Genomic DNA, 55,191 nt, shown 5'->3' with positions numbered 1-55,191 from the left:
GCAGAACGGTCGGCAGGCAGGTGGGCACGACCACCCAGTCGTTGAGCACAGAAGTACACCGGTTTCAGTGAGAAGTCCGCAGCAAAAAGGAGCGCGGCGCACAGGCGCGACGCGCGACGATTCAGCACTCGGGAGGACTCACACGGTGTACAACGGCACGTCCTTTCCTGGACGACTCGGTTCGGCAGCACCGTAGGCGCGCACAGCGACACCCCACCACTGATTTTTTGGCGCCCTTTCAGATGCCGCCCCACGACTGCCGCGGCACCTGATCGGACTATCAGCCCGTGCCGTCCAGGCAGCGGCGTTCAAGAGTGGTCGCATGACCGAGCGCTCACGACGCACCCAGGCCGCCCCCCGCCGGTCGGCGCAGCGCGCCGACGAGCACGGCGTCCCGGACCTGCGGGAACTGGTCGGCGAGGCATGCCGGACGCTGACCGAACTCATCGGTCACCGCGCTGAAGGCGTGTCGGCCGTCTGCCCGACCGAGAGCGACGGCTGGCGGGTCAGCGTGGATGTCCTGGAGGTGGCTCGCATTCCCGACACCACCAGTCTCCTGGCCACCTACGAGGTGGATCTGGACGCGCACGGACGCCTGACGCAGTACCGCAGAGTCCGCCGCTACCGACGCGGCTGGGCGGACAGCTGAGGCGCACCTTCTGCGCCGTCGAGAGGAGCAGGCCCTTTCATGACCACCACCTACAGCGAGGACGTCGTCCCCTGCGCGCCCCGTGCGGGCACGCTTTACGACGTCCTGGAACTCATACTCGACCGCGGCATGGTCATCGACGTCTTCGTGCGGGTCTCGCTGGTCGGCATCGAGATCCTGAAGATCGACGCGAGGATCGTCATCGCGTCCGTCGACACCTACCTCCGCTTCGCCGAGGCATGCAATCGCCTCGACCTCGAACACGACTCCCGCAGCAAGACGGTCCCGGAGCTCTTCGGCGGCGGCGCGGCCACGGCCGTGGGCAAGGCCGGTGCCAGGAAGGCCGCCCGGTCCGTCGGCGACAAGGTCAAGGACACCCTGGGCCTGGACTCGGGCTCCGACGACGACGATGACGACGAAGAGGAGCGGGGGACCAGCCGCCCGCGCCGCAGCGCACCCTCGCGCTCCTCCTCCCGTTCCCGCTCCACATCCCGCGCCGGCCAGCGCCCCCGCGCACGGCGCCGCGACGAAGACGAAGAGGACTGACCGTGCCGACTCCCCCCGGCCCGCCCGGCTTGTACGTGTACGCCATCACCGCACCCGAGCACGCCGCACACGCACGGAGCTGCCGTGCCGTCGGCGACGAGAACGCCGCCGTGTCGGTGCTGAGCCGGGACGGCCTCGCCGCCGTCGTGAGCCGGGTGGCGGGGCGTCCCCGCGCGCGCCGGCGTGACCTCAGCGCCCATCAGGACGTACTCGCCGAACTCGCCCGGCAGGGTCCTGTCCTGCCCATGCGCTTCGGAGTGATCGCCCCCGACGAGGAGACCGTCCTTGCCGGTCTCGACGCCGCCCGTGAGGCCCATCTCGCCGCGCTGACACGGCTGGAGGGCAAGGCGGAGTGGAACCTCAAGGGCGAGTCGGTGCCCGAGTCGCTGCCCGACGTGCTGCGCGAGGACGCCGGCCTGCGCGCGCTGCGCGAGTCGACACGGCGGCGCCCGGGGTACGAGGCGAACGTGCGCCTGGGAGAAGCCGTCGCCGGCGCGCTGCAACGCCGGGCGGAGCAGGCCGCCGCCGACGTGATGGCCGAGCTGCGCCCGCTGGCAGCGGAGACGCGTGAGGGACGCGAGAGCGCCGGAGGGGCCATGAACGCCTCCTTCCTGGTGCCGCGGAGCGCCGAGACCGCCTTCCGCAAGGCGGTTGATCTGCTCGCCACCCGTTGCCGGGGGCGGATCACGCTGACGCTCACGGGGCCCTTGCCCTGTTACAGCTTCGTGAGCGCCGAAGCCGTACCCGCAGGCGCGTGACATGGGACTGATCAGCGGCATCCTGCTGCTCCCGCTGGCACCGATCCGTGGTGTGGGCTGGGTGGCGGACCGGCTGATCGAGGCGGCGGAAGCCGAACTGTATTCACCGGACTCGGTCAGAGCGCGGCTCGCCGCCCTCAACGAAGCCCTGGACCAGGGCGACATCGATCTCGACCAGTTCGAACGCGAAGAAGAGCACTTGCTCGACCTGTTGGAACGTCGTCCTTACCGCCCGGCCTCCTGACTTGGTGCGCGGCGGCGTCGGCCTCGACTCACGGGAAGTTCCTGATGAATGAATGCAACCGAATCGCTCTTGGCGCAGCAGTAGCCGGGGGATACCTCCTGGGCCGCACCAAGAAGGCCAAACTTGCCTTTGCCGTGGGCTCCTATCTCGCGGGTCGCAAGTTCGGCCTCTCGCCACAGGAACTGCTCCGGCAGGGCGCCCAACGCTTGCGCGAGACACCGCAGTTCGCCGACCTCAGTGAACAGGTGCGGGGCGAATTGCTGGACGCGGGGCGGGCCGCGATGTCCGCCGCGGCCGGCCGTCAGATGTCGTCCTTCACGGACAGACTCGCCGAGCGCACACAGGCTCTGAGGTCGTCACGGGAGCAGGACGCGGACGACGGGCAGGATGACGAGCAGGACGACGACTGGGATGACCGGGACGCGCGGTACGACGACGAGGCCGACGAGGCCGATGACGTAGAAGACGACGACGAAGAAGACGTGGACGATGACGAGGAAGGCGGCGACGAGGAAGACGACGACGAGCCGTCGTCGCCTTCTCGTGGCCGGACCTCACGTCGACACCGCAGCGCCGCAGGCCGTGACGAACACGGTCACGACCACGACCGCCGACGCCCGAGCCGGGACACGGATCGCCGGTCGACGCCGCGGCGGAGAGCGAGTCGGGAACGCTCCGTCCCCAGGTCGGGAGCGAAGAAGTCCCAGGGCAAGAAGTCCGCGATAGCGCGTACTGAACGCGAAGGGTCCAGGGGCGGCAAGGACGGTGCGGAACCACCGGCGGCGAAGAAGGCCTCCTCCGGCAAGAGGGCCGCGGCAAAGAAGGCCCCGGCAAAGAAGGCCCCGGCGAAGAAGGCTTCCCCCGCCAAGAAGTCCGCCGCGAAGAAGGCCACTCCGGCGAAGAAGGCCACCCCTGCGAAGAAGACCGCCGCGAAGAAGTCGGCCTCCGCCAAGAAGACGGCGACGAAGAAGACAGCGGCGAAGAAAACGGCGAAGTCCACCCCCGCGAAGAAGACGGCAGCGAAGAAGTCGACGCCGAGGAAGTCGACGGCGAAGAAGACAGCGGCGAAGAAAACAACAGCCAAGAAAACAACAGCGAAGAAGACAACGGCAAAGAAGACAACGGCAAAGAAGTCCGCGGCGAAGAAGACGACAGCGAAGAAGACCGGTGCCGCCAAGAGGTCGAGCGGCAGAGCGACGACGTCGCGTTCGAGGCAGAGGAGCTGACCGGCCATGGCCGAACGGAAGAAGAGCGCCGGCAGCGGCGAGGAGTCGGGCATGGACCGGCTGCGTGATGGGTTCACCGACTTTCTCGATGCGCAGGCGCAGAACCTGACGGACAAGTTGGGTGACGCGCTGGGTGGTCTCACCGACAAACTGCAGGACGTGGCGGACAACGGCGGGTCCCTCCCCAAGATGGGCGCCCGGATGCTGCAGGGCGACTCGCCCGCGAAGGCCGTCGTGGCGGAGAAGGCCAAAAACCTCAAGGACAGCGTCGTCGGCAAGGCGAAGGACCTGTTCTCCTCCGGTGGTGGCGGGGGAGGATCAGGCGACACGAAGGTCACCAACATCGTCGAGGTGATCGACGTGGGTGTCCCGCTGCGGACGGTCTACGACCAGTGGACCCAGTACGAGGAGTTCAGCGGTTTCACCAAGGGTGTCCGCAGTGTCTCGATGTCCGACGACGACGTGAGCTCGGACTGGAAGCTGAAGGTCGGTCCGTCCAGCAGGAGTTGGAAGGCGACGGTCCAGGAACAGGTGCCCGACGACCGGATCGTCTGGTCCTCGGAGGGGAGCAAGGGCAGCACTCGCGGGGCCGTCAGTTTCCACGAGCTCGCCCCGACGCTCACCCGTGTCGTCGTGATCGTCGAGTACTACCCCGCCGGCTTCTTCGAGAAGACCGGAAACCTGTGGCGTGCTCAGGGACGCCGCCTGCGGCTCGACCTCAAGCACTTCGCCCGCTACGTGACGCTCAACGCGGACGACGAGGTGGAGGGCTGGCGCGGTGAGATCCGGGACGGCGAGGTCGTCCGCACCCACGAGGAGGGCCTGGAGGACGACGACTACGACGACGAGGGCCGTGACAGCGACTCCGAGTCCGAGTACGACGACGAGGACCAGGACCAGGACGCCGACGAGGAGTACGACGACCAAGGCGCCGAGGAGTACGACGACCAGGACGCCGACGAGGACGAACCAGAGGAGCGGGACGAGGACGCCGAGGAGGATGAGGAAGACGAGGAGGATGAGGAGGACGGTGAAGGCGAGGAAGACGGGGGCGCCCGACGGCCCCGCCGCGCCCGATCCGCCCGCAGGCGGTGAACGGCTCCATGGACGAACTCGACACCTGGCGCTCGTCACCGCAGGGATCGGACCTCGGCCGCCCCGCTGACGGGAGCCTCGCCGACATCCTCGAACGGGTGCTGGACAAGGGCATCGTCATCGCCGGCGACATCAAGATCGACCTGCTCGACATCGAGTTGCTCACCATCCGGCTCAGGCTGTTCATCGCCTCCGTGGACACCGCGCGCAAGGCCGGCATCGACTGGTGGGAGACCGATCCGGCCCTGTCGTCGAGCGCCGCCCGTGACGATCTCCGCGAGGAGAACCGGCGGTTGCGCGCCCAGTTGGAAGAGCTCACTCCCGCCGACGACGGACCGAGGCGACCGGAACGCATGAAGGAGAAGCCCCACTGATGGCAACAGCGCAAGAGCCCGCGCACGCCGTGTGTGTGTTCGCCGTCCGACGAGGCCGAGGACCGGAGTTGCCCCCGGATCTGGCGGGCCACGAAGGCGGTGGCCCCCTGCGTCTGGTCCCGGCCGGTGCTTTGTGGGCCGTGGTCCAGGACGTTCCGGCCGACGACTACTCCGAAGAGGCACTGCGCGAGCGGCTTTCCGAACCCGCGACGCTGGAACGCTGTGTACGGGACCACCACACGGTGGTGACCGCGTTCGCCGCGCGGGGCGGGGCGATCCCGCTCCCGTTGGCCACGCTGTATCACTCCGAGGAGCGGTGTCGGGCCGCCTTGGTGGCGGATGTGCCGCGCTTCGAGCGCACTCTGGAACGGATCACGGGCCGGAACGAGTGGGCGGTCAAGGTCAACCTGCTCTCCGGCCGGAAGCTCGATCCGCGGCCCCCGCAGGAATCCCCGGCGCGCGACGAGGCGCCCGCACCCAGCGGACGTGCCTATCTGGCCCGGTTGCGCGAGCGAGGACAGGAACGCGATGACCGCCGCCAACGCGCAGTGGATGCGGCCGAGTTGCTCGACCGTGCCGTCCTTTCGATCGCGGACGCGACCGTGCGCCGCCGACTGCACGGCGCCGAGATCGTCGGCCGTGACCGTACGCAGATCTTGAACGCCGCCTATCTGGTTCCCGAGCGGAGTGCACCGGAGTTCAACGCACTGCTCGACCGGCTGCGGGCCGCGCCCGAGTTCGAGGGCTGCGAGGTGGAGGTCACCGGGCCCTGGGTGCCCTACTCGTTCGTGGACGCGGCTTCCCTCACGGAAACACACGACCGACCGAACCACGGCCCACACGACGCACCGCACCGCAGCCCACACGACACACCGCATGACGCGCCGCAGTCGAAGAGCCGCCTCGCCGGCCGACCCGGCCCCGGCGCCGTAGGGAGCCGCACATGAGCCCGCACACGGCCCCCCAACCGGTTGCCTGGCAGGGACCGGACAGCGGCGCGCCCATCGGAGTTCCCCTCGTCGACCTCCTCGACCGGGTGCTGGCCACCGGAGTCGTCGTCAGCGGCGACCTCGTCATCGCCATCGCGGAGGTGCCCCTCGTACGGATCTCGCTGCACGCGCTGCTGGCGTCCGTGAGCGAGCGGGTCCCGGCGCCGTGGGCCGACGGAGGGCCACTGTGAGCGCGACTTCCCGAGTGGACCTGGACCCCGACGCGGTCGGCCGTGACCTGGCCTCCCTCGTCCTGACCGTCGTCGAACTGCTCCGCCAGCTGATGGAGCGCCAAGCCGTGCGCCGGTTCGACGCCGGGGACCTCACCGACGAACAAGAGGAACGAGTCGGAACCGCGCTCATGCTTCTCGACGAACGCATGACCGACCTCTGCGAGCGGCACGGACTGCGTCGCGAAGACCTCAATCTCGACCTGGGTCCGCTCGGCTCCCTGCTGCCGCATGACTGACGTCGTGCGCGGTGGTGGCCGCCTTGCGCCGAAGGAGCACCGAAGCCATGCATTATTCGGGCTTTCTCAGGTACCCGAGGTGATCACCGGCCCACGGCTTCCTACGCCGGGACGGACAACAGCGTGACCAGCCCGGCAGAGGGGCCCACGGAAAGAAGCAGCACGCCAGCGACTTGAGGAGGCGCTTGAGAATGCGCGCACTGACATGGCACGGCAAGCGCGACGTACGCGTCGAGGAGGTACCCGACCCCCGTATCGAGAAGCCCGACGACATCATCGTCCAGGTGACCTCGACGGGGATCTGCGGTTCGGACCTCCATCTCTACGAGGTCCTCGGACCGTTCCTCGAACCGGGTGACATCCTCGGGCACGAGACCATGGGCGTGGTCGCCGAGACCGGACCCGACGTCACCGGTGTGGCGGTCGGGGACCGCGTGGTGATCCCCTTCAACGTCTCCTGCGGCACCTGTTGGATGTGCGACCGGGGCCTGCACTCGCAGTGCGAGACGACCCAGGTCACGTCCATGGGCAGCGGTGCCTCCCTCTTCGGATACACCAAACTCTACGGTCAAGTCCCCGGCGGCCAGGCCGAGTTGCTGCGGGTGCCTTTCGGCAACAAGCTGCCCATCAAGGTGCCCGACGGGCCGCCCGACGACCGGTTCGTCTACCTCTCCGACGTGCTGCCCACCGCGTGGCAGGCCGTCGAGTACGCCGACATCCCCGCCGGCGGCAGCGTCACCGTCCTCGGCCTTGGGCCCATCGGAGACATGGCCGCCCGCATCGCGCGACTGCGTGGCGCGGAACTCGTCATCGGCGTGGACCTGGTCGACGCCCGCCTCGAACGGGCCCGGCGGCACGGCGTGACCATCCTGGACCTGCGCGAGCACGAGAAGGACCTGGGCGACGCCGTCCGCGACCTCACCCAGGGCCGGGGCACCGACGCCGTGATCGACGCGGTCGGCCTCGAAGCGCATGGCGCGCCCGTCGCGCAGGCCGCGCAGTGGGCCACCGGCATCCTGCCCGACAAGCTGGCCCGCCCGATGATGCAGAAGGCGGGCATCGACCGCATGAGCGCCCTGTTCGCGGGCATCGACATCGTCCGTCGCGGTGGCACGCTCTCCATCAGCGGCGTCTACGGCGGCGCGGCGAGCCCCATGCCGCTCCTGAAGATGTTCGACAAACAACTGCAGGTGCGTATGGGGCAGGCCAACGTATGGCGCTGGATCGACGACATCCGCCCCCACCTCACCGACGACGACCCGCTGGACGTCGACAGCTTCGCAACGCACCACCTGCCACTGCGGGACGCGCCGACGGCGTACGCGACCTTCCAGGCCAAGGAAGACGGCATGATCAAGACGCTCCTCAAGCCTTGACCCGACGCCGATTCGAGCTGCACCGTGGGCGAAGTGACGGCTGTGACGGGCGGCATGACGGACAGCCGGTGACGCAACGACCCTGCTCGGGCCGCGGCGCCGCGGTGGTCACTGTTCCACGTTGCGTGCCAGGATTCCGAGGGTCGCGCGGAGGCCTGCCTCGGGGATGACCGGGAAGATGTTCGCGTCCCGGTACCGTTCCTCGATCTCGCTCCAGTCGTAGTACGAGGTCACCAGTGTGCCGCCGTCGTGGGCCTCAAGGCGGTAGCCGTACAGGTGGCGGATCGGTGGCTGTATCTGGCCGGAGATGGTCCATTCGATCAGAGCGTCCTGCTCGAACCGCGTGATGATCACCGTGACGTCGTACTTGCCCAGGGGGTAGTCGTTCAACGCCTCACGGTCCATGTGGACGACGAACTCGTCACCGGCCTCGCGGACGGGTTTTCCCTCGGCGGACTGCAGCATGCCTGAACTGTCGATCGCCACGTGTCCCGTGGGCTCGCACAGCAACGCGAAGATCTTCTCCGGGGAGGCGGCCACCTGACGCTGTACTTCGAATCGCTCTGTCGTCATGCGGGTCACCCTCGCACGATCATGTGACCCAGGACCAGCAGAAGCCGGTGGTCCGGATTCAACGAGCGACTGATTCGACATCACCCATGGCGACCACCGGCTTCATGTCGGGGTCGAGCCATTTCAGGAGCTCGGTCATCTTCTTGCGCGGCAGCGCCACGCATGCCTGGGTCGGACCGCCGTGATCCATGTGGATGAAGATGCCGCCGCCGCGTTCGGGCCCCAGGGGCCGTACGAGGTCCCTGGGCGGGGTGCCGGGCTGTCGGTTGTAGTTGATGGCCACCACGTGGTCGAAGGCCCCTCTGAGAGACTGACCCAGGAAGCCGACACCGTCCTCGTCGTACACGGGGGACTGGTCGTAAGGCAGCTTGGAACCCGGGTCGGGCAGCAGCCCGCCGGCGTCACTCAGCCCGAACACCCCTACCGGAGTGCTCCGGTCGCTCGCGGTGTGGTGCTCGGTCCAGCCGCGTTGGCCGTTGCGGGCCGGCCACGGCTCGAAGACCCTGCGCCATCCGCCCTTGGCGTCGCGCTCGAACAGGTGAACCGTCGCGTAACTGGAGTCGGGTGCGTCCCCCGACACGAGGACCACCTGTCTGGCACCCCGGCGGTCCACGGCCTTCTGCATGCCCGGTCCGAGTTGCGGGATCGACGTGGCCCGATCCGGCGGCGGGATTTTGCCGTAAGCGTTGTGCGGCGGCGCGTGATTGCCCGACCGGCCGTCGGCCGGAGCTCTTTCGTCGCTGCATCCGCTGAGAGAAACCGTGCAGATGAGCAAGGGGAGAATCAGTCGGGGCAGCGTGGTTTTGAGCACTCTCGCATTATCAGCCCATTCCATTATTTCGCTCGGAAGCTCGGCGCGTGTCGGGCCGGCCGTCACACGACCGATGGTCGGCCATACCGCTGCCGACCCCCTGCCCCGGCGCACATCGAGTTGCGCTCTTCCCGGGACGGGAAGCTGTCGGTACGGTGCCGCGCGTGACCAACTCCTATGACGCTCTCGCGCCGCACTACGACCTCATCATGACCTCGGGCTATTACGACTACGACGCCTACGCACGGGGTCTGCGGGAACTCATCGGCGACCGCAGGGATGTCCTGGAACTCGGCGTGGGCACAGGGCTGATGTGCGATCAGTTGCTCGCGATGGGGCCCGCCGACATGCGGATCACCGGCATTGACCACACCGAGAAGATGCTCACCCAGGCCCGGAACAGACTCGGGGACCGAGTGACGCTCGTCGAGCTGGACATTCTCCACGCCGTTCCGGAATCGAAATTCGACGTCGCCTTCTCCGTCGGAGGAATCTGGTACTGCCTCCGTGAAGGCGACGAAATCACGCTGGGCAGTCACCTGGTGGAGGAGGGCGACAACATCAAGGGTCTGAAGAATCTCGCAACAGTGCTGCGCCCGGGGGGACTTCTGATCCTGTCGGTTCAGGATGCGCATCACCCCTATAGGCGGGCGTTACCCGGAGGGCTTGCCTACGTCCAGGAGTCCCGGGCGGCGGGAGGGGGCCGGTTCACCAAGGACTACTACGTGATGCGCGGGAGCACGGTGGTGGCGCATCAGCGCTCGGGATATCGCGTCTTCGGTGCAGCCGACGCCGACCGGCTTCTGGAGCAGTGCGGTTTCCGTCGGCAGGTCGGTGCCGACGAGCGGTTCTGTCAGTACGTGAGGGTGTAGTGAAGCGGCGAGTCAGACCCGGGGAAGCGAAGGGTCGGGTTGCCAGGGTGGCGGTGCGGTGATGGACCAGCGTTCGTGGTCGCGCCAGGCGCCGTCGATATAGAGATAGTCGGGGGAGAAGCCCTCGTAACGAAAGCCCAGGCGCTGGACCAAGGCCAAGGACGCATGGTTGGCCGGTTGGATGTTGGCCTCAAGACGGTGGAGGCGCAGGTCGTTGAAGGCGTGCCGCAGGGCGACGGTGAGCCCTTCGGTCATGTAACCCTGCCCCGCGGACGGGGCGAAGGCCGCGTAGCCGAGTGACGCGCCTTGGTAGCGGCCCCGGACGATCGAGTTGAAGTTCACCATCCCGGCCGCCGCGCCGGTCTTCTGAACGCGGATCAGAAAGCCTTTGGTGGTGCCGTCACTGAAGCGGCGCATCCAGTCCTGGAACTCCTGTGCTGCTGTGGGCAGTTGCATCCACGGCGAATGGAGCTCGGTGCTGGCCCGCACCAGCGTGCAGAATTCGTCCTGGTCGGCGAGGGTGAGCGGGCACAGCTCGACTCGTGACGGCTTGTTGGGCATGGGCCAATGCTAGGACCTCTTCTCAAGAAGTGGATCACTTTGGTGGTCCGCTTCTCTGTAAGGCATCTCAGCCGAAGCGTTGCGTGCGCGGAGCGAAGGTGTTCTCGGGCCCGGCGGCGCGGCCGACCGACCACACCGTCGATGTACCCGGCACCGGCGCGAGTTGCAGCGTCCGGGAGTCGCCCTCTCCGGCCACCGCCGGTTCGCTGTACTCCGCGAACGACTGGCCGTCCCAGGACAGGAAATCCGGCCCGGGGACCAGTGGCGGGTAGCTGCCGGGCGGACCAGACTTCTGCGAGTTGGCCACCGAGACCCAGCCCAGCTCGCCGTTCGCGGCGGGAGCGAACGAACTGATCGAACCGAAGCCGGTGGGCACGGCCACCCGGTTCCAGGTGTTCCCGTCCCAGCGCATCAGCAGGGGCGGAATCGGCTTGCCCACCGGGCCACCGACGAACCCGGCCGTGCCGCCCGCCCATACCTCCGTCGGCGAGACCGCGAGCACACTGCCCACGGCCGACCTCGGGAACCCGTCCACGATCGTCTGCTGCCACTCCTGCCCGTTCCAATGCGAGACCGCCGCCCCCGAGTTGCCGGCGCCCGCGGCCCAGATGTCGTCCGCCGCCAGGATGTGCATGCCGTAGACGGCTCCCGGTGGCACCGGCATGTCCTGCCAGCCGCTCCCGTCCCGCCGCAGCAAGACCTGCGCTCCGTCCCGCGAACCGATCAGCCAGGTCTCACCGCCGCCGGTGACGACCTTGGTCAGCAGGACACCGCGGGGCGGCCGGCTCTCGCGCCAGGTGGTGCCGTCGTAGCGCAGCAGGCGGGCGCCGCCCGCCGAGTCGCGGCCGACCGCCCAGATCGCGGTCGGTGAGGTCGCGGCGATGGACAGCAGGTCTCCCTGCCAGCTGATCTTGGGAAGACTCTGGCGCTGCCACGCGGTTCCGTCCCAGCGCAACATCAGCGGAAAGCCAGGGGCCTCGCGGCCGACGGCGTCGGAGCCGACAGCCCATGCCCGGTCAGGACCGAACGCCACGGCCTCGTTCAGCCCGGCCTGCGGGCGTATCTGGGCCGGCACCGGGACGTGTCGCCAGGCAGTGGGCTCCGCCGCGGCCGAGCTCATGACGGTGATGGCGGTCATCGCGACGGCGAGGACCGCGACGAGAAGTCGGCGCACCATGGTCAGCCTCCCAGCCGCTCGCTCATCAGGTTCGGTTTCGAGCCGTAGATCTCGACGGTCCCGAAGGACAGCAGCGCTGACCCGGCCCTCGTCAGCGCTCGCGGTTTCACGTCGATGGCGTTCGTGCGCTCAAGACCGTAGGAGAAGGTGGTGCGGGAGCCGTTGACCCGCGCGTACTTCGACTGGAACGCGCGGTCGCTGCGCACGGGCAGCCACAACGCGCCGTCCGGACCGCGCACCATGGCCTCGGTGTAGGTGTCGCCCAGGGGCGGGTAGGTGGTGCGCCAGGTGTGGCCGTTCCAGGTCATGAGGTAGGTGCGCGGCGCGCCGTCGGTGTACTGGCTGCCGCCGACAGTGACGCGGCCGGAGGGTTCGAGCAGCATCGTGTGGACGTTGCTGTTCGGCGGCAGCGGCACCTTCGCGTCCCGCCAGGCGGTGCCGTCCCAGCGCAGGACGGTGGTCCCGCTGGTGGTGTCCGCCCAGGCCCAGGCGTCGGTGGCCGTGCGCGCGGTGATCCCCATCACGTACAGCACGCCCTCGGGGGTGGACTGTGTGGTCCAGCCGGAGCCGTCGTAGTGCAGGACCTTCAGCCCGGTGTCGTCCTCACCGACCACCCACGCGGCACCGGGCACGGCGGCGAAGTCCTGGTAGGTCCACAAGGTCTGCGGCAGGGGGATGGTGCTCCACCCTTCCGCCCCTCCCGCGGACCGGCGCAGGATCTCGCCCGTTCCCTCGCGGTTGTGCAAGATCCATGTTTCCTTGCCGACGAACTGCACCTTGCCGAGCCAGCCCGACTTCTCGGCGCCGGGGAAGCTGCTGTCCCGGCTCCATGCCGAGCCGTCCCACCGGTACAGCATCGGCCGCACCCAGTCGGTGGTGTGCTCGTACCCGGTCGCCCAGGCCTCGCCCGGGCCGCGGGCGGCAAGATCGGACACGGTCACGGGGGGTGCGGCCGCGGGCACCGGCAGCGCCGACCAGCTCGGCGTCACGCGCGGCGCGTCGGCTTCGGCGGACGGCACAGCCGCGGCAGGAGATACGAGCGTGACGGGTGTGACGACCGCGGTGCACGCGATGACAAGGCAGATGACGACCGCACGGAGACCGTTCATGAGACCCCCCAGAACGCGAAGGTCGCTCACCTTATGGGCATGCACCCGTCCGTGAATAGACGGGTGCATGCCAATTCGCGGTGCGTCCAGGGAGCGATTCTCCGGGCCCGTGCCCGGGGGGTGCGGGCAGCCCTGAGCCCCGGACGCAGCGCGTGCCGGGGCTCAGGGCGATCCAGACCGGGTTTCCCTAGTAGGGACCGTTCACGTTGTCGATCGAGCCGTACCGGTCGGCCGCGTAGTTGCAGGCGGCGGTGATGTTGGCGACCGGGTCGTAGCTGTCCAGCGAGGTGCCGGTCACGTGGTAGGCGTCGAAGGTGGGGCCGATGACCTGCAGGAGCCCCTTGGACGGGGTTCCCGCGGCGGCGTTGACGTCCCAGTTGTTGATGGCCAGCGGGTTGCCGGAGGACTCGCGCATGACGTTGCGGTGGATGCCCTCGTACGTGCCGGGGATGCCGTGCTGGGCCATGACGTCGAGCGACTCCCTGATCCAGCCGTCGAGGTTGTTGGCGTACGTCTTCTTCGCCGGGGCGACGGCGGGCTTGGCGGCATTCGAGCGCTCGGAGCGGTCCGCCCGCTCGTCGGACGCCTTGGAGGCGGCCGCGTCGTCCGCCGGAGCCTTCTGGCCGACGGTGATCTTGAGGCCGGGGTGAATCAGCTTCGGGTCGGCGCCCAGAATGCTGCGGTTGTCCTCGTACAGCTTCTTCCAGCCGCCGCTGACGGAGTGCTCGCGGGCGATCTTGGCGAGAGAGTCTCCCGCGGCGACGACGTACGTCTTGGGGGCGGCGGCGGGCTTGGCGGCCGCCGCGGGCTGCGCCGCGGCGGCGGCGGTCGCGCCGATCACCGGGAGGACGAGCACGGCGCCGCCCGTGCCTGCCGCGGCGATGCCCCGGCTGAGCGAGCTGGACTTGGGACGGCGGTGCTTACCCTTTGCAGGCATGACGAATTCCTCTCCGTCGCCTACGAGGTGAGCTGTCGGGTTCGGACGGGAGATGTCCGGTCGCACTGTGAATGCGACTTCACCCCGAGCCGTTCCGGAATCCGGATCGGCGGCTTACCTGGGTCCCCCGCTCCTGCCGTGCGTAAGTGAGTGAGTACGGGAAGGGTTTCCGGACAGCGGCAGGATTCGGCGTTCCATCCGGATTGACGGTGAGGTTAGGCGAGAATGCCCGGACGGAACAAGGGCGGAATTTTCTCCGGGAATGCGCGAGGCCCATTCCCGGAGTTCGCGGCTCGTGGGCTCATTGATCAATTAGCCTCAACTTTGTTTGGGTGAAACGAAAATGCGCCGAGCGGCCCTTTGGAGCTCGTTCCGCGGGTGTGACTCATTCCACTGCGTCGCGATGCCAAGTGGGTGTAGAAGTGTCCTTATTCGCAAAACCGGACATACTGCGATGCCCATTTTTCGTGTCAAAACGGGCACTGCCTTTTGGTGTGTGCCCAGCGGTGGGCGTCTTATGGCGGCGCTCGATAAAGGCCTCAGTTCGTCGCCGGGGAGCGGATCGGAGTCGGGCGGTGGGTGGCAATTCCCCAACCGCCATGTCTGCGGCGCCCAGTTGGCAAGCGGAAAAGGCTAGTTCGCGTCAGGAGCCGGGCAATTTAGCGGTGTTGACTCCCGGGTCCTGGATTCTGCCCGTCAGGCAGAGCTGAGCGGATGGGCTGCCGTGGCCGAACGCGGGGGCCAGGCGCGCGGGGCGAGGATGCCGAGGACGTACGCCCGGGCGACCAGGGCGGGGCGGGTCGTGGCGCCCAGGAGTTGCCGCAGGCGGCTCAGGTGGTAGTCCACCGTCTGCCGGGACAGCCGCAGCGAGGCGGCGATGTCACTGTTGCTGCTGCCCTCCGCCAGGAGGGAGAGGATGCGGATCTGTGCGGCCGTGAGCGAGGGGTGGGCCTCGTGAGCGAGGCTCTGATGCGTGACGACGGCCCAGACGTGACGGGCGTGCGCAGCGGAATGGCCGACCGTCGTCAGGTGCAGCTGCGCGCGGCGTTGCCGCCCCCGGGCGTCGACGAGCACGGCGGATGTCTCCACCCGTCTGGTGCGGCGGGCTATCAGACCGTTCCATCTGCGGTGCAGCTGATCGAGGTCGGAGGCAGGGGCGGGAGCGAGCAGCGTGTGCGCGCGACGGCCGACCAGATCGGGCAGGCCGACGTGGAAGAGATCGGCGGCCGCCGAACTCGCCTCGATCACCCGCCCGTTGGCCGAAAGGAGCGCGCAGGGCAGACCGCTGTGGTCCCGCAGCGCCTGCAGGTTCTCCTCCGCCTCCTGGCGTTGGACCAGGGCGCGCAGGTGGTCCGTGATGTCCACATAGATTCCGGCGACGCAAGCCTCCGTGTTCTCCCGCACGGGGAAGCGGTGCCCGGCTGCCTGGCCGACGCTGCCGTCCGGTCGGCGATAGCCGAGGGTGTGCCGCACCGGAGTGCCCCGGGTGAGGATCTCCTGGTCCAGGGCGCGGAACTGGACGGCCTCGGCAGGGGCGTCGAAGTCTTCGATGTATCTGCCGGTGAGTTCCTTGGGCGTGGTGCCGTAGAGGTGTGCGTAGGCGTGGTTGGCCCACAGATAGCGTCCTGCGCGGTCCCGGATGAACGCGGCGGCCGGGGCGAGATCGACGAGGTCCGCGAAGGTGGTGTACCGGTGCGGGGCGTGCGCGTCGACCTCCACCGCGAGACCACGCGTACGACGGTGGGCGCGGGTCTCGTCCAGAGGCCAGCTCACGTCGAAGGTGCGCCCGTCGAACTGCGCCTGCCAGCTGACCTCCTCCGGCGGATGCCCCGGGTCCGAGAGTTCCTCGTGCATGCGCTCCAGGAAGCGCTGCGCGGTCCCGGTGTCGGCGAAGGCGCCGCCTCCCCTCTCCAGGACCTGCCACGGCTGGTCCACCTCCCACCAGAACGCAGGCAGGTGTTCGAGCAGTGCCTTGAGATTGGAGTCGTTCACAGTCGTTTCTCCGTCCGTATTCAACTGGTTGACGCACAGTCACCAGGCGATGCGTATCCCGCGTCGATCTCGCGCATGCTCGGTTCTCGGCCGAAGTGGCGGCCGTCCGGCGCCGTCTGTGCCTGCGGCACTCAGGCATTTGCCTGAATGTCAGACGTCCCCGTTGGCGCTGCGGGCGCCCGCCGCCTGGTCCCCTTGAGTGTGCGGGTGAACACGCCCTGCAACGTACGCCCCGGTGACCCCGCATGTTCTACGCGCGTCACCGATGCGGACGACGACATGCCTCAACCGGACGAATGGAGAGGGAACTTCAGTGAGCAAGGTGCTGTTAGTGCATGCCAAGGGTGGTCCGCCGCTCGGTCACGTCCTCGCACGGGCGGCCGCAAGGGCGGAAGTGCACCTGCTGGCACTCAGCGCACTTCCTCCCACTGTGGCGGACACGGCCGAGCGGCTGTGCGCCTCCGTCGTGACGCCCGCCGACGCGCGCCGCGCCGACCTGGTGTCCCTGATCGTCTCGCGGGCCGAAGCCGTCGGCGCGGCCTCGGTGCTCACCTTCTCCGAGTACGCGGTCGTGGCCGTCGCAGAGGCCTGCGAGGTGCTTGGCCTGGCGGGGGCGGGCAGCGCCGCCGCGCTGGCACGCGACAAGCGGCTGATGCGTCGTACCTGGCACGAACACGGCCTTCCGCAACCGGAGTTCCGCCCGGTGGCCACCGAGGCGGACCTGCGCAAGGCGGCCCGGGACCTTCCCTTCCCGCTCCTCCTCAAGGCGGCCTGGAGTGCGGGGTCCACCGCACACCAGATCATCCGCGCCCCGCACGAGGCGTCCGCCGCGTGGCGTCGATCGCGCGAAGTGATGTCCGAATCGGCCCAGCTGGGGTACGCGGAACTCCATGTGGCCGAGGCCGACGCGGACTTCGTGGTCGAGCAGATCGTGAGCGGCACCGCCTCGGACTGGTTCGACGAGCCCGGCTGGGGCGACTACGTCAGCGTCGAGGGCGTCGTGGCGGACGGTGTGTTCCGCCCCATCTGCCTCAGCGGCCGGATGCCCACCGTCGAGCCGTTCACCGAGCGCGCGAGCATCACGCCCGCCCTGTTGTCCCAGGACACCCAGGACCGGATCGTGGCACTCGCCCGAGCGTCCGTCGATGCTCTCGGACTGCGTGACTGCGGTACCCACACCGAGATCAAGCTCGGTGCGGACGGCCGCATGTGGCTGATCGAGACGGCCGCCCGATTCGGCGGCGCGATGACGGTGCCGCAGATCGAGGAGGTCTTCGGGCTCGACCTCGTGGGCATGCTCGTCGACCACCTCCTCGGCCGTCAGGTCGAGTGGCCCCGGCATGCGCTGACGCCGGCGCAGGCGAACGGCGCGGCGGGCTCCCTCGTCGTCCTCGCGGTGGATTCCAGGGGCGAGGCCTGGCGGGACCGCAAGGTCTGGGACTTCCCCGCCGTCGCGGCGGACGTGCCGCTCAGCCACGGCAGCGAACTGTCGGTGGTCGCGGAGAGTTCGCTCACCGACGGCGCCCTCGTACCGGTGTATGACCCGGCCGCGGGCGCCAACACCATGGCCGCCCTGTGCCTGCTGTCCGCCACCGACCCGCGGAGGGTCCTGCGGGACTTCGAGACCCTGGTGGACGCCCTGCCCCGGGTCCTGCCCGCCGCGCAGCCCGAGGAGGTCGCCCGATGACCGCCCAGTTGTTCACCGGCCCCGCCGAGCCGGCCACGGACCGCACGGTCATCGGCGAGAACCTCTCCCTGCCCCTGTTCCGTACGCTCTCGGGCGTCCTGGCCGGCCACCCGTACCTCAAGGTCGTCGTCGACCGGGCCGAGAACACCTGGCACCTGCTCGACACGACCGCACACCCCTTCCACGTCAACTACATCGCCACCCGCGTTCTGGGCAAGACACTCGAAGCGCTGGACGCCGAGTTGGACGCGTTCAACGCCTCCGTCTACATGGACCCCGAGCGCCGTTTCCTGCTCGGCGTGCTGTCCCTGCACACCGAGCAGGAAACGGAAGGCCGCGAACGCACCTTCCTCGTCCTGGAGACGACCGAGGCCGACACCATGCACGGCGAACTCCTCGCCCACTTCTACGAGTTCGTGCGCGAACGCGTCGACGGCAGACTCCCGGTACTCCTCAAGCCCGCCAACCACGGGCAGGAGGAGGAACTGGCGGCGATCAGCGAACTGCGCGTGCCCCGCATCCTGAGCCACGAGCTCTTCGGCTCCCGCACCCGCACACCGCTGAACCCCGGCGAGGCCACCGGGCGACTGCGGTACTTCCGCACGCACGAGGAGTACGCGGCGGCGGAGGCAGATCTCGGCTGGGCGGACATCGTGGCCATGCCCTGCCTGCCGGACGACGTGCCCCGGGTGGCGGGGTTCCTCAACACCGCCCCGATCACGCCGCTTTCGCACACCAACGTCCTCGCCTCCGGCTGGGGCATACCCAACGCCATCGTGCGCGACCTGCACCAGCTCGTCGACCGGGACCAACTGGACGGCGCGTGGATCCGCTACCGCGTGCGCGAGGACGAGATCCTGCTGCAGCGGCTGGATGACGAGCCGGCCCTGCGGGCTCCGGCCTGGCACCAGCAGCGCATACGCCTCCAGCCGCCCCTGCTCGAAGACGCCCCCGTGCTGGCCCTGCACCGGCTCCGCAGCGCGGACCGCGACCGGTACGGCACCAAAGCGGCCAACCTCGGCGAACTGCACCACGTACTCGACAGCCGCACGGCCGACCTGATCGCCTTCTACGGCCGGCCCCGCCCGCCGCGCGAAAGCCTCTACACGCACCTCGGCACACGGCTCGGCCTCAAGGCGCCTTCCACGGCCGAACTACGCGCCGCAGCAGCCGACTTCGTGGCCACCACGGTCGACGCCCCGGAAGGAGTCGCGCTCCCCTTCGCGCTCCAGCAGCATTTCCTGGCCTCATCGCCCGCCCTCCAACAGGGCATCGGCAAGCTCAAGATGGCCCTCGAACTCGACGCCACCGACGTCCTGGACTCGCTCTGCCTGCAAATCCAGCACCTGATCCGCAACACGCCCGTCCCCGAGTCCGTCACCCGGCAGATCGACCAGGCCCTCCCCGCCGGCGCGGCCGCACGCCGACGCCTGGTGGTGCGCTCCTCGTCCAACGCCGAGGACCTGCCGGGCTTCTCCGCGGCAGGCGTCTACGACTCGGTCACCACCGTCCACTCCACCAGCGAACTCCTGGACGCCGTACGTCAGGTGTGGGCCTCGCTGGTGTCGCCCCGCAGCGTGCGACTGCGCCACCAGGTCGGCATCTCCCTGGACGACACCTACATGGGCGTGATCATCCAGGAGTACGAGCCCGCCTCCCTCGGCGGCGTCCTGGTGACCTGCGACCCGACCCGCCGTGAGGACTTCCGCAACGTCTACCTCAACTGCTCGCCCGGCTCCCCGGACCAGGTGGTCGACGGCTCCGTCCTGCCGCAGCAATACCTCTACAACACGGTGGAGGGAGGCGGCCGCACCGTCGCCCTGGGCTCCTGGGGCGACCCTCTGCCCGCGGCCACCCGCGCCCGCCTGGCCGACCTGTCACTGACCGGACGGCTCCTCCAGTCCCACTTCAGCGGCTCGCCGTTCGGCGGCTCCGACGTGGACAAGCCGCTGGACATCGAGTGGCTGATGACCGAGCGGGGCGATTTCCGGCTGGTCCAGATCCGCCCCTACGCGCTGTGAAGGCGCCCTCCAGCAGGACGGGCAGCACCGGTCTGACGGACACCGCCCGCCGCATCATCCGGCTCAACTACGGCTTCCAGCTGCTGTTCAACCTGCTGTGGTGGATGCCCGTCTTCTACGCCTACCAGAAGGCCGCCGGTCTGACGGACGCGCAGATCTTCGGCATCCAGAGCATCTACTACGTGGCCTTCTGCCTGTTCGAGATCCCGACCGGCCTCATCGCCGACCGGATCGGCACCCGCAACTGCCTGCGGGCCGGGGCCGTGGTGATGACGGCGGCGAACCTTGCTCCGGTCCTCAGCGCCACGTACACGGGTTTCCTCGTCCACTTCCTCGCCATCGCCGCGGGCCGCTCGCTCACCTCGGGAGCGGCAAGCGCCTATCTGTACGACGGGCTGCGCGCCGAAGGCTGCGACGAGCACTACCTGAAGGCGGAGGGCACCGCGCGGGCTTTGGGTCTCGCGGCCAAGGTCGGGTGCTGGCCGCTGGTCGGACCGTTGATGTCCGTCGCCCACGCGGCGCCGTACGTGCTCAGTGCCGCCAGCGCGGCGGGCTCCCTCGCCTGTGCGATCGCCCTGCCTCGCCTGGCGGGAGCGGGGGAGGGGGAGGGCAGGGAGAAGCCGGCCGACCGATCTCGCGGAGGGCGCAGGGGCGGGGCGTTCCTGCGGGACGCGGGCTCCGCGCTGCGCTGCGTCGCCTCCTCGCGGTGGCTGGCCCTGGTGATGGTGCAGGGCGTGGCGGTGTTCACGCTGTCCCGTATCTGCCAGGTCAATCTGTTCCAGCCGATCCTGCTCGACCACGGCATCGCGGAGGCCTCACACGGGGGAGTGCTTGCGGCGATGACGGTCGCCGAAGCGGTGGCCTCGGCCCGACCCCAGTGGCTGAGCCGACGCCTCACACCGGTCGCCTGGGTCTCCGTCCTCAGCCTCGTGCTCGCGGGCACCCTGGCGGCCATGACGCTCGGCGGGCCGTGGGCGGTGGTCGCGCTGCTCTGCCTGTTCGCCGCCGCGACCGGCTTCGCGTACCCGGTGCAGCGCAAGCTGGTGAACGACGCGGTGCCCGCGCACGCCCCGCGCGCCACGCTGCTGTCGGTCGAGAGCATCGTGGACCGCGCGGTGTGCGCCCTGGCGGCGGTCGCCGCGGGCGCCTACCTCTCGGCGGGGCACCTGGACGCCCTGCTGTGGCACAGCGCACTGGCGACGGCGGTGTTGCTCGGAGCCTTCCAACTCCTGTTGCGCAGCGGGGTGGTGAAGCGGTCAGGGCCCCCGGACACGGCGGTGGCGAACAGGGGCGACCCATCGGCCCGCACTGCCCCCGGCGCGTCCGGAGGCGTACGCCGGGGGCGGCGGGGCGACGAGTAGCACGCAGCCCGCGATCAGCGGGGCCGGTGGCCGAGGAGTTCGATCAGCCCGACGGGGAGGTACGCGGGCCGGTGAGGACGGCCGACCTGGTACGGCACGTAACCGAGCGAGGCAGCGACATCGACCTCCTCGGCCGTCTCGGCCTGATAGACGACCCGGCAGTGGCCCGATGAGGTCTTCGCGCGCTGCCAGAGCACGGGAGCCGGCTTGCGTTCCGCCTCCGTGCGGGGAGTGAGGACGCGGTCGCCGAAGTCCTCCCAGGCGAAGGGCGCGGAGCCCCGCCACGTGGCGTCGACCTCCTTCTTCAGCCTGGCGGCGCGCTCGGCGTCGGTCGTGCCCCAGGAGGGCGGAACGTTGGTGATCAGGCCGATCCTGATGTGGCGTTCGCGCAGTGCCCGCAGATAGGAGGCCGCCCCGGGCTGATAGCTGGTGCTGCCGTCGTCGGCGGTGTGCACGAGGGTCTCGCCCAAGTCGAAGTACACGACGGGGCAGGGGCGTTGTGGTGCCACGCGGGCGGCGGAGGGCGTCGCCGGACTGCCGCTCGCGTCCCGGGGCGCGGCCGTGCTCGCCGTCGCGCACAGCACGGTCGACGTCAGCGCCGCGCAGAGCGCGAGGCCCGCCCGGAGGGAGCCCTGTAAGGCGGATGTGTTCATGGTGGCGTCGACGCCCTTCTTCTGGCACACCACGAGGGTGTGCGATTGTCCGTTACATGACATGCCGCCGCTGGTGCTGCCCCCAGCGGCGCCAAGGTGACCGGCCGCTTGCGTGTCGTTTCGCCGATCTATCGCGCTCTACCCCCGAACACCGCGCGCCACTCGGGCCCCGCCGGCCGCAGCGTGATCAGGCCGCGGCCGCCAGGGCAGGCGTGCTTCAATGCGGCTCTGTTGCGGACCCTGTTCGCTTGGCGGGCCCGCGCTCGTGACGGAGGATGACCCACGATGAAGCTTCCTGCGCCCGTGCACGTGCTCAACGAGGGGCTGGCCTTCCTCCTGGAAGTCGTGGCGCTGGTCGTCCTGGCCTGGTGGGGGTGGCAGAGCGTGGAAGCCCTGGCCCTGCGGATCCTCCTCGCGGTCGCTCTACCTGCGGCGGCCGCCACGCTGTGGGGTCTGTTCGCCGCGCCGAAGGCCCGGATACCGGTGCCGTTGGCGGGCGTTCTGGCGGTGAAAACGCTGGTGTTCGGAGCCGCGGCCGTCGCGTGGTACGCCATGGGCCGACACGGGTGGGCCACCGCCTTCGCCGTCGTGGTCGCCGTGAACACCACCCTGGCGACGCTGGACCGGCGGGCATTGATGCATCAGCAGACCTGACGACCCGTTGGCGCATTCTCATACGCCCCTCTATAGGCACTGCCTATAGGGGGCATGACCTGGCCACGTCGATGGAACCGATCGGCACGACGTTCATCACGGCCATGAAGATGCTGATCGGGCCGATCGTGTTCCTGACCATCATCGGCGGCATCGCCGGGGTGACGGACCTGAAGAAGGTGGGCCGCACCGGCGTCACGAACATCACCACGCGCATGCTCTCGATGCTACGAGCGGGTGCATATCGTCGGCGTATCGAAAACCGCATACGTACCGGCAACACCCTGCTGCCTTGACTGGCGGCATGACTCGCATCCCACCATCAGCACGGACAATGCCCCGACGGATGTGCCGACGCCTTGCCGTCGGCCTGATCTGCCTGCTGGGCCTGACAGTTGTCATAGCCGGGATCACCGCAGCCCTCGGCGGGCGATTACTCGAGCGCTCGTCCTCCTCGGCCGCATCACCCCTGAATTCGCTCGGCAGCGATCACCGTGATGCGCTCGGCGAGGAGGACGGCGTGGTCACCGAGGGCGTGACCGTCTTCGATGACGCGACTCCGGCCCTGTCCGGTCTCGATCCGGAGCTGCTCAAGGCTCTGCGCCGGGCCGCGACGGATGCGGCGGACGACGGAGTCGAGATCTACGTCAACAGCGGCTGGCGTTCGGCGGATTACCAGAATCAGCTTCTTCGCGAGGCGGTAGCCGAATACGGGTCGAAGGACGAGGCCGCCCGATGGGTGGCCACCGCGGCGACATCCCCCCACGTGTCAGGGGACGCGGCCGACCTCGGCCACTCCGACGCCACAAAGTGGCTTGCCGGACACGGCGCCGAGTACGGGCTGTGCCGGATCTACGAGAACGAACCATGGCACTACGAACTACGCCCCGAAGCAGCCGACCAAGGCTGCCCGCGTACGTATGCCGACCCCACCGAGGACCCGAGGATGCAGCGGTGAGCGTGAGCGAGCGAGAAGAGATCATGGTGCGTGCCGACACGGCGGAGGAGACCGGTCAGGGCACTCAGGAAGTACGGAGCGGGCGGGGCGGACAGGGCGGCGCCGACGGCCGGGGCGTCCCCTCCGGTACCTGGCGCGCCCGCATCCGCCGGACGGCCCGCGCCGCCTCCCGGCCGGAGCCCTGGAAGCGCGGCCCGGTGCTGACTGCCCTTGCCTTGCTGCTGGGCCTGTTCCTGCTGCTGCACGCACAGATCACGGACTACGGGGGCCTCGGCAGCCTGGTGGAGACCTTCCTGCCATGGTTCGGCCTGCCTGTGCCGGTGCTGCTGACCGGGGCGCTGTGGCGTCGCTCCGCCTCCGCGGTGGTCGCGCTGCTGATGCCGGTCACGGTGTGGCTGAACCTCTTCGGCGGGCTGCTCACCGACAAGTCCCACTCCGGCAGCGACCTCACCGTGGCCAGCCACAACGTCGGCGCCGACAACTCCGATCCGGTCGGGACCGCCCGCGCCCTCGCCGCCTCCGAGGCGGACGTCCTGGCCCTGGAGGAGATCAGCGCCCAGGCGAAGCCGCTGTACGAGACAGGCCTGGCGAAGACATATCCGTACCACACGGTGAAGGGCACGGTCGGGTTGTGGAGCAAGCTGCCGCTGTCAGACACCCGGCCTGTCGACACGGAGATGGACTACGGGCCGCTGGCGGACACCAAGCCGGCCGACGTCAAGATGGCCTACAACCGGGCGCTGCGCACCACGGTGGCCACGGAGCGGGGCCCGCTGGCGGTGTACGTGGCCCACCTGGGCTCCGTACGCGTGGTGGCCGGCGAAGGCTTCATGACGGACCACCGGGATCGCGGCGCGAAGGCGCTCGCGGAGGCCGTCGCCAGCGAGCGGAACAAGCGGGTGGTGCTGCTCGGCGACCTGAACGGCACCACCGACGAGCGCGCGCTGGCCGGCATCACCTCGCAGCTGCGCTCGGCGCAGGACGAAGCCGGTGACGGCCTCGGCTTCAGCTGGCCTGCGTCCTTCCCGGTGGCGCGGATCGATCAGATCCTGGTCCGGGGTGTGGAGCCGGCGAGTGCGTGGGTGTTGCCGGAAACGGGCAGCGACCACTTGCCGGTGGCGGCCGGGATCAGGTGGTGAACCTGGTGACTCGGTGACCGACGCGAGCGCGGTTGCGCGCGTCGTGGTGGAAGGGGAGACCCTTCGACCTCCCCAGGCGTAACAGCCCTCCCCTTCCAACCTTCGCCGGGTGCCCAACCGCGCCGGATCCATGCGCGCCAATTCCATGCGCGCATGGATCTGTGCGCGCCGTGATCAACGGCTGCCGCTCCCCGACCCTGTTTGTCAGAGGCGTCCGCTAGCTTGCGAGCCATGGGAAACTCAGGCGGATCTTTGGCGACCCGGTGTTCCACGGGTGAACTGCACCAGCTGATGCGGGCTGCTGGTTTTACCGGCATCGAGGACACGCAGGTGCTGGCGGAGGGCTGGGGCGTCACGGAATTCGCCGACGCGGGGCAGCGTAGCCTGACGACCCTTGTACGGAGGACGGGGACACCGGCGGTCATGGTGTCCTTCGTGGACAGCGACCTGGGGTTCGTCGAAGCCGTCACGCCGGAAGGCAGCAGTTGGGAGGGCCTGCTCAACCGCGAGCTGGCGGAGAGCTACGAGATACCTCTTGAGCAATTCCCCGTGGAACCCGCGGTGGCCGGCGCACTTGCCTGGTCGACCGCTGCCGGACTGACCGCCGATGAGATAGCCGTCCGACACACGCTCGCCGGGTCGGCTCTCTTCGCGGAGGAACTTTCCGCAGCCCTCCTGGCCGCTCTGGGGCTGCCCGGTGCGACCCGGCCAAGGTGCGACGCCGGCATCGCAGAATGAACGTGTGCCGCTTCCGCGGCTGCCGTGGTGCGACCGGTGGACCACCCCTCCGTTCCATCTAGGGGCTTCGATAGCCTCGCCCTTCGTCGTAACGGCTCGGCGTACGTACACCACAACTCGGGGGACCTTTCGATGAGCGGCAACTCGCAGAACCCACCGGCACGATCCGCCATCGAAGCGCGCGTCCTGCGGGACTGGGGGCTCGAACTGCCTGAGTCCATCTTCCGGTTCTGGCGGTTCCTCGAGTCACTCGGCCCGGCCGAAGAGCGTGCGCTGGCGGACATGGGGGTCAGCCCGTTCGGCGTCATGGATCTGTTCGCCGACCCTGACCGGATGCCGGCTGAGGGCATCGACGTACGCGTGCTCGGCCGCTACTACCGGGACCCGCCCGAGTTCCTGACCTTCATGCACGGGGGTACGGACGGTCTGCACTACGGGCTGTGGTTCGACGACGGCCGTACCTGCAGCACGGTTGCCTCCTACTACAACAACGACGGCGGCGGAATCGACACCACCGCGAGCACACCGCTGGAGGCGGTACGCGCTGTCCTCGAACGAGTCTGGCGTGACCTCGAGGACGACGTACGGGACGAAGAGGCGCACGTGAGGCTCGATCACCTAACCCTGCTGCGCGATGCGTTGACCGCCGTGGAGACCGGGGACCGGCCCGAAGCGGGACTCGCCTACTCCACGAAGTACGACAGGTCCGCCGGACCCGTGGACCCGGACCGGGTCACCACGCTGGACGGTGCGGGCGGGCTCGCTTCAGGCGCCTCCACCCTCGACCGTCCCGGGCACCGAGGCGCCGATGAGTACAAGTTCGCGACCTACATGTACGCCCTGTTCGACGATGCCGCCGCCTTGCGGGCCAACGTGGAGGACGCCCGCCGCCGCTGCGCGCAGGGCGATCCCACGGAGGCGCTGCTCCTGGGCCGCGACCTGCACTGGGCGTCGGCGGGCGACCCGGACCGCGAGGCCCTCGCGAACGAACTCCTCGTGCTCGCCTATCGCGCGCTGGACCGCCCCGCGCTGGAGGCCATCGCAGAGGCACACCACCGCCACCGCTCCCTCCCGAAAGTGCACGTACTGGAAGGGTGATCCGGAGGGCTGGGCAGAGGGGCACATGTCCCGTCAGACAGCGACCCGCAGCGGCCGTGCGTCCGCACGGCCGTAGGCGAGAACCCTCGCAAGGACCTCGCGGAACTGTGCGATGTCTTCGGCGGGGGTCTCGATGACTGCTTCGATCTCGCAGTCACTCAGCTTCAACGCCGGCAGCGAGTCCGGGTCCAGAGACACACGAAGAACGTCGTCGGTCAGCTCAACCGCACGCACACATCCGTATGCCGTGCCTTGGTCCGCCGTGACCAGACAGTGCGTGTCCATGCCCAGGGACACATCCTGCTCATCGGGCTCCTCGCCGCCGCACTGGAACAGCATGACGAAACCATCGCGGTCCGAGATGCCGGCCTCGATGAAGTAGCCGTCCGGGTCTATCTCTGCGCCGGCTTCACGCGCGACGAAACGGTAGGTCATGACGCTGTTTCTAGCAGCCCCTCCGCAGAACGCCGTGCGCGCGGCGTTCGCCACCGGTGGTGCCGGGTGGCAGGGCGTCATCCCTTGGGGCTTGGCCGAGGGCCAAAGATGACGCCCCGCGCCGCTCACCAGGTCTTGCCGGCCTGCTCCCGGGTCGTGCGGTTGATTCGGTTGAAGAAATTGGTCAGCGCGATCTCCATGGTGATCGCGCCCAGTTGCTCCTGGCTGAAGTGTTCGGCGGCGGCGTCCCAGATCTCGTCGGAGACGCCGGGCGCGCCGTCCTGGAGGCGGGTGGCGGCCTCGGTCAGCTCGAGTGCCGCCCGCTCCTGATCGGTGTAGAAGGGAGTCTCGCGCCACGCGACCACGTGGTGCAGCCGATCATCCGTCTCACCGGCCTTCTTCGCTCCGGTGACGCTGGCGTAGACGCACGGCGCGCAGCCGTTGATCTGGCTGGCGCGCAGGTGGACCAGCGTCAGCAGGTGCTGGTCGACGCCTCCCGCGGCAATCACCTTGTGGAGGTGCTGGATCGCGGTGATCAGGTCAGGACTTACCGCGCTCTTCAAGCGTGCTTCCATCGGTCTGCTCCTTCATCGGTTACCTACGCCCGTTCGGGCCCGTCATCACCTACGACGGAGCAGCTCTCAGGAAGGTAACAACATGCGGCAGACCAGCCCGACGGACCCGATGGCCGCGGCGTTCGAATCCCAGCGGGACCGGCTGCGCGCGGTCGCCCACCGCATGCTCGGATCGCACGCCGACGCCGAGGACGCCGTCCAGGAGGCATGGCTGCGGCTCTCCCGCCAGGATGCGATGGCCATCGACAACCTCGCCGGATGGCTGACGACGGTGGTCGGCCGGATCAGCCTGGACGTCCTGCGATCGCGCCGGTCCCGCCCCGAGGCGCCCTACGGCGACCAGATCCCCGAACTCGTGGTGACGCTCGACGACGGTGTGGTCCCCGAGGAGGACGCGGTGCTCGCGGACTCGGTCGGGCTCGCGCTCCTCGTCGTACTCGAGTCGCTCCGGCCGAACGAACGGTTGGCATTCGTGCTGCACGACCTGTTCGCGGTCCCCTTCGACGAGATCGGCCAGATCCTCGGCAAGTCGACCGACGCCACGAAGATGCTCGCCAGCCGCGCCCGCAGAAAGGTGCGGTCGACCGAGCGGCCGACAGGCATTGAGCCAGGGCAACGTGAGGCGGTCCGGGCGTTCTTGGCAGCGGCTCGGCTCGGTGAGTTCGAGGAGCTGCTGAGACTGCTCGACCCCGACGTGCGACTGACCGTCGACACACCGGACGGCGCCGCCGTCGTCCTCGGCGCCTCCAAGGTCGCCGCGGGCGCGAAACTGGCCGCGGGCGCGGCGACAGCGGGGCACGCGGCGATCGTCAACGGTTTGCCCGGGGTCATCTCCTGGCACGAGGACGGCACGCCGCTGTCGGTCCTCGCGTTCACCGTCGTCGACGGCCGGATCACCGAGATGACGGCGGTGGTCGACCCGGCCAAGCTCGCGCTGATGGACCTTCCGGCTCCGGTGTGAGTGTGGGCCTGACCGGCGGGAGGTCCGACTCCCGCCGACCTGCCCCGACCTTCTCCGTCCGCCTCCGACCTGCCCCGACCTCCCCCGTCCGCCTCCGACCCTCTCCGGTCGGCGTGACCGCGGCGTCCACGCGCCAAGAACGTAAGCTGGCATGCATGCGGATGCGACCCACGTTGACCTGGGAGCCCACCGGCGGTCTGCTCCCGGCCTCGCGCGACCTCACCGCTGTCGTCGAGGCGGTGCGCGCGGGCAAGGTCGTGGTACTGAGCGGTGCGGGGCTGTCCACGGAGTCGGGCATCCCGGACTACCGCGGCGAGAACGGTTCCCTGCGCCGGCACACGCCCATGACGTATCAGGAGTTCATCGGCGCCGAGCAGGCGCGACGGCGGTACTGGGCACGCAGTCAGCTGGGATGGCGGGCGATGACGCGGGCCCGCCCCAACGCCGGTCATCGGGCCGTGACCGCGCTGGCCGAGGCGGGCTTCGTCACCGGTGTGATCACACAGAACGTCGACGGGCTGCAGCAGGCGGCCGGGGCCCGGAACGTCATCGAGCTCCACGGAAGCCTGAGCCGGGTGGTCTGCCTGACCTGCGGGCGAGGCAGCACCCGAGTGGAGCTCGACCAGCGGCTGAGGGAGGCGAATCCGGGGTTCGAGGCCGCCGCCGAGCGCTATCGTGCCGCGCGGGTCAACCCGGACGGCGACGTGGAACTGCCGGATGAGGCGGTGCGTGAATTCCGGGTGGTGGCGTGTGCGGCCTGCGGCGACGGGGTGCTGAAGCCGGACGTCGTCTTCTTCGGTGAGAACGTCCCCCCGGATCGGGTCGCGGCCTGTCGCCGCCTGGTCGATGAGGCTGCCGCCCTGCTCGTACTCGGTTCCTCCCTCACCGTCATGTCCGGCCTGCGTTTCGTGCGCCAGGCGGCGGAGTCGGACACGCCGGTCCTGATCGTCAACCAGGGCCCGACCCGAGGCGACCGCTGGGCGACCCAGCGCGTCGAACTGCCGCTGGGGGAGGCGCTGGCGGCTCTGGTGGCGAGGGTGTGTCCCTGAGGGTGGCGCGACCAGCGTGCTGCGCTGGTGGCGGTGGCGGTGGCGGTGGTGATGCACCGGATTTCGTCGTCGGCGGTGCCACACTGGCGCCGTGACCGACATGGAACGGCGGACCGAGCGGCGCTTGGAGCGAGCCATCGTGGAGTTGCTCGACGAGCGGGCGGCAGAGGCGACCATCTGCCCGTCCGACGCCGCGCGGGCGGTGTACGAAGGGGACGACGACGGCTGGCGCGCGCTCATGGAACCGGCCCGCCGCGCGGCCCGGCGTCTGGTGACGGCCGGCGAGGTGGAGATCACCCAGGGCGGCCGGCCCATCGACCCGGAAAAGGCCCGCGGTCCGATCCGTATCCGCCGCGTTCGCTGACGCCTCCCAGGCTCAGAGCGTGCGTCGTAGAGCCGTCTCCACTGCGTCGATCAGTGGATCACCCTCGGTCCGTGGGTGCCGTGCGAGGCCGAGTTCGACGTCCGGCAGGGTGGGCAGGGCGCTCGCGTCGTGGCCGACCATGCCCGGTTCGAGGTTCGTGGGCATGAGTGCGGCGACGCCGAGCCCGGCCCGCACCGCGGCCAGTACGCCGACCAGACTGTTGCTTTCGAACGCCACCCGCCAGCGCCTGTCGGCCAGTTCCAGGGACTTGAGCACCGACGCACGCCAGGTGCACGTACCCGAGAACAGCACCACGGGCAGGGGGTCGGCGGTCACGTCCACGCCGTCGCCGATCGCCCAGACCAGCGGGCGGCGTACCGTCCAGCGTGGCGGCGCGGGAACCACCGGCACCTCGTCCAGCACGAGTTGCACGCGGCCCGCTTCATAGGCCTCCCGCATCTCGGCGGTGGAACAACTCAACACCTCCAGCGTCGCACCGGGGTGCAGTCGGGCGATGTCGGCGAGAGCTTGTGGAAGCTGGGCCGCGGCGAGGTCTTCGAGCAGCCCGACGCCGCAGCGGCCGGTCAGCGCGCGCCCGGTCTCGGTGAGCGCCTGTGCGCTGAGCGAGAGGATGCGTTCGGCGTACGGCAGGAGCTCCTCGCCCGCACGGGTCAGGGAGACACCGGAGGGCGATCGGTAGAGCAGCGGGCGGCCGACGGCACTCTCGAGCTTGCGGACCTGCTGGCTGAGCCCCGGCTGGGTCTTGCCGAGCGTGGTCGCCGCGCGGCTGATGCTGCCGGCTCGGACGACGGTCACGAATGACCGCAGCAACGCGGTCTCAAGGTCTCTGGCCATAAATAATTATGATGGCAGCCCCAGCAAAATAACCACTACCTATGTCGTGACGCAGGATTTAGCGTCACACGGGTGACCGGATACCGACAGATACTCGCCGTGCCGGGGATGGCACCGCTGCTGGGCATCTCACTGCTCGCGCGGGCCGCGATCACCGCCGACGTGATGGCGCTGACGATGTACGTCGTGCTGGGCCTGGACATGAGTTACGCGGCAGCCGGTGGTGTCGCGGCGGCGTTGACCACCGGACTGGCGCTCGGCGGGCCGCTGCTCGGCCGCATGATCGACCGGCGGGGCCTGCGTGCGGTGCTGCTGGCGACCGTCGTGGCGCAGGTCGTGTTCTGGCTCAGTGTGCCCATCCTGCCGTACGGGGCCCTGCTGGGCGCCGCCTTCGCGGCGGGTCTGCTGATGGTGCCGGCCCAGCCGGTGACCAGGCAGGCGATCGCCGCGATGACGACGGCGGAACAGCGCCGCCCCGCCTTCGCGCTGGAATCGGTGCAAGGCGAACTGGCGTACATCGTGGGCCCGCCGATCGTGATCCTTTGCGCGGCGAAGGTGCCCCCTGGAGTGGTGGCCTGGGGCGTCGGTGCCGCGATCGTGGTGGGGGGAGCGGGCATCGCCCTTCTCGACCCGCCGCTGCGCACCAAGGACGAGGCGGGCGCCGGAGCGGCCCGACGACCCCGTCGCCGGGAGTGGCTCGGCCCGGGCATGATCGCCATGCTCATGATGGCGTTCGGCACCACGATGCTGCTCAGCGGTACTGATCTGGCCATCGTCGCCACCCTCAAGGAAACCGGCCAGGTCTCCTGGGCTGCCGTGGTGGTGGCGACGTACGGCGCGGCCTCCGTCGTCGGCGGGCTGGTGTACGGCGTGCTGTCCCGGCAGCTGCCGACCTGGCTGCTGCTCGGTCTGCTCGGCCTTGCGACCATCCCCGCCGGGCTGGCCCACGATTGGCCCTGGTTGTGCGTGGCCGTTGCCCTTTCGGGCCTGCTCGTCGCGCCGACTCTCTCCACGGTGGCCGACGCGGTGATGCGACTCGCGCCCTCCGGAGTACGTGGTGAGGCGACGGGCCTGCAATCCTCGGCGCTCAGCGCGGGTTTCGCACTGGGAACCCCGATTGTCGGGGTCGCGATCGACGCCTCCGTGCCGGGCGGCGGCTTCGTGGCGGCCGGGCTGGCCGGCCTCGCCGCCGCCCTGGCCGGATACCTGGTGTCCCGCGTCTCACGCGCCCGAACGCGGCCTCCCCACAGCGGACATGGGCTCACCGGGGTGCGGGGCCTCGATTCGTATCCGACGCATCCTCACGAGACAGGCGCCCGGCCTGGCGCGTGAGGATGCGGCACGGACCCTGAACCGACCCTCATCGGTCCGGTGGGCCCGGTCAAGGCAGGATCTCGACGTACCCCTCGGCCCCGTGGACGCGGATACGCTGACCGTCACGGATCAGGCGGGTGGCCTGCTCCACGCCCACGACAGCCGGCAACCCGTACTCACGGGCGATCACCGCGCCATGGGTCATCAGGCCGCCGACCTCCGTCACCAGGCCCCCGATGCCGACGAACAACGGGGACCAACTGGGGTCCGTGAAGGACGTCACCAGGATGTCCCCCGCGTCGAGATCGGCCTGCGACATGTCGAGGATGACGCGGGCCCGTCCCTCGACGGACCCTGCGGAAACGGGCAGGCCGATCAGGGCGCCGGCCGGCACGTCGTCGCGCCGGTAGGCCCCGGTGAGGGCTTCGCCGTCCGACGTGAGCACCCGGGGCGGGGTGAGGGTCCGGTACGACCGGAACGCGTCTTTGCGCTGCAGGATGAGCTGGTCATCCAGCTCGTTCGAGCGCACGACCTCGCGGAGTTCCTGGAACGTGAGGTAGAAGATGTCCTCCCGCTCGGGAAGCACGCCTGCCCGCACGAGGCGTTCCGCCTCGTCGAGAAGGGCAGTCTTGTAGACGAAGTAGCGGCAGATGATGCCGTACTTGGGGTACTCCCGGTACCCGATGAAGGTTCTGACCCGGTCGATCATCCCCTTGGCCTCGTCGGCCTTCCGGGCCCCGTCCGGCAGGGCCCGCAAGCGTGAGAGCACTTCCTGTTCCTTCTGCTGCGCCCTCTGCCGCCCTTGCTCGAAGCGCCGCTCTGCGGCTCCCGGTTCGAAGTTCCTGACGTTGTCGAGGATCACGGGCACGAGCGTGGTGGGGCGTTCGCTCCAACGTGGCCTGGTGATGTCGATCTCGCCGACGCAGCGCATGCCGTACCGGTCGAGGTAGGCCTGGATGGCGTCGCGGGCCTCGGTTCCGCCCGCGAGCTCCGGCAGCTCGTCCAGGAAGCCCTCGTTCGGGAAGCCCTCCTCCTGGGCACCCTGCAGGAAAGCGACCACCTTCGGGTGCGGGCGAATCACGTCCGCGACGTCGAGCAGTGCCAGTCCCATCTCCGAGGTGATGTTGTCGGGGGCGGACAGCGTGAGGGTGTCGGCCGCGTTCTTCTCGCCCAGCCACTCCTGCAGCTTGTCGTTGAGCCACCACGTGGCCTCCATCCCCGCCATGATCGCCTGCATGCTCACGGGGTCACCGAGGACTCGCTTGTGTTCCTCGAAGGCCTCCAGGAGGAAGTCGAACAGAGCCGGTCCGGTCTTCGTCCGGATGTCGCGCCGCAGGGCGGCAACGGACGCCTCGCTGCGTTCGATCAGCTCGGCGACGATGGACGGGTCGGTCGCGATCGGGGCGGCGGGCGCAGCGCTCCGCGGCGGCCCGCCGGGGACCGTCTCCGCAAGTGACGGGACGAAGTCCTCGCGGTCGATGACGGTCTCCAGAGCGTCCCTGACCAGCGGATCGCCCTTGCCCATGAGGTCCAGGAGCATGGCGCGGCTCGCGGGCGAAGCCAGGCGCCGGGTGACGTCGACGAACAGCCTGCCGCCTGCCTCGAGCATCGGCGCCATGGCCGTCAGCTGCCACATGGAGTACCCGAGGGGCTTCATGGCGTCGGTCATCATCTGCTGGTGGCCGACGGAGACGTAGACGTGATTGTCCTGGTCGTCGGCCTCCGGGAGGGGAAAGAGGGTGGTGATCGGCCGGCTCTGAACGATCTGGAAGCCCTCGTCGTCACCATCACCATCACTGTCATCGGCCAGACACCATTCGATGTCCTGGGGGCGGCCGAAATGCGCTTCGATCCGCCGCCCGAGCCGCACGAGTTCCACGGCTTGGCCGTCCGTCAGTGCCGGCTGTTCCTGCCGCCGTGCGTCGACCGGCACCTCTTGCGTGCCGCCGGTGGGCAGGGCCTGCACGGCACGTTGCTTGGCGGCGATCGTCCTTGCCACGACTTCGCCGTGGCGCACCTTGAAGGTGTCGGGGTTCACCAGGCCGGAGACCAGGGCTTCGCCGAGTCCGAAGCCCGCGTCGACCGTGGCGACCTTCCGGTCGCCCGTCACCGGGTCGGCCGTGAACAGGATCCCGGCCGCACGGGGGAAGACCATCCGCTGCACGACCACGGCCATCTGGACCGTGCGGTGGTCGATGCCGTTGCGGCGGCGGTAGGTGACGGCTCGCTCGGTGAACAGCGAGGCCCAGCACCGGCTGATGTGCCGGAGGATCGCCGCCGGACCCACGACGTTCAGATACGTGTCCTGCTGGCCGGCGAAGGAGGCCGTGGGCAGGTCCTCCGCCGTCGCGCTGGACCGGACGGCGTAGGCGGCCTGCTCGCCGAGACGGGTGACCGCCTGGGTGATCGCCGCCGTGAGTCCGGCCGGGAGGGGAGTCTCCTCGATGGCCCGACGGATCTGCGCGCTGAGCGTACGAATCTCTTCGCGGTCGTCGGGGTTCCCGCCCGCCAGTTGGTCGAGCCGCTCGTCGAGCGACGGTACTTCCGCCATGACCTGCCGGAAGGCGTCCGTCGTCACGCAGAAGCCACGCGGCACTCGGATGCCTTCGATGCGTGACAGTCCGCCCAGCTGAGCACCCTTGCCGCCGACGACCGCGACCTGCGTCTCGTCGACCTCCTGCAGATCCAACACGTACTGCTCAGTCACTGCGTTACCTCCGGGGCAGCCGCGCTGCGTTGTACTGGGATGGCACCGGTTCGACGTCACCACGCCGCCGCGCGGTCGACAACAGCACACGCACGTCGTGCCCTCATCTCCGCAGGTGGTGGCGTCGGCGGATGATTCTGCGCCGTGGCCGGGGCCTTGTGGCAAGCCCCCCACTGGGCTATATGTTGAGAGTGGCAAGGAGAGGTCTCTCCTTGCCTTTGTCTTTTTTTGCCGTACCCACGACCGGCTCGGGCCGCCGGTGGAGGCCTGACGGGGTGCGTGCGCCGTCATCTCCGGGCAAAGTTGATGGCGAGGTTGTGCCAGTGGTGCACGAGGCGGAAGACAGCTGAACCGACGCGAGGTGCTCTCGCGGAACCGGGGCGATCGATGTTCCGTACGCAGGCGGCCGACGACGGCGACGAGCTGCTTGCCAGGCTCGGGGCCCTGACTGCCCGGGCCCGGGAGCTCGCGGAGATGCAGCGCTCCCGCGTCGAGCTGGCGGTGGCCCTGCAGCGCGGCATGCTCCCGCACGACCTTCCGGAGCCTCCGGGTGTCCGGCTGGCCGTCGGCTACATGCCCGCCAACCACGGGCTCAACGTCGGGGGAGACTGGTACGACGCCTTCACCATGCCCGACGGCCGTATCGGGCTGTCCATCGGAGACGTGCAGGGGCACAACATCCAGGCCGCCGCGTTCATGGGGCAGGTCCGTGTGGGACTGCGCGCGCTGGCCTCCGTCACGGGCGACCCGGGCGAGCTGCTCACACGTACCAACGACCTCCTGGTCTCCCTGGGCGCGGACCTCTTCGCCACCTGTACCTTTCTGCGGCTCGATCCGGCCACCGGCGTCCTGGAGTGCGCTCGGGCCGGCCACATCCCCCACATCTGGGCCACGGCCGACGGCCGGTCCGGCGTCGACGAAGGAGAGTGCGGGCCGCCGCTCGGCGTGCTCGAAGGCGCCGAGTACCCCGTGGTGTGCCACCGGCTCAGCACGGACGGTGTCGTCGTGCTGCTGACCGACGGAGTGGTGGAAGGGCCGTCATTGAGCCTTGACGAGGGCCTGCGGCGGGTGATGCGGCTCGCCGAGATCACTACCGCTGCCGGTCTCGGCATCGACGCTCTCGTGGGCGGTGTGATGCGGTTGGCGGACACGGTGGGGCATGAGGACGACGCCGCCGTGCTTGTCGTGGGCCATGACGGTGGGGCGTTGTAGCGGTGCTGGTGTCGGATCGCCGAGGGTGACGGTTTACTCGCCGCGCCGCGAAGCGACGGGAGGGGCGCACGACAAGGAACACGACATGGCACGGAACGCGACGCGACGCGGCGCGGCGCGGCGGGACCCGGACAGGGGCCCTCACATGGCCGAAGTGGGCCACTCGGTGTCTGATGGCCCTGTGTTGGTGACTCGGCGGTTCCGGCGGTTCCGGCTGTCCCTGGAGGTAGTCCTCAAGACACTGGCCGTGGCCGCCTGCTACTACGTGGCAGGGCGCCTGGGCCTGCTCGGCCGGCTCACCGTCGAGGGAGTGATCGTCACACCCATTTGGCCGCCGACCGGCGTCGCCGTCGCCGCACTGCTCGTCTACGGCGTGTCGATCTGGCCCGGCATCGCCGTGGGTTCCTTCCTCGTGATCGCGTCCCTCACCACCCCTCAGCTCACCACGCTCGTCACCGTGGCGGGCAACACCGTCGGCCCGCTCTCCGCCTACCTGATGCTGCGCCGGGTCGGTTTCCGGGTCGGAATCTCGCGGCTGCGTGACGGCCTGGCCCTGGTCTTCCTCGGTGGGCTCGGCGCCATGCTGATCAGTGCCACCGCGGGGGTCGGGCTTCAGGTGCTGACCGGTGGGCTGGAAACGGGGGAGTTCTGGTCGGTGTGGCTGGCCTGGTGGGTGGGCGACGCGATGGGTGTCCTGCTCGTCACGCCGCTCCTGCTCGTGCTGGTGGGCGCCGCTGGGCCGCTGCGGCTGAGGCGCTGGAAGGAGATGCTGTGCCTGGGCCTCGCGGCCGTGATCGTCGTGCCCCTGGCAGTGCTCGGCAACCTGAGTCTGCTCTTCCTCGTCTTCCCGCTGCTCATCTGGGTGGCGTTGCGCTTCCAGCTGGCCGGGAGCATGCTGTGCGCGTTGTTCGCGTCCGTCCTGACGACCTTCGAGGCCAACGAGCAGCAGGGCGCCTTCCAGGGCCTGACCGCCGTCGAGGTCATGACCAAACTCCAGGCGTTCAACGGCGCTACCGCGCTGACGGCGCTCTTGTTGTCCGCCATGGTCGCGGAACAACGCGCCACCCGACGGTCGGTGAGGAGTGCGTGCGGGGAACTCGCGGAGGTCCTGGAGCACCTGGCCGCGGGGGAGACCCCACCCGAGTTGTCCCCCCGCCACGTCGCCGCGCTCCATCCCGACGACGGAACGACATCGACGACAGACAGCCCCAGCCACCGGGACACGGACGCGTAGGCGGCCCGCTGAGCCACGGCATCGTCGTCGGCTCGGCTGCCGCGACCGTCGTGGCAGTGGTCGCGGGCGAGGAGGAACGACTGCGTCGGCAGGGGCCGGTTTCGATCTAGGTCGGTACGTCGGCGCCTGGGATGATCTCCGGCATGGTCGACTCTGCCCTCTGGATTTCCACGTTGACCGCCGGCACCGCAGTCATGGCCAGCTGGGTCACCAGCAGAGGGACCGCCAGGGCCGCGCAGATCCAGGCGGCCACCGCTGAGCGGATACAGCGCTCCGTACACATGAGTGAGGTTCGAAGGGCCGCTTATGTGCGCCTCATCGAACAGGCGCACAAGATGGCCGAGTTGTACTGGGCGGTGTCCGACATCCACGCGGCCGGCGGTACCCGCGCCGAGCAGGTGCCCGCGCTGAAGGAGATACGGGTCGGCCTTCGGGAGGGATATGGCCGACTCCGCCACTGCATTTGGGTGATCAGCCTTGAAGGGCCGGACGACGTCGCCGAGGCCGCGGAAACACTCAGGCTCGCGACCAGGCCCCCTTATCGCGCACTCGACGAGGCGATCACGGACAACCCCGACGCCCTCGCATCGTTCGACCAGTACTACGACCCTTTCTGGCAGTCCCTCCTGGCCTTCGTCGCGACCGCCCGCGTCGCGGTGCACAACCTGTAGCACCAGTCGGCCTGGATCGGGGAGTGGTGGGGGGTGTCGGCGGGGTGCCTCTCGGCCGGGTGCCGCCGCTGAGCAGGCGACGTTCACGTGACCCGCCTAGGTTGAAGGCCCAGGGCTCCGCAGCAGAACCGTGAGAGGGGCTCCCCGGAAGGAGAGGCCGTCGTGGCTGACAAGGACAAGGACGAGGTCGGTCGGAGAAGGTGCACCGCAGGGCCGAGGGCTTGACCGGCAGGGGCCCGGGCGACGGTGCCTTGAGCTGCCGCCATCGCCGACCGCGGGTCAGGTTCTGGCCGGGGTCTTGCGGGCCGCGGCCCTTGTCGTCCTGCGTCGCCGCCTCGACCGCTCGTCCTCTCCCATTCCGCCCCACACACCCGAGGGCTGCCCCGTCTCCAGTGCCCAGTTCCGGCACCGGTCCAGGACCGGACAGCGATGACACACCCGCTTCGCGGCGAGCAGGTCCTCCTCGGCGGGGCCCGACGTCCCGACCGGGAAGAACATCTCGGGGTCTTCGTCCACGCAGGCGGCTTGCCGCCACCACAGCTCCATGACGCCTCCTTGCGGCGCCGGATCAGGACCGCGCCGCCAGATTGGTTGTGCCGTGTCCACGTTCAACTCCAGCCCGAGTTCCCTGGGCACACCGGGCGAAACAGCGGGCACACGGGTAACGCCCCGCACGCCGGCCCGCACGCCAGAAGGACGATCCCGGCGCCACGGGAATCGAAGCGTCCTGACCGGGGAACCCGGCGACGACCAAGACGCCGCTCACGTCACGAGTGTGCGGTCCGGACCGCCGTGGTACCGCTGCCGCGGTGTCGCGCCAGCTGAGGAAGGGAGCACCACACGCTCATGGCACAGACCACGGAAGAATCCCTGGCCGGGCAGACCGCGCTCGTCACCGGAGGGTCGCGGGGGCTCGGACTGCTGATGGCCGACCAACTGGCCGCCCGCGGCTGCACGGTGATCCTCGCCGCCCGTGACGCCGGTGAACTCGCGGTCGCCCAGAAGAAGCTGCTCCAGCGCCGGCCCGATGTCGCCGTGCACACCTCGGTCTGCGACGTGCGGGACCAGGAGGCGGTGCACGCCATGTTCCGGGCCGCCCATGACACCTGTGGCGGACCGGACATCGTCATCGCCAACGCCGGCGTCATCCAGGTGGCACCGCTGGAAGCCATCGGCGCCAAGGAGTTCAGGGACGCCATGGACACCATGTACATGGGAGCGGTGCACACCTGCCTCGAGGCGCTTCCGTATCTCCGGGAGAGCGAGCGGGGAGGGCGGCTTGCCGTCATCTCCTCGGTGGGCGGGCTGATGGGGGTGCCGCATCTTCTGCCCTACGCGGGTGCCAAGGCCGCCGCGGGTGTTCTCGCCGAGGGGCTGCACGCGGAAGCCGCCGCGAGCGGAGTCAGTGTCACCGCGGTGTATCCGGGCCTGATGCGGACCGGGTCGCATCTGCAGGCCGAGTTCGGCGGCGCACGCAGCAGGGAGTTCGGCTGGTTCTCCTCGGTGGCGGGTGCGCCGCTGGTCTCGATGAACGCGCAACGCGCCGCCGAACGCATCGTCAAGGCCGTCGTCCGGCGCCGTACGCGGCTGGTCCTGACGCCCCTGGCCCGTGCGGCCGACCTGGCCCACGGCCTGGCGCCCGCCGCGACGACACGCCTGAACAGTGTGGTGGCGCGTCTGCTGCCGCAGGCCCCCTCCGGACGCCCGCGCCTGCGTCGCGGCGCCGAGGTCGAGCCGCCGAAGGGAGCGGTCGGCGGCCGCTTCCAGACCTGGGGAAGCGCCCTGAACGAACGTGCCGCCGACGCCTACAACGAGCGGGAGAGCTGACCCGCCGACGGCCCGGGCAGCACCCCGGGCCGCTTCGGACGCCACCCCGGTCCGCTGCGACGAGCAGACGAGGGCAGGCCGCCCCACCCCATGGGGAGTGCGTCCTGCTCCTCGTCGGCTTCGGGGCCGCGGTTCAGATGACGCCCTGGGCCAGCATCGCGTCCGCGACCCGCTCGAAGCCCGCGATGTTGGCGCCCGTCACGTAGTTGCCGGGGGCGTCGTAGCGCTCGGCGGTCTCGTGGCAGGTGGTGTGGATGTCGTTCATGATGTGCGTCAGCTCTTCCTCGACCCGTGCCGCTGACCACGACGTACGGGCGTGGTTCTGGGCCATCTCCAGGGCGCTGACCGCGACGCCGCCCGCGTTGGCGGCCTTGCCCGGCCCGAAGGCGACACCGGCCTGCTGGAACAGGCGTACCGCGTCGGGTGTCGTCGGCATGTTGGCGCCCTCCGAGACCACCTTCACGCCGTTGCGGATCAGGGCAGCCGCGTCGTCGGCCTCCAGCTCGTTCTGCGTGGCGGACGGCAGCGCGATGTCGCCCGGGACCTCCCAGACCCGCCCGCCGGGGACGAAGCGGGCCGAGGCGCCCCGGCGTTCGGCGTAGGTGTCGACCCGGCCGCGCTCGATCTCCTTGACCTGCTTGAGGAGGTCGAGGTCGATGCCCTTCTCGTCGACCACGTATCCGGATGAATCCGAGCAGGTCACGGCGTTGGCGCCGAGGGCGGCCAGTTTCTCGATGGTGTAGATGGCGACGTTGCCGGAGCCGGAGACGACCGCGGTGCGGCCCTCCAGGTCCTCGCCGCGCTCGCGCAGCATGGCCGCCGCGAAGAGGACGTTGCCGTAGCCGGTGGCCTCCGGACGGATCAGCGAGCCGCCCCAGCCCTGGCCCTTGCCGGTCAGGACGCCGGCCTCCCAGCGGTTGGTGATGCGCCGGTACTGGCCGAACAGATAGCCGATCTCCCGGCCGCCGACGCCGATGTCACCCGCGGGCACGTCCGTGTGCTCGCCGATGTGCCGGTACAGCTCCGTCATGAACGCCTGGCAGAAGCGCATGACCTCCGCGTCGCTGCGGCCGTGCGGCTGGAAGTCGCTGCCGCCCTTGCCGCCGCCGATGCCGAGACCGGTCAGCGCGTTCTTGAAGATCTGCTCGAAGCCCAGGAACTTGATGACGCCGAGGTTCACCGACGGGTGGAAGCGCAGACCGCCCTTGTACGGGCCGAGCGCGCTGTTGAACTCCACCCGGAATCCGCGGTTGACGTGGACGCGGCCCCGGTCGTCCTGCCACGGCACCCGGAAGAGGACCTGCCGCTCCGGCTCGCACAGCCGCTCGATCAGGCCGGGCTCTGCGTACTCGGGGCGGGCTGCGATGACCGGCGCCAGCGTCTCCAGGACCTCGTGTACGGCCTGGATGAACTCCGGCTGGGCCGGGTTGCGGTGCTCGATCTCGCCGAGCAGCTGCGCGAGCGTGGTCTTCGTCTCGGATCGCGTGGTCAAGGGAGCCCTTTCTGGCACGGCTGACACCGGGAATCCGGAACGGGGGGCGCGGCGCACTGGCGGCGCACTCCCGTACAGCCCGGTCGGGGCGCTCGGCGCCGTTGCCGTGCGCGTGACACTCATGTATTACGCGCATGTAAACACACTGACCAGCATCCGGGTCCAGGGTGCGACCACAATGCGAGATCAAGCATCGTCCGCCACCCGCACGTGCCAGGCACCCCGCGCGCACGCGTGGAGTGACCGGCGAGCGTCAACCGCCGAACGCCGCGACGAGCGCTCCGAGCAGGACCAGCGAAAGCACCACTTCCACGGCTCCGATCACCGGCGCCCGTACGATGCCGCGCGTCGGCATCCACACCGCCCGGAAGAGACAGACTCCGAAGAAGACCACGAGCACCACAGGCATGGGCATGACGAACATCACCACCACCGCGCCGGCGTGCCAGACGGCGGACGCCCGTCGGTACCGTGCACTGCCCCGCTCCCGGATCATCGTCTTGACGTAGAGCACGGTGCCCGCGAAGTAGAGCAGGCAGGCGAGCGTCGGGCGCCAGGCGTGGCCGAGGTCGCCGCCGCCCATGAGGAGCGCGACCGGCAGCATTCCGCAGGCGGGGATCACGGCGGCGATCCCGTTCGGCAGGGCCCGCTCGCGGTTGCGCCACGCGTACGCGCAATTGACGGCGAGGAACGGCACCGCGCACGCCCCGGCGGCCGGCAGCCACGGCGCGTGGACGACCAGCGCCACCGCGAGAGGCAGCAGGGTGAGGCAGAAGACCCGGGCCGGGAGCGCGTGACGCCGGGCGGCGCGGGGGTTGCGGGAGTGCCGGCGCAGCCGCAGCCACTGCTGGACGTGGAACGAGGCCAGGTATCCCAGCAGCCAAGCCGCGAGCAGGACGGCATGCCAGGGGGTGGGGCCACCGAGGAGCGTGCCGGTGAGGAACGGGACGACGAGCATGGCCCAGGCTCCGTGCTGATGGGGCAGCCAGCGCCGGACGGCACGTGATGCCATGACAACCCCTTCGCGGCCCTTGAACCTCTGGGCTGTTTCGGTCTGCTCGACTCCCCGGACGGTCCCAGCCTGTCAGCGGACCTGCCGCGTGGTTGCGGCCGTTGGTCCCGTTCCGGCCGGGCGAACGTCCCGCGAACCGGGCTTTCGTGACGCGTCGTCCGCCGTCCGCACCCGCGGCCCCCGGCGGCCTCGACAAGTACGGGCCTTGGTCCTGCCGTGAGGGGACCAATGCCGTGAAATCACCGCAGGGCGCCCACATAGTGTCAACGCGTACCGATCTTCGTACCGGTGCTCGCGCCACATCGGGCGCCGCGGCGCGCCCGATCCGTCGATGTCCATGAGGAGTCCGGGTGCAGCAGAAACAGGGCGGCGACCCCGCCGACCTCCTGATCAGGGCCGGCCGTTTCTTCAGCCGGGATTCCGTCTCCGACGACCTGCGGACGGTCACCCGCACCGGAGGCCGGGACGCGGAGTCGTTCTACCGGGACCGGTGGAGCCACGACAAGGTCGTGCACTCGACGCACGGCGTGAACTGCACCGGTTCCTGCCGGTGGAAGGTGTACGTCAAGGACGGCATCATCACGTGGGAGACGCAGGCGACGGACTACCCGAGCGTGGGCCCCGACCGGCCGGAGTACGAACCGCGCGGCTGCCCGCGCGGCGCCTCCTTCTCCTGGTACACCTACTCGCCGACCAGGGTGCGCTACCCGTACGTCCGCGGAGCCCTGGTCGAGATGTACCGGGAGGCCAAGTCGCGCCTGAAGGACCCGGTACTGGCCTGGGCGGACATCCAGGGCGACCCCGAGCGACGGCGCACGTACCAGCGGGCGCGCGGCAAGGGCGGCCTGGTGCGGGCCACTTGGGACGAGGCGCTGGAGATCGTCGCGGCCGCGCACGTGCACACCATCAAGGCACACGGACCCGACCGCGTCGCCGGGTTCTCGCCGATTCCCGCCATGTCGATGGCATCGCACGCCGCAGGCGCACGGTTCCACTCACTGATCGGCGCCCCCATGCTGTCGTTCTACGACTGGTACGCCGATTTGCCGGTCGCCTCGCCGCAGGTGTTCGGCGACCAGACCGACGTACCCGAATCGGGCGACTGGTGGGACGCCGCGTATCTGATGATGTGGGGCTCGAACGTCCCGGTCACCAGGACTCCTGACGCGCACTGGATGACCGAGGCCCGGTACCGGGGCCAGAAGGTCGTGGCCGTCTCGCCGGACTACGCGGACAACACGAAGTTCGCCGACGAATGGATGCACCCGCACCCCGGCACGGACGGCGCGCTCGCCCTGGCGATGGGGCACGTCATCCTCAAGGAGTTCTTCGTCGACCGGCAGACGCCGTTCTTCACCGACTACATAGGCAAGTTCACCGATCTGCCCTTCCTGATCACCCTGAAGGAGACGGACTCCGGGCTCGTCCCGCACAAGTTCCTCAACGCCGCCGATCTGGGCCAGGACGTCGAGAACGCCGCGTGGAAGCCGGTCCTGCTCGATGACGCCACGGGTGAGCCGACCGTGCCCAACGGGACCCTCGGACATCGCTGGGGCAGTGGCGAGAAGCCCGAGTGGAACCTCGACCTCGGCGATGTCGTACCCCGGCTGAGCCTGTACGCGAGCGGCTGCGCAAGCGCCGAGGTGACCCTGCCCCGGTTCGAGGAGGGCGCCCCCGGGACCGAGCGCCGCGGGGTTCCCGTGCGGCGCGTCGGCGGGCGGCTCGTGACGACCGTGTTCGACCTGATGCTCGCGCAGTACGCGGTCGAGCGCCCGGGGCTGCCCGGCCGGTGGCCGACGTCGTACGAGGACGCGGACACGCCGGGCACGCCGGGTTGGCAGGAGACTTTGACGTCGGTTCCGGCCGCCCAGGCGGTCCGTGTGGCGCGGGAGTTCGCCGACACCGCCGAGCGGTCGCGGGGCCGCTGCATGATCCTGATGGGGGCCGGGACCAACCACTGGTTCCACTCCGAGACCATCTACCGCGCGTTCCTGGCCCTGCTCACCCTGACCGGCTGCCAGGGCCGCAACGGCGGCGGCTGGGGACACTACGTCGGCCAGGAGAAGTGCCGGCCGGTCACCGGGTGGGCCACCCTCGCCGCCGCGTCGGACTGGTCGCGGCCGCCCCGCCAGATGATCGGCGCGGGCTGGTTCTACCTGCACACCGACCAGTGGCGCTACGACACCCTGCCGGCCGAGGCGCTGGCGTCACCCCTCGGTGACGGCCGCTTCAGCGGCATGACCGGCGCGGACTGCCTCGCCGCATCAGCCCGCATGGGGTGGATGCCCTCATATCCGACGTTCGATCGCAACTCGCTGGATCTGGGCGAGGCCGACGACCCCGTCGCCCACACGGTCGGGCAACTCAAGGACGGGAAGCTGAAGTTCGCCGCCGAGGACCCCGACGCGCCGGAGAACTGGCCGCGCGTGATGACCGTATGGCGGGCCAATCTGCTCGGCTCCAGTTCCAAGGGCAACGAGTACTTCCTCAAGCACCTCCTGGGCACGCACTCCAACCTGCCCGACGACGGGCCGCGCTGCACCCCGCGCGACGTGACCTGTCGCGAGGACGACGTCGAGGGCAAGCTCGACCTGCTGCTCTCGCTCGACTTCCGCATGACGTCGACGACGCTCCTGTCCGACGTGGTTCTGCCCGCGGCGACCTGGTACGAGAAGCACGACCTCTCGTCGACGGACATGCACCCCTTCCTGCACGCCTTCACCCCGGCGATCGACCCGCCCTGGCAGGCCCGCTCCGACTACGACATCTTCCTCGCCCTGGCCCGTCGCTTCAGCGACCTGGCGGGCGAGCACCTCGGCGTACGCAAGGACCTGGTGGCCACGGCGCTCCAGCACGACACGCCTGGCGGCGAGATGGCCCAGCCGGGCGGCGTCGCCCTGGACTGGTCGAAGGGGGAGTGCGAGCCGGTACCCGGCCGCACCATGTACAACCTGAGCGTCGTGGAGCGCGACTACGGCGCGATCGGCGAGAAGTTCGCCGCGCTCGGCCCGCTCGTCGACACCCTCGGAGTGACGACCAAGGCGGTCACCTTCGAGGTGGGCGAAGAAGTCGCCTACCTGCGGGAGAAGAACGGCAGGGTGCGTGGGGGAGTGGCCGACGGACGGCCACGCCTGGACACCGCGCAGCGGGCCTGCGAAGCGATCCTCAGCCTCTCCGGCACCTCCAACGGAAGGCTCGCCACCCAGGGCTTTCACACCCTGGAGGCCAGTACGGGCCAGAAGATGGCACACCTGGCCGCCGAGCACGAGGGCAAGCGCGTCACCTTCGCCGATACCCAGGCGGCACCCGTACCGGTGATCACCTCACCGGAGTGGTCGGGCAGCGAGTCCGGCGGCCGACGCTACACCGCCTTCACCGTCAACACCGAACACCTCAAGCCCTGGCACACCTTGACGGGGCGTCAGCACTTCTTCATCGACCACGACTGGATGCACGAGGTCGGCGAGGCGCTGCCCGTCTACAAGCCGCCGCTGAACATGCACCGGCTCTACGGGGAGCCGGAGCTCGGCACCCTCGGCGACGAACGCGAGGTGGCCGTGCGGTTCCTCACCCCGCACAACAAGTGGGCCATCCACTCCCAGTACCAGGACAACCTGTACATGATGACGCTCGGCCGCGGCGGCCAGACCGTGTGGATGTCGCCGCAGGATGCGGACGCCATCGGCGTACGCGACAACGAGTGGGTGGAGGCCGTCAACCGCAACGGCGTCGTCACCGCGCGGGCGATCGTCTCGCACAAGATGCCGCCCGGCACCGTCTACATGAACCACGCCCAGGAACGCACGGTCGGCGTACCCAGGACGCAGAAGAGCGGAAAGCGCGGCGGCATCCACAACTCGCTCACCCGGATCATGCTCAAGCCCACTCATCTCGTGGGCGGCTACGCCCAGTTGACGTGGGCCTTCAATTACCTGGGCCCCACGGGCAACCAACGTGACGAGGTGACGGTCATCCGCCGCAGGTCGCAGAAGGTGGAGTACTGACATGCGTGTCATGGCACAAGTGGCGATGGTGATGAACCTCGACAAGTGCATCGGCTGCCACACCTGTTCCGTCACCTGCAAGCAGGCGTGGACCAATCGGCGCGGCACCGAGTACGTGTGGTTCAACAACGTCGAGACCCTCCCGGGCCAGGGCTACCCGCGCCGCTGGCAGGACCAGGACCGCTGGAAGGGCGGCTGGGAGCGCACCCGCTCGGGCCGCCTTCGCCTGCGGGCCGGCGGCCGGGCGAAACGGCTCGGCATGATCTTCGCCAACCCCGACCTGCCGACCGTCGACGACTACTACGAGCCGTGGACCTACGAGTACAAGAACCTCACCGAGGCCCCCGCGGGCGACGACATGCCGGTCGCGCGCCCTTACTCGCAGACCACCGGCGAGCCGATCGACACGATCCAGTGGGGGCCGAACTGGGACGACAACCTCGGTGGTGCCCCCGAGCACGGCTCCAAGGACCCGATCGTCGAGCGCATCAGGGACGAGGTCGGCGCACGCATCCGCTTCGAGTTCGAGCAGAGCTTCATGTTCTACCTGCCGCGGGTCTGCGAGCACTGCCTCAACCCGGCCTGCGTGTCGGCGTGCCCCTCGGGCGCCATGTACAAGCGCGCCGAGGACGGCATCGTGCTCGTGGACCAGCACGACTGCCGGGGCTGGCGGATGTGCGTCAGCTCCTGCCCGTACAAGAAGGTCTACTTCAACCACGCCACCGGCAAGGCGGAGAAGTGCACGTTCTGCTTCCCGCGCGTCGAGATCGGCATGCCGACCATCTGCTCCGAGACCTGCGTCGGGCGCATGCGCTACCTCGGCGTGATGCTCTACGACGCCGACAAGGTGACCGAAGCGGCGGCCGTAGAAGACGAACACGACCTGTATCCCGCCCAGTTGGAGTGCTTCCTCGATCCGCGCGATCCGGCGGTGATCGAGGCGGCGCGGGCGAGCGGCATCAGCGACGAGTGGATGGACGCGGCACGCCGCTCCCCGGTGTTCGACCTGATCCGCACCTACCAGGTGGCGCTCCCGCTGCGTCCGGAGTACCGCACCATGCCGATGGTCTGGTACGTCCCACCGCTGTCCCCGGTGGTGGAGGCGGTGGCCGCGAGCGGCCACGACGGCGAGGACGCGGGCAATCTGTTCGGTGCCATCGACAGCATGCGGATCCCCGTCGAGTACCTGGCCGAACTGCTCACCGCGGGCGACACCTACCCCGTGGAGGCCGTGCTGCGCCGCATGGCCGCCATGCGGGCCCACATGCGGGGCCGCAACCTCGGCGAGGAGCCGGACCCGGCGATCGCCGCGTCCGTGCGGCTCACCGGACAGGAGCTCGAGGACATGTTCCGGCTGCTGGCCATCGCCAAGTACGAGGACCGCTATGTCATCCCCGGCGCGGCACGCGAGGACGCCGACGCGCTGGCCGCATCCCACCCGCTGCTGGATGCCGCATGCCCGGTGGGCTCGGCCCCGAGCGAACCGGTGCTGCTCAACCTGCCGACCCTGCGGAGGCCCGCATGACACCGGACGCCACCGTGCGGCTCGTGGCAGCACGCCTGCTGGTCCACCCCGACGAGCGCATGTATCAACAGCTCCCCCTCCTGCGTGAGGTGTCCGACGCCCTCGACGGCGGTCCGCACGGCCACCTCGCTGCCTTCCTGGCCCACGTGGACGAGGTGCGCCCCCTCGACCTGGCCGCACACCACGCCTCCGTCTTCGACACCCGCAACCGCCGCTGCCCCTACCTGACCTGGTGGACCGACGGTGACACCCGCAATCGCGGCCTGTCCCTCGTCCGCGTGAAGGGCGTCTACCGCGCGCACGGACTGGCGTTCGACGGCGAGGAACTTCCCGACTACCTGCCCGTGATGCTGGAGTTCGCGGCGCTGAAGCCGGCCGCGGGCACCGAACTGCTCCAGGAGTACCGCGCCGGACTCGAACTCCTGCGGCTCGCCCTCACCGAGCACGGCACCCCCTACGCGCATCTCCTGCAGGCCGTCTGCGCCACACTCCCCGGTCCCTCGCCCGCCACCCGCGAGGAGGCCAAGGCGCTGGCCCGGCAGGGACCGCCGCGCGAGAGCGTCGGCCTCGAACCGCTCGGCCCCGGCATCGAACTGCCCTGGCCGAACCTGCCCGAAAGGACCCCGGCGTGATGGACCTGCTGCTGTGGGGCGTCCTGCCCTACGTCGTCCTCGTCCTGCTCGTGTCGGGCCTGGTGTGGCGCTCGCGCCACGACCGCTTCGGCCTGACGACCCACTCCTCCCAACTGCACGAGTCACGGCTGCTGCGCATCGGCTCCCCGCTGTTCCACTTCGGCATGGCGTTCGTGGTGATCGGCCACGTGGTGGGGCTGCTGATCCCGCAGGGCTGGACGGACGCGGTCGGCGTGGACGACCACCTCTACCACCTCGTCGCGGTGTCGACCGGCGCTCTCGCGGGCGTCGCCGCGGTCACCGGGATCGGCATCCTGGTGTACCGCCGCCGCACCGTGCCGGGTGTGCGCCGGGCGACGCTGCGCAGCGACCACCTCATGTACACCGTGCTGATCGGCGCGATGCTCCTGGGCCTCGCCGCGACGCTCCTCAACTCCGCCGGAATGAGCGGGGATTACAACTACCGCGAGGGCATCTCGATCTGGTTCCGCTCGCTGTTCACGCTCCAGCCGGACTACGCGCTGATGGCAGGCACGCCCCTGGCCTTCAAGCTGCACATCCTCTTCGGCTTCGCACTCATCACCCTCATTCCGTACTCCCGCCTGGTCCACATGTTCAGCGCCCCGGTGCGGTACCTCTTCCGGCCATTCGTCGTCTACCGGCGCCGGGACCCGCATCAGCAGCCCGCGCAGCGCGCACCGAGGCGCGGCTGGGAGCGTGTGCAATGAGTTCCGTGAGTTCGGCGAGTTCGGTGCGGGGCGACCGGGCCGTACGCAGCCCGCGCCATGCCGTCGGGGAACGCCCGTTCATCGTCATCTGGGAATCCACCAGAGCCTGCCCGCTCGCCTGCCTGCACTGCCGTGCCACGGCGCAACCCGCACGAGACCCCGGCGAGTTGAGCGGGTCCGAGGCCCGGGAGCTGATGCGACAGACCGCGGAGTTCGGGCGGCCGTCACCTCTGTTCGTGATCACCGGCGGCGACCCCTTCCAGCGCCGCGACCTCACCGACCTGATCGGGTACGGAACCTCGCTGGGCCTGCGTATCGCCGTGTCTCCCTCCGGGACGCCCACGCTGAACCGCGCCAACCTGACGGCGGTACGCGACGCGGGCGCGGTGGCCCTTTCGCTGTCCGTGGACGGATCGACGGCTGAGCGGCACGACACCTTCCGCGGGGCCGACGGCGTCTTCGAGTGGACCCTGGACGGCTGGCGCACGGCGCGTGAACTCGGCCTCAAGGTACAGATCAACACGACCCTCACCCGGCACAGTCTGAGTGACCTCGCCGACATCGCCGCGCTGGTGCGCCACGAAGGAGCGATGCTCTGGTCCGGTTTCCTCCTGGTGCCCACCGGCCGGGGAACACGCTTGGACGGTCTGACACCGCAGGAGGTGGAGGACGCGATGCACTTCCTCTACGACTGCGGCGCGGTGATCGCCACCAAGACCACGGAGGGGCACCATTTCCGGCGTGTGGCGGTACAGCGAGCCATCCACGCCGAACGCGGCACCCGTCCGCAGGTCGGCCCACTGCACCGCGAACTCACCCGCCGAGCAGACGAGTTGGGTCTCTTCGAGGGGCAGCCTCGCAGACGGCGTCGGCCGCCGATGGACGTGTCGTCGGCGCGCGGCTTCGTCTTCGTCTCGCACACCGGTGAGGTACACCCGAGCGGATTCCTGCCCGTGTCCGCGGGCAACGTCAGAAACGGATCGCTGCCGGACATCTACCGTACGTCCGACCTGTTCGTCTCCCTGCGCGATCCCGGTCGGCTGGGCGGCAAGTGCGCGCACTGCGAGTTCCGTCAGATCTGCGGCGGTTCGAGGTCCCGGGCCCACGCGGTCACCGGTGACATGTTCGCCGAGGACCCCTACTGCGCCTACCAGCCGGGCTCCTTCCCCCACCAGGCCGAGCTGCGAGCCGTCCTCGCGCCGGCCTCCTCCCGAAGTGGATCCTCATGCGATCGGTAACCGTCATCGGCGCGGGCGTCAGTGGCCTCTCCGCGGCGTGGGCCCTGCGCGACACCGCACGCGTCACCGTGCTCGACAGCGCGCCCAGGGTGGGCGGCAAGATGCGTACCGGTCGCGTCACCGGGGTTCCGGTGGACCTGGGCGCGGAGTCCATGGTGACGATGGGGCCCGATGCCGTGCGGCTCGCGGAGGCCGTCGGCCTGGGCGACTCACTGTGCGAACCCGCCGCCGCACCGGTCACGGTATGGACGCGCGACGCACTGCGGCCCATGCCGCCAGGACACCTGATGGGAGTCCCGTCGAGACCCGAACACCTCGCAGGGACCGGCCTGTTGTCCGAACAGGGCCTGCATCGCCTGCACCTCGGCGATGACCTCGAGCCGCTCCCGCCGACCACGGACGTGACCGTCGGCGACTATCTGGAGCCCCTGATCGGCCGGGAGGCGGTGGAGCGGCTCGTGGCGCCGGTGCTCGGCGGCGTCTACGGCGGCGACGTCTTTCGCCTGTCCCTCACCTCGGCGCTGCCCTTCCTCACCGGCATCACCCGGACCGGCGAACCACTGATGACGGCTCTGCGGCGCCGCGAGGCCGCCCGCTCGGGTACTCCACGGACCGCGCCGGTACGCGGCGTCCGCGGCGGCATGGGACGCCTGGCGCAGGCGATCGCGGAAACATCCGGGGCGACGGTCCTGACCGGCACGACAGCCCGCTCCCTGCGCCCGCAGCCGGACCGGGGCGAGGGATGGCGCGTCCACGCCGACACCGACGACGGGCCGCTCGCCCTCGACTCGGACGCGGTGATCCTCGCCGTACCCTCCGACTCCGCCGCACGGCTCCTCGGCGCGCACGCCCCGCGCGCCGCCGAAGCACTCACGGAGGTCGAACACGCGAGCTCCGCGGTGGTCACCTTCGCCTTCCCCGCGGACGGCGCGGCCCGGGAGGCCGTCGCGGGCCGCAACGGATTCCTCGTGCCGCCCGTCGACGGGCGCGCCGTCAAGGGCGCCACCTTCCTGTCCGAGAAATGGCCCTGGTACGCGCAGGACACCCCCGACGTCATCATCGTCCGCGCGTCACTGGGACGCGCCGGGGCCGTATCACCCCTCGGCCTCCCGGACAGGGCGCTGACACAGGCCGCCCTGTCGGACCTGACGCAGGCGCTGGGCCCCCTGGGCGAGCCGCTGACGAGCCGCGTCACCCGCTGGGAGCGCGGCCTGCCCCAGTACCACGTCGGCCATGGGGCACGTGTGGACCTCGTCAGGGACGAAATCGCCGCGCTGCCGGGCCTCGACGTGTGCGGAGCGACGTACGAGGGCGTAGGAGTCGCGTCCTGCATCAGCAGCGGGCTGGGCGCGGCGCGCCGCGTGGCGCCCGGGACCGAGCCGTTCACACGTCAGGAGACGGTCCGATGAGCAGGCGCAGGCGCGCCCTGATCGGAGGCTGCGCGGCCATCGTCGTGGCCTTCGCGGCCGGGCTCGGCATCGCCACCGGAACCGGTACCGGCAGCAGCTCGGCCGAGGAGGCGGGCCGGCGACTGGCGATTCCCGCCAACTCGCAGGGCTGGAACGGCACATTGATCGCTTTTGGCGACAGCGAGGCCAGGACCACCGTCAAGGTGTACGAGGACCTGCGCTGCCCGTACTGCGCGGAATTCGAGCGCAAGCTGGGCCCGACGCTCAACGAGATGGTGGATACCGGCAAGGTCAGGGTCGAGTTCCATCTGGCCGCCTTTCTCGACAAGAGTCTGGGCGGCCAGGGCTCGAGGACGTCGATCGCCGCACTCGGAGCAGCCCTGAACGAGAGCCCGGCGAAGTTCAGGTCCTTCCACGATGTGCTCTTCGCCCATCAGCCCGCGCACGAGGGCGACGACGCGTTCGGGAGCACCGCGAGACTGCTCGAACTCGCGGGCAAGGTACCCGGGTTGCGCACGCCGTCATTCAACAAGGCCGTCAAGGAGAAGACGTACGCGGCCTGGGCGGACAAGGTCGCCGACGCCTTCTACGAGAGCGATGTCACCGGCACGCCGACCGTGCAGGCCGACGACAAGAAGCTCACCGTCATCGACGAGCACGGCACCGCCGTCAGCCCGAAGGACTTCACTCGCCAGGTGAATGCCGCGATCGACGGATCCTAGGACGTCTGCCACCGGCCGCTTCCCGGAGCTGCCGACGTCGCTGGTACCGGGCGATCCGTCACCGCCCCTCGCGCAGCTGGAGAAGGTAGGCCGCGGTCACCGCCACGGCACGGTCCCCGTCGTGGGAGAGCTCGACGAGGGCGCGTGCTGTCGTCGTGCCCGGGATGCCTGCCATCGCCTGGGTCAACCGGCCGCGTGCGGGCGCGCCAGTGCAGGCATCGGCGAGGCGGTCGACGAGCCTGGTCGCGATCTGATCCGCCTTCGTGGAGTCGCTCGCCAGCACGCTCAGCGCATCGGCCGCGTCGGTGTCGTTCCTTCCTTGCACGATCATGTCGATGAGCGTCGGGACCGCATCGGCCACCCCCTGTGCCCCGAGCGCCAGAGCCGCATGACCACGGACCACGTCGTCAGGGCTCGCAAGAGCCCGGCGCAGCGCTGCGCGGGCCTCTTCGCCGGGCATCTCGGCGAGAGACTGCACGGCGCGCTCCCGTACCGCTGCCGCCGAGGAGCCAAGGCCTTCGGCCAGCAGCGCCACACCCTCCTCGCCGGATCGCGCCAGAGCCCACCGAAGGGCCCCGGCCACGTTCGGCTCCGTCTCGCTCAGGGCCGCCTCGACCAGGGCCTCCACCGGCACCGGAACCTCGTCGTCCGAGGAGAGGGCAGCACGCTGGCGCGCGCTTGCGCTCTTCGAGCCCAGTGCCTGAAGCAGCGCGACGACCTGGAGGACGTCCTCCCAGTCGGAGGGGTCCGCGGCATCGATCCGGCGCAGCCGGGTGAGCAGCTCGGTTTCGGCCGCGATGCGTTCGCGTGTCTGCAGAACGAGGTCTCCGACGAGCGCCGCGGGTGTGAAGCCGGGTTCGTCGAGAGCGCGGCCGATCTCCCGCAGCGAGAGTCCCAGCGACCGCAGACTCTCGACATGGAAGATCCGCCGGATGTCCTGACCGGAGTACTCCCGATAGCCGGAGCCGGTACGGCCGGAAGGCCGCACCAGGCCGAGCGACTCGTAATGCCGCAGCATGCGGGCACTGACCCCGGACCGTCGCGCCACCTCACCGATCAACACGCCTCATTGTCCCTCCGGGCCGACCCCGCCGAGGGCCACCACGCGCTTCGCCTCCTCGACCGCGAACTCGAAACCCGTGTCCGGGTCACGCAGCAGCCGTGTGGTGGCGAGGGCGTGCGTACGCGTGCGGGGGTCTGCGGCCGTTGCCGCGGCATGCAGTGCCGGCTTGCTCGCTTCCCCCAGGGCGATCAGGGCCCGGCTGAGGCTCAGCTGCGTCTCCCGCTCACCGCGCCCGAGCTGCGTCGCGAGGGCCGCGGCCAGCACGGACTCCTCGCCTTCCGGTACGAGGATGACCGCGGCTCGCCAGGCGCTGCGTGCGACCTCCTCGTCGGAGTCGGACAGCAACGCCCCCGTGATCGCCGGCCACGCCCGCCGATCCCCGACCTTCGACAGCGTGTGCAGCGCCTGGCTTCGGGCCTGTGCCCGCTCCGAGCGGAGCTCGCGGAGCAGCCCGGGGAGCGTCAGGGAGACCGGATGGCGGGTGAGCGCCCAGGTCAGCATGTCCCGCACGAAGAATTCGGGCTCGATCGCGGACCGCTCGACGAGCTTGTCGACGAAGCGCGGGTCCGGCGCCGTGCCGACCGCCAGTGCGGCTCGCAGCCGCACCGACGAACGCCCGTCCTCCAGCCCTCGCAGCGCTCGTAGCGCCTCCGTGTCCTGTCCCGTGACCGTCAACGAGATCACCTCCTCGCCGATCACTGAAGACCTTGCCACCGTGTCAAGGTCAAACAGAAGCACGTGAGCGTGGCCCAACCGGCTGCCACAGCAGGCACATTGGACGGCGCTCGTTGCTAGGCTGAGACTCATGCGGATTGGTGTGAACGTCCCCAACTTCGGGCCCGGGGCGAATCCCGATCACCTGGCTCGTTGGGCCCAGACCGTGGAGGGCCTCGGCTTCGATCTGCTGATGATGTCCGATCACGTGGCGATCACGCCGGACGTGGCGGAGCAGTATCCCGCGCCTTTCTACGAGCCGTTCACCACGCTTGCCTGGATGGCCGGGATCACGCGCGGGATCAAGCTGGGCACGACCGTCCTCATCACTCCCTACCGGCATCCCCTGCTGGTCGCCCGCATGGCTGCCAACCTGCATCAACTCAGCGGTGGCCGCCTGGTGTTGGGTGTCGGCGTCGGCTGGGCCCGGGGAGAGTTCGAGGCCCTCGGTGTGCCCTTCGAACGGCGTGGCGCGCTGACCGACGAGCATCTGCGCACGCTGCGCGCCGCATGGGAGAACGACGCCGACTATGGATGCGGGCAGATTCCGATCTGGATCGGCGGAAACAGCGACGCGGGCATGCGCCGGGCCGTGCGTTTCGGGGCTCCCTGGCACCCGCTGGGGTTCACGATGCCCTGGTTCAGGGAGGCGCTGCCCCGGCTGAGGGGGATGGCCGCCCAGCTCGGTCGGCCCGTACCGGGTCTGGCGCCGCGGATTCGGCTCGACCTCAGGGAGCGACCGGTCGACCACCCGGATCGCCGCGCGGGGGAAGGCACCCTCGAGCAGTTCCTCGAGGACGTCGAGGAGCTGCGCCTGGCCGGCGCCGACAGCATTCTGCTCGACCCGTACCTCGGTGATCCGGACGAGACCCTGCGGCCCGAGGCAGCCTGGCAGGCGCTGGCCACCGTGGCCGCACACCGGACGTAGCAGACATCCCTCCGGCACCTCCGTCGAGAGGGCGGACGCAGAAGACCGACGCATGCCGCCGGATACCGACGGATACAGAGACGGAGCAGCAGTGCCACCTCATGACGACGACCTTTCCGGGACCGACGCCGCTCGCGCGGCCACCGTCACCCCGGCTGATCTCCCCTATCTGCGTCGGTGCATCGAACTGGCGGCGGAGGCGCTCGACGCCGGTGACTGGCCGTTCGGGTCCGTGCTCGTCGACGCGGACGGCAGGATCAGGGCCGAGGACCGCAACCGCGAGTCCACGACCAACGACCCGACGGCGCACCCCGAGATCGCGCTCGCCCGGTGGGCCGCGGTCCACCTGACCCCCGAGGAACGGGCCACGGCGACCGTCTACACCTCGGGAGAGCACTGCCCGATGTGCGCGGCCGCGCACGGCTGGGTCGGCCTCGGCCGCATCGTGTACGC

The 55,191-nt window shown here is 69.7% G+C and carries 56 protein-coding genes and 1 riboswitch (2 of these 57 running past the window's edge); of the genes, 38 read left to right on the top strand and 18 right to left on the bottom strand.

Annotated features, from left to right (window positions below):
* Positions 1–49, bottom strand: the 5' portion of a protein-coding gene (locus ACWGIH_RS08785) for a DUF1062 domain-containing protein (RefSeq protein ID WP_453444889.1). Its footprint begins 500 nt before the window's first position; only the first 49 of its 549 coding nucleotides appear in the window; it begins with the start codon at positions 47–49; its stop codon lies beyond the left edge, outside the window.
* 273 nt (positions 50–322) lie between these two features.
* Between ACWGIH_RS08785 and gvpO the strand changes: the two genes are divergently transcribed.
* The 11 genes from gvpO (at position 323) to ACWGIH_RS08730 (ending at position 7,726) form a co-directional block, all read left to right on the top strand.
* On the top strand, positions 323–649 hold the full coding sequence (gene gvpO / locus ACWGIH_RS08780) for a gas vesicle protein GvpO (RefSeq protein WP_453444888.1): 327 nt from the start codon (positions 323–325) through the stop codon (positions 647–649).
* 39 nt (positions 650–688) lie between these two features.
* Complete coding sequence (gvpJ, locus tag ACWGIH_RS08775; RefSeq protein ID WP_453444886.1) at positions 689–1,195, top strand: gas vesicle protein GvpJ; 507 nt, start codon at positions 689–691, stop codon at positions 1,193–1,195.
* Positions 1,196–1,197: 2 nt separating this feature from the next.
* Positions 1,198–1,953, top strand: a complete 756-nt coding sequence (locus ACWGIH_RS08770) for a GvpL/GvpF family gas vesicle protein (protein WP_453444885.1) — start codon at positions 1,198–1,200, stop codon at positions 1,951–1,953.
* Position 1,954: 1 nt separating this feature from the next.
* Positions 1,955–2,197 carry a gas vesicle protein GvpG gene (locus tag ACWGIH_RS08765; RefSeq protein WP_453444883.1) on the top strand — a complete coding sequence of 81 codons (243 nt, stop codon included), beginning with the start codon at positions 1,955–1,957 and terminating at the stop codon, positions 2,195–2,197.
* 281 nt (positions 2,198–2,478) lie between these two features.
* Complete coding sequence (locus ACWGIH_RS08760; RefSeq protein WP_453444881.1) at positions 2,479–3,423, top strand: histone H1-like repetitive region-containing protein; 945 nt, start codon at positions 2,479–2,481, stop codon at positions 3,421–3,423.
* A gap of 6 nt (positions 3,424–3,429) precedes the next feature.
* The gene (locus tag ACWGIH_RS08755) at positions 3,430–4,518 is read left to right on the top strand and encodes an SRPBCC family protein (RefSeq protein WP_453444880.1); all 1,089 of its coding nucleotides are present in this window, start codon (positions 3,430–3,432) and stop codon (positions 4,516–4,518) included.
* 8 nt (positions 4,519–4,526) lie between these two features.
* Positions 4,527–4,892 (top strand): gas vesicle protein, encoded by a 366-nt coding sequence (locus ACWGIH_RS08750; RefSeq protein WP_453444879.1) that lies wholly within the window; start codon positions 4,527–4,529, stop codon positions 4,890–4,892.
* Entirely contained in the window at positions 4,892–5,839 is a 948-nt protein-coding gene (locus ACWGIH_RS08745; protein ID WP_453444878.1) for a GvpL/GvpF family gas vesicle protein, read from the top strand. Before ACWGIH_RS08750 ends, ACWGIH_RS08745 begins: the two co-directional genes overlap by 1 nt.
* Complete coding sequence (locus ACWGIH_RS08740; RefSeq protein ID WP_453444877.1) at positions 5,836–6,072, top strand: gas vesicle protein; 237 nt, start codon at positions 5,836–5,838, stop codon at positions 6,070–6,072. The genes ACWGIH_RS08745 and ACWGIH_RS08740 overlap by 4 nt, the downstream gene beginning before the upstream one ends.
* Positions 6,069–6,350: a gas vesicle protein K gene (locus ACWGIH_RS08735; RefSeq protein WP_453444876.1), complete on the top strand. Its 282-nt coding sequence runs from the start codon at positions 6,069–6,071 to the stop codon at positions 6,348–6,350. The genes ACWGIH_RS08740 and ACWGIH_RS08735 overlap by 4 nt, the downstream gene beginning before the upstream one ends.
* Before the next feature lie 191 nt (positions 6,351–6,541).
* A complete protein-coding gene (locus ACWGIH_RS08730) occupies positions 6,542–7,726 on the top strand; it encodes a zinc-dependent alcohol dehydrogenase (RefSeq protein ID WP_453444875.1) in 1,185 nt (394 codons plus the stop codon).
* Positions 7,727–7,834: 108 nt separating this feature from the next.
* Here the strand turns inward: ACWGIH_RS08730 and ACWGIH_RS08725 are convergent, their stop codons facing one another.
* Both ACWGIH_RS08725 and ACWGIH_RS08720 read right to left on the bottom strand, forming a co-directional pair.
* On the bottom strand, positions 7,835–8,299 hold the full coding sequence (locus tag ACWGIH_RS08725) for a polyketide cyclase (RefSeq protein WP_453444874.1): 465 nt from the start codon (positions 8,297–8,299) through the stop codon (positions 7,835–7,837).
* A 58-nt stretch (positions 8,300–8,357) separates the two neighbouring features.
* Positions 8,358–8,924 (bottom strand): L,D-transpeptidase family protein, encoded by a 567-nt coding sequence (locus ACWGIH_RS08720; protein ID WP_453444873.1) that lies wholly within the window; start codon positions 8,922–8,924, stop codon positions 8,358–8,360.
* Between the two features lie 350 nt (positions 8,925–9,274).
* Here ACWGIH_RS08720 and ACWGIH_RS08715 point away from each other — a divergent pair, with 350 nt between their 5' ends.
* A complete protein-coding gene (locus tag ACWGIH_RS08715; protein ID WP_453444872.1) occupies positions 9,275–9,982 on the top strand; it encodes a class I SAM-dependent DNA methyltransferase in 708 nt (235 codons plus the stop codon).
* Between the two features lie 12 nt (positions 9,983–9,994).
* Here ACWGIH_RS08715 and ACWGIH_RS08710 read toward each other — a convergent pair whose 3' ends face one another.
* From ACWGIH_RS08710 to ACWGIH_RS08690, 5 genes are all read right to left on the bottom strand, one after another.
* Complete coding sequence (locus ACWGIH_RS08710; RefSeq protein ID WP_453444870.1) at positions 9,995–10,543, bottom strand: GNAT family N-acetyltransferase; 549 nt, start codon at positions 10,541–10,543, stop codon at positions 9,995–9,997.
* Positions 10,544–10,610: 67 nt separating this feature from the next.
* Positions 10,611–11,720, bottom strand: coding sequence for a hypothetical protein (locus ACWGIH_RS08705; protein WP_453444868.1), 1,110 nt, complete (start codon positions 11,718–11,720; stop codon positions 10,611–10,613).
* A 2-nt stretch (positions 11,721–11,722) separates the two neighbouring features.
* On the bottom strand, positions 11,723–12,829 hold the full coding sequence (locus ACWGIH_RS08700) for a hypothetical protein (protein ID WP_453444866.1): 1,107 nt from the start codon (positions 12,827–12,829) through the stop codon (positions 11,723–11,725).
* A gap of 187 nt (positions 12,830–13,016) precedes the next feature.
* Positions 13,017–13,766, bottom strand: a complete 750-nt coding sequence (locus tag ACWGIH_RS08695; RefSeq protein WP_453444865.1) for a transglycosylase SLT domain-containing protein — start codon at positions 13,764–13,766, stop codon at positions 13,017–13,019.
* A 2-nt stretch (positions 13,767–13,768) separates the two neighbouring features.
* A riboswitch (cyclic di-AMP (ydaO/yuaA leader) is annotated at positions 13,769–13,925 on the bottom strand.
* Positions 13,926–14,462: 537 nt separating this feature from the next.
* Positions 14,463–15,758 (bottom strand): PAS domain S-box protein, encoded by a 1,296-nt coding sequence (locus ACWGIH_RS08690; protein ID WP_453444863.1) that lies wholly within the window; start codon positions 15,756–15,758, stop codon positions 14,463–14,465.
* A 331-nt stretch (positions 15,759–16,089) separates the two neighbouring features.
* Between ACWGIH_RS08690 and ACWGIH_RS08685 the strand changes: the two genes are divergently transcribed.
* The 3 genes from ACWGIH_RS08685 to ACWGIH_RS08675 are packed head-to-tail and all read left to right on the top strand — an operon-like array spanning position 16,090 to position 20,827.
* Positions 16,090–17,445, top strand: coding sequence for an ATP-grasp domain-containing protein (locus ACWGIH_RS08685; RefSeq protein WP_453444862.1), 1,356 nt, complete (start codon positions 16,090–16,092; stop codon positions 17,443–17,445).
* On the top strand, positions 17,442–19,466 hold the full coding sequence (locus ACWGIH_RS08680) for a PEP/pyruvate-binding domain-containing protein (RefSeq protein ID WP_453444860.1): 2,025 nt from the start codon (positions 17,442–17,444) through the stop codon (positions 19,464–19,466). Before ACWGIH_RS08685 ends, ACWGIH_RS08680 begins: the two co-directional genes overlap by 4 nt.
* On the top strand, positions 19,463–20,827 hold the full coding sequence (locus ACWGIH_RS08675) for an MFS transporter (protein ID WP_453444858.1): 1,365 nt from the start codon (positions 19,463–19,465) through the stop codon (positions 20,825–20,827). Before ACWGIH_RS08680 ends, ACWGIH_RS08675 begins: the two co-directional genes overlap by 4 nt.
* A gap of 14 nt (positions 20,828–20,841) precedes the next feature.
* Here ACWGIH_RS08675 and ACWGIH_RS08670 read toward each other — a convergent pair whose 3' ends face one another.
* Positions 20,842–21,480: a hypothetical protein gene (locus ACWGIH_RS08670; RefSeq protein ID WP_453444856.1), complete on the bottom strand. Its 639-nt coding sequence runs from the start codon at positions 21,478–21,480 to the stop codon at positions 20,842–20,844.
* Between the two features lie 285 nt (positions 21,481–21,765).
* On the opposite strand from ACWGIH_RS08670, the gene ACWGIH_RS08665 reads away from it, so the two are divergent.
* The 6 genes from ACWGIH_RS08665 to ACWGIH_RS08640 all read left to right on the top strand — a co-directional run bounded on the left by ACWGIH_RS08665 (position 21,766) and on the right by ACWGIH_RS08640 (position 26,067).
* Positions 21,766–22,134, top strand: coding sequence for a YrdB family protein (locus ACWGIH_RS08665; protein ID WP_453444855.1), 369 nt, complete (start codon positions 21,766–21,768; stop codon positions 22,132–22,134).
* Between the two features lie 71 nt (positions 22,135–22,205).
* Complete coding sequence (locus ACWGIH_RS08660; RefSeq protein ID WP_453444853.1) at positions 22,206–22,430, top strand: cation:dicarboxylate symporter family transporter; 225 nt, start codon at positions 22,206–22,208, stop codon at positions 22,428–22,430.
* 50 nt (positions 22,431–22,480) lie between these two features.
* Positions 22,481–23,092: a M15 family metallopeptidase gene (locus ACWGIH_RS08655; protein ID WP_453444852.1), complete on the top strand. Its 612-nt coding sequence runs from the start codon at positions 22,481–22,483 to the stop codon at positions 23,090–23,092.
* Between the two features lie 23 nt (positions 23,093–23,115).
* Positions 23,116–24,231, top strand: a complete 1,116-nt coding sequence (locus ACWGIH_RS08650; protein ID WP_453444999.1) for an endonuclease/exonuclease/phosphatase family protein — start codon at positions 23,116–23,118, stop codon at positions 24,229–24,231.
* A gap of 231 nt (positions 24,232–24,462) precedes the next feature.
* Positions 24,463–24,969, top strand: coding sequence for a hypothetical protein (locus tag ACWGIH_RS08645; RefSeq protein WP_453444851.1), 507 nt, complete (start codon positions 24,463–24,465; stop codon positions 24,967–24,969).
* 132 nt (positions 24,970–25,101) lie between these two features.
* The gene (locus ACWGIH_RS08640) at positions 25,102–26,067 is read left to right on the top strand and encodes an ADP-ribosylation family protein (protein WP_453444849.1); all 966 of its coding nucleotides are present in this window, start codon (positions 25,102–25,104) and stop codon (positions 26,065–26,067) included.
* 33 nt (positions 26,068–26,100) lie between these two features.
* Here ACWGIH_RS08640 and ACWGIH_RS08635 read toward each other — a convergent pair whose 3' ends face one another.
* Positions 26,101–26,502 carry an Imm10 family immunity protein gene (locus ACWGIH_RS08635; RefSeq protein WP_453444847.1) on the bottom strand — a complete coding sequence of 134 codons (402 nt, stop codon included), beginning with the start codon at positions 26,500–26,502 and terminating at the stop codon, positions 26,101–26,103.
* A 125-nt stretch (positions 26,503–26,627) separates the two neighbouring features.
* Complete coding sequence (locus ACWGIH_RS08630) at positions 26,628–27,077, bottom strand: carboxymuconolactone decarboxylase family protein (RefSeq protein WP_453444845.1); 450 nt, start codon at positions 27,075–27,077, stop codon at positions 26,628–26,630.
* An 82-nt stretch (positions 27,078–27,159) separates the two neighbouring features.
* On the opposite strand from ACWGIH_RS08630, the gene ACWGIH_RS08625 reads away from it, so the two are divergent.
* The 3 genes from ACWGIH_RS08625 to ACWGIH_RS08615 all read left to right on the top strand — a co-directional run bounded on the left by ACWGIH_RS08625 (position 27,160) and on the right by ACWGIH_RS08615 (position 29,451).
* Positions 27,160–28,038, top strand: coding sequence for a sigma-70 family RNA polymerase sigma factor (locus ACWGIH_RS08625; RefSeq protein ID WP_453444843.1), 879 nt, complete (start codon positions 27,160–27,162; stop codon positions 28,036–28,038).
* A 155-nt stretch (positions 28,039–28,193) separates the two neighbouring features.
* Positions 28,194–29,087 (top strand): NAD-dependent protein deacetylase, encoded by an 894-nt coding sequence (locus ACWGIH_RS08620; RefSeq protein ID WP_453444842.1) that lies wholly within the window; start codon positions 28,194–28,196, stop codon positions 29,085–29,087.
* Between the two features lie 100 nt (positions 29,088–29,187).
* Complete coding sequence (locus tag ACWGIH_RS08615) at positions 29,188–29,451, top strand: DUF3253 domain-containing protein (RefSeq protein ID WP_453444997.1); 264 nt, start codon at positions 29,188–29,190, stop codon at positions 29,449–29,451.
* 12 nt (positions 29,452–29,463) lie between these two features.
* Here the strand turns inward: ACWGIH_RS08615 and ACWGIH_RS08610 are convergent, their stop codons facing one another.
* Complete coding sequence (locus ACWGIH_RS08610) at positions 29,464–30,306, bottom strand: LysR family transcriptional regulator (protein WP_453444840.1); 843 nt, start codon at positions 30,304–30,306, stop codon at positions 29,464–29,466.
* 72 nt (positions 30,307–30,378) lie between these two features.
* On the opposite strand from ACWGIH_RS08610, the gene ACWGIH_RS08605 reads away from it, so the two are divergent.
* Positions 30,379–31,638 (top strand): MFS transporter, encoded by a 1,260-nt coding sequence (locus ACWGIH_RS08605; protein ID WP_453444838.1) that lies wholly within the window; start codon positions 30,379–30,381, stop codon positions 31,636–31,638.
* 49 nt (positions 31,639–31,687) lie between these two features.
* On the opposite strand, the gene rph is transcribed toward ACWGIH_RS08605, so the two are convergent.
* On the bottom strand, positions 31,688–34,327 hold the full coding sequence (gene rph, locus ACWGIH_RS08600) for a rifamycin-inactivating phosphotransferase (protein ID WP_453444836.1): 2,640 nt from the start codon (positions 34,325–34,327) through the stop codon (positions 31,688–31,690).
* Positions 34,328–34,714: 387 nt separating this feature from the next.
* Here rph and ACWGIH_RS08595 point away from each other — a divergent pair, with 387 nt between their 5' ends.
* The 3 genes from ACWGIH_RS08595 (at position 34,715) to ACWGIH_RS08585 (ending at position 37,444) form a co-directional block, all read left to right on the top strand.
* A complete protein-coding gene (locus ACWGIH_RS08595; RefSeq protein ID WP_453444835.1) occupies positions 34,715–35,539 on the top strand; it encodes a PP2C family protein-serine/threonine phosphatase in 825 nt (274 codons plus the stop codon).
* A gap of 181 nt (positions 35,540–35,720) precedes the next feature.
* Positions 35,721–36,773 (top strand): MASE1 domain-containing protein, encoded by a 1,053-nt coding sequence (locus tag ACWGIH_RS08590; protein ID WP_453510247.1) that lies wholly within the window; start codon positions 35,721–35,723, stop codon positions 36,771–36,773.
* A 143-nt stretch (positions 36,774–36,916) separates the two neighbouring features.
* Complete coding sequence (locus tag ACWGIH_RS08585) at positions 36,917–37,444, top strand: hypothetical protein (protein WP_453444833.1); 528 nt, start codon at positions 36,917–36,919, stop codon at positions 37,442–37,444.
* A gap of 279 nt (positions 37,445–37,723) precedes the next feature.
* Here ACWGIH_RS08585 and ACWGIH_RS08580 read toward each other — a convergent pair whose 3' ends face one another.
* Positions 37,724–37,990 carry a WhiB family transcriptional regulator gene (locus tag ACWGIH_RS08580; RefSeq protein ID WP_453444832.1) on the bottom strand — a complete coding sequence of 89 codons (267 nt, stop codon included), beginning with the start codon at positions 37,988–37,990 and terminating at the stop codon, positions 37,724–37,726.
* 300 nt (positions 37,991–38,290) lie between these two features.
* Here ACWGIH_RS08580 and ACWGIH_RS08575 point away from each other — a divergent pair, with 300 nt between their 5' ends.
* Complete coding sequence (locus ACWGIH_RS08575) at positions 38,291–39,271, top strand: SDR family NAD(P)-dependent oxidoreductase (protein ID WP_453444830.1); 981 nt, start codon at positions 38,291–38,293, stop codon at positions 39,269–39,271.
* 133 nt (positions 39,272–39,404) lie between these two features.
* Here ACWGIH_RS08575 and gdhA read toward each other — a convergent pair whose 3' ends face one another.
* Together gdhA and ACWGIH_RS08565 are read right to left on the bottom strand one after the other, a co-directional pair.
* Positions 39,405–40,763 (bottom strand): NADP-specific glutamate dehydrogenase, encoded by a 1,359-nt coding sequence (gene gdhA, locus ACWGIH_RS08570; RefSeq protein WP_453444828.1) that lies wholly within the window; start codon positions 40,761–40,763, stop codon positions 39,405–39,407.
* A 253-nt stretch (positions 40,764–41,016) separates the two neighbouring features.
* Entirely contained in the window at positions 41,017–41,775 is a 759-nt protein-coding gene (locus tag ACWGIH_RS08565) for a YwiC-like family protein (RefSeq protein WP_453444827.1), read from the bottom strand.
* Positions 41,776–42,125: 350 nt separating this feature from the next.
* Between ACWGIH_RS08565 and ACWGIH_RS08560 the strand changes: the two genes are divergently transcribed.
* Genes ACWGIH_RS08560 through ACWGIH_RS08530 form a run of 7 tightly spaced genes read left to right on the top strand, consistent with a single transcriptional unit; the run spans position 42,126 to position 52,033 of the window.
* Positions 42,126–45,779: a nitrate reductase subunit alpha gene (locus ACWGIH_RS08560; protein WP_453444826.1), complete on the top strand. Its 3,654-nt coding sequence runs from the start codon at positions 42,126–42,128 to the stop codon at positions 45,777–45,779.
* A gap of 1 nt (position 45,780) precedes the next feature.
* Entirely contained in the window at positions 45,781–47,304 is a 1,524-nt protein-coding gene (narH, locus tag ACWGIH_RS08555; protein WP_453444824.1) for a nitrate reductase subunit beta, read from the top strand.
* Positions 47,301–47,936 carry a nitrate reductase molybdenum cofactor assembly chaperone gene (gene narJ, locus ACWGIH_RS08550; protein ID WP_453444822.1) on the top strand — a complete coding sequence of 212 codons (636 nt, stop codon included), beginning with the start codon at positions 47,301–47,303 and terminating at the stop codon, positions 47,934–47,936. The genes narH and narJ overlap by 4 nt, the downstream gene beginning before the upstream one ends.
* On the top strand, positions 47,936–48,664 hold the full coding sequence (gene narI, locus ACWGIH_RS08545; protein WP_453444996.1) for a respiratory nitrate reductase subunit gamma: 729 nt from the start codon (positions 47,936–47,938) through the stop codon (positions 48,662–48,664). The genes narJ and narI overlap by 1 nt, the downstream gene beginning before the upstream one ends.
* Positions 48,661–49,902, top strand: a complete 1,242-nt coding sequence (locus ACWGIH_RS08540) for a TIGR04053 family radical SAM/SPASM domain-containing protein (protein WP_453444821.1) — start codon at positions 48,661–48,663, stop codon at positions 49,900–49,902. Before narI ends, ACWGIH_RS08540 begins: the two co-directional genes overlap by 4 nt.
* Entirely contained in the window at positions 49,890–51,311 is a 1,422-nt protein-coding gene (gene hemG / locus ACWGIH_RS08535; RefSeq protein ID WP_453444819.1) for a protoporphyrinogen oxidase, read from the top strand. Before ACWGIH_RS08540 ends, hemG begins: the two co-directional genes overlap by 13 nt.
* A complete protein-coding gene (locus ACWGIH_RS08530) occupies positions 51,308–52,033 on the top strand; it encodes a thioredoxin domain-containing protein (protein WP_453444817.1) in 726 nt (241 codons plus the stop codon). Before hemG ends, ACWGIH_RS08530 begins: the two co-directional genes overlap by 4 nt.
* A 58-nt stretch (positions 52,034–52,091) precedes the next feature.
* Here the strand turns inward: ACWGIH_RS08530 and ACWGIH_RS08525 are convergent, their stop codons facing one another.
* Positions 52,092–53,096: a MerR family transcriptional regulator gene (locus ACWGIH_RS08525; protein WP_453444815.1), complete on the bottom strand. Its 1,005-nt coding sequence runs from the start codon at positions 53,094–53,096 to the stop codon at positions 52,092–52,094.
* Between the two features lie 3 nt (positions 53,097–53,099).
* Entirely contained in the window at positions 53,100–53,771 is a 672-nt protein-coding gene (locus ACWGIH_RS08520; protein ID WP_453444994.1) for a HEAT repeat domain-containing protein, read from the bottom strand.
* A gap of 130 nt (positions 53,772–53,901) precedes the next feature.
* Between ACWGIH_RS08520 and ACWGIH_RS08515 the strand changes: the two genes are divergently transcribed.
* Together ACWGIH_RS08515 and ACWGIH_RS08510 are read left to right on the top strand one after the other, a co-directional pair.
* Positions 53,902–54,738: an LLM class flavin-dependent oxidoreductase gene (locus ACWGIH_RS08515; protein WP_453444814.1), complete on the top strand. Its 837-nt coding sequence runs from the start codon at positions 53,902–53,904 to the stop codon at positions 54,736–54,738.
* A gap of 169 nt (positions 54,739–54,907) precedes the next feature.
* Positions 54,908–55,191, top strand: partial view of a nucleoside deaminase gene (locus ACWGIH_RS08510; protein WP_453444992.1) — the 5' portion only. 187 nt of this gene lie beyond the right edge of the window; 284 of the gene's 471 nt are visible here — the first part of the coding sequence; it begins with the start codon at positions 54,908–54,910; its stop codon lies off the right edge, out of view.

It is taken from the genome of Streptomyces sp. NPDC054872, from assembly GCF_053610705.1.
Note: the sequence above shows the minus strand (reverse complement) of the source record. Positions and strands in the feature narration are given on the sequence as shown.

Excerpts from the sequence above, each read along its gene's own strand:
- ACWGIH_RS08595 (WP_453444835.1), top strand. The coding sequence starts at position 34,715 with ATGTTCCGTACGCAGGCGGCCGACGACGGCGACGAGCTGCTTGCCAGG.
- ACWGIH_RS08620 (WP_453444842.1), top strand. The coding sequence starts at position 28,194 with ATGCGGATGCGACCCACGTTGACCTGGGAGCCCACCGGCGGTCTGCTC.
- ACWGIH_RS08515 (WP_453444814.1), top strand. The coding sequence starts at position 53,902 with ATGCGGATTGGTGTGAACGTCCCCAACTTCGGGCCCGGGGCGAATCCC.
- ACWGIH_RS08700 (WP_453444866.1), bottom strand. The coding sequence starts at position 12,829 with ATGAACGGTCTCCGTGCGGTCGTCATCTGCCTTGTCATCGCGTGCACC.
- ACWGIH_RS08660 (WP_453444853.1), top strand. The coding sequence starts at position 22,206 with ATGGAACCGATCGGCACGACGTTCATCACGGCCATGAAGATGCTGATC.
- ACWGIH_RS08565 (WP_453444827.1), bottom strand. The coding sequence starts at position 41,775 with ATGGCATCACGTGCCGTCCGGCGCTGGCTGCCCCATCAGCACGGAGCC.
- ACWGIH_RS08680 (WP_453444860.1), top strand. The coding sequence starts at position 17,442 with ATGACCGCCCAGTTGTTCACCGGCCCCGCCGAGCCGGCCACGGACCGC.
- hemG (WP_453444819.1), top strand. The coding sequence starts at position 49,890 with ATGCGATCGGTAACCGTCATCGGCGCGGGCGTCAGTGGCCTCTCCGCG.
- ACWGIH_RS08725 (WP_453444874.1), bottom strand. The coding sequence starts at position 8,299 with ATGACGACAGAGCGATTCGAAGTACAGCGTCAGGTGGCCGCCTCCCCG.
- ACWGIH_RS08720 (WP_453444873.1), bottom strand. The coding sequence starts at position 8,924 with ATGCAGAAGGCCGTGGACCGCCGGGGTGCCAGACAGGTGGTCCTCGTG.
- gvpJ (WP_453444886.1), top strand. The coding sequence starts at position 689 with ATGACCACCACCTACAGCGAGGACGTCGTCCCCTGCGCGCCCCGTGCG.
- ACWGIH_RS08650 (WP_453444999.1), top strand. The coding sequence starts at position 23,116 with ATGGTGCGTGCCGACACGGCGGAGGAGACCGGTCAGGGCACTCAGGAA.
- ACWGIH_RS08635 (WP_453444847.1), bottom strand. The coding sequence starts at position 26,502 with ATGACCTACCGTTTCGTCGCGCGTGAAGCCGGCGCAGAGATAGACCCG.
- ACWGIH_RS08750 (WP_453444879.1), top strand. The coding sequence starts at position 4,527 with ATGGACGAACTCGACACCTGGCGCTCGTCACCGCAGGGATCGGACCTC.
- ACWGIH_RS08655 (WP_453444852.1), top strand. The coding sequence starts at position 22,481 with ATGTGCCGACGCCTTGCCGTCGGCCTGATCTGCCTGCTGGGCCTGACA.
- ACWGIH_RS08705 (WP_453444868.1), bottom strand. The coding sequence starts at position 11,720 with ATGGTGCGCCGACTTCTCGTCGCGGTCCTCGCCGTCGCGATGACCGCC.
- narH (WP_453444824.1), top strand. The coding sequence starts at position 45,781 with ATGCGTGTCATGGCACAAGTGGCGATGGTGATGAACCTCGACAAGTGC.
- ACWGIH_RS08695 (WP_453444865.1), bottom strand. The coding sequence starts at position 13,766 with ATGCCTGCAAAGGGTAAGCACCGCCGTCCCAAGTCCAGCTCGCTCAGC.
- ACWGIH_RS08760 (WP_453444881.1), top strand. The coding sequence starts at position 2,479 with ATGTCCGCCGCGGCCGGCCGTCAGATGTCGTCCTTCACGGACAGACTC.
- ACWGIH_RS08630 (WP_453444845.1), bottom strand. The coding sequence starts at position 27,077 with ATGGAAGCACGCTTGAAGAGCGCGGTAAGTCCTGACCTGATCACCGCG.
- narJ (WP_453444822.1), top strand. The coding sequence starts at position 47,301 with ATGACACCGGACGCCACCGTGCGGCTCGTGGCAGCACGCCTGCTGGTC.
- ACWGIH_RS08640 (WP_453444849.1), top strand. The coding sequence starts at position 25,102 with ATGAGCGGCAACTCGCAGAACCCACCGGCACGATCCGCCATCGAAGCG.
- narI (WP_453444996.1), top strand. The coding sequence starts at position 47,936 with ATGGACCTGCTGCTGTGGGGCGTCCTGCCCTACGTCGTCCTCGTCCTG.
- ACWGIH_RS08580 (WP_453444832.1), bottom strand. The coding sequence starts at position 37,990 with ATGGAGCTGTGGTGGCGGCAAGCCGCCTGCGTGGACGAAGACCCCGAG.
- ACWGIH_RS08645 (WP_453444851.1), top strand. The coding sequence starts at position 24,463 with ATGGGAAACTCAGGCGGATCTTTGGCGACCCGGTGTTCCACGGGTGAA.
- ACWGIH_RS08730 (WP_453444875.1), top strand. The coding sequence starts at position 6,542 with ATGCGCGCACTGACATGGCACGGCAAGCGCGACGTACGCGTCGAGGAG.
- gvpO (WP_453444888.1), top strand. The coding sequence starts at position 323 with ATGACCGAGCGCTCACGACGCACCCAGGCCGCCCCCCGCCGGTCGGCG.
- ACWGIH_RS08585 (WP_453444833.1), top strand. The coding sequence starts at position 36,917 with ATGGTCGACTCTGCCCTCTGGATTTCCACGTTGACCGCCGGCACCGCA.
- ACWGIH_RS08665 (WP_453444855.1), top strand. The coding sequence starts at position 21,766 with ATGAAGCTTCCTGCGCCCGTGCACGTGCTCAACGAGGGGCTGGCCTTC.
- ACWGIH_RS08540 (WP_453444821.1), top strand. The coding sequence starts at position 48,661 with ATGAGTTCCGTGAGTTCGGCGAGTTCGGTGCGGGGCGACCGGGCCGTA.
- ACWGIH_RS08575 (WP_453444830.1), top strand. The coding sequence starts at position 38,291 with ATGGCACAGACCACGGAAGAATCCCTGGCCGGGCAGACCGCGCTCGTC.
- ACWGIH_RS08755 (WP_453444880.1), top strand. The coding sequence starts at position 3,430 with ATGGCCGAACGGAAGAAGAGCGCCGGCAGCGGCGAGGAGTCGGGCATG.
- ACWGIH_RS08530 (WP_453444817.1), top strand. The coding sequence starts at position 51,308 with ATGAGCAGGCGCAGGCGCGCCCTGATCGGAGGCTGCGCGGCCATCGTC.
- ACWGIH_RS08670 (WP_453444856.1), bottom strand. The coding sequence starts at position 21,480 with ATGAACACATCCGCCTTACAGGGCTCCCTCCGGGCGGGCCTCGCGCTC.
- ACWGIH_RS08745 (WP_453444878.1), top strand. The coding sequence starts at position 4,892 with ATGGCAACAGCGCAAGAGCCCGCGCACGCCGTGTGTGTGTTCGCCGTC.
- ACWGIH_RS08740 (WP_453444877.1), top strand. The coding sequence starts at position 5,836 with ATGAGCCCGCACACGGCCCCCCAACCGGTTGCCTGGCAGGGACCGGAC.
- ACWGIH_RS08625 (WP_453444843.1), top strand. The coding sequence starts at position 27,160 with ATGCGGCAGACCAGCCCGACGGACCCGATGGCCGCGGCGTTCGAATCC.
- ACWGIH_RS08610 (WP_453444840.1), bottom strand. The coding sequence starts at position 30,306 with ATGGCCAGAGACCTTGAGACCGCGTTGCTGCGGTCATTCGTGACCGTC.
- ACWGIH_RS08710 (WP_453444870.1), bottom strand. The coding sequence starts at position 10,543 with ATGCCCAACAAGCCGTCACGAGTCGAGCTGTGCCCGCTCACCCTCGCC.
- ACWGIH_RS08765 (WP_453444883.1), top strand. The coding sequence starts at position 1,955 with ATGGGACTGATCAGCGGCATCCTGCTGCTCCCGCTGGCACCGATCCGT.
- ACWGIH_RS08615 (WP_453444997.1), top strand. The coding sequence starts at position 29,188 with ATGGAACGGCGGACCGAGCGGCGCTTGGAGCGAGCCATCGTGGAGTTG.